The sequence below is a fragment of the Mesorhizobium quangtriensis genome (genome assembly GCF_040081925.1).
Classification (GTDB): domain Bacteria; phylum Pseudomonadota; class Alphaproteobacteria; order Rhizobiales; family Rhizobiaceae; genus Mesorhizobium_K; species Mesorhizobium_K quangtriensis.
Genome location: NZ_JBEBMF010000002.1, coordinates 163,656 through 219,782, shown reverse-complemented (window position 1 = coordinate 219,782; position 56,127 = coordinate 163,656). Strand labels below are relative to the sequence as shown.

Below are 56,127 nucleotides of genomic sequence, written 5' to 3'. Positions count from 1 at the left end.
TGGGCGAGGAAAAAGCATCGGGACGCATAGCGCAGATTGAATCGAGCGGACGAATCACACCGCTGGACGTGCTGGAACTGAGGAGCCTGATCTTCCGCGACGGGCTGGTCGTCTGCGACGAAGCCAAGGCGATTTTCTCGCTCAACGATGCCTGCCCAGAGCAATGCCCCGAGTGGCGTGTGTTCTTCGTTGAGGCGCTGACCGACTATCTGGTTCATCAGGAAAAGCCGTCCGGCTACGTCTCGGCAAAGAAGGCCGACTGGCTGATCGGCGCGATTTCGCATGACGGCAGGGTCGACAGCGCAATGGAACTCGAATTGCTGGTCCGTGTGCTCGAACAGTCGAAATTCTCGACCGACAGGCTCGTGGCATTCGCGCTCGATCAGGTCAGGCTGGCGGTCGCCGAGGGCGTCGGTCCTTTGATGGAGCAGGGCGATCACGCGCGCGGCGTGGTCGACAGGGACGAGGTCGATCTGCTGCGCCGTATCCTTTACGCCTTCGGCGGCGACGGAAATATCGCCATCACGCGTGCCGAGGCGGAAGTGCTTTTCCAGATCAACGATGCGGTTGCCGGCGCGCGCAACGACGCGTCCTGGGATGACCTGTTCGTAAAGGCCGTTGCCAATTTCGTTATGTGCGCGTCTGGCTATCAGGCGCCAACCCGCGAGGTTGCGTTGCGGCAGGAAAACTTCCTGGACCGCGCGGATGCCGACATCGGTGGGTTCCTTGCCCGCATGGCGAAGTCCGGCGGCTGCGAACTGCTCGCCGCCTACCGGAAGGCTGTCGATATCGACGCGGAATGGGAAGCGCGCAACCAGTGGAATGACAGCTGCCGCCGTCGGGCCGAACGCTGCGAAAGCGACGAAGCGAAATGGCTGGCGGACCGGATCGGCAAGGACGGGCGCATCCAGGACAACGAGCTGGCGCTGGTGCGGTTCATCAGGGAAACCTCTCCCTCTGTGCATCCTGCGCTCCGCTCTTTGCTGGAAAAGGTGGCCTGAGATCGCCTAGCGAGCCTGGGCTATCCTTTCGACCTCACCCTTCAGCCTCTCGATCAACTGGCCGGTTTCGACATGGAGCAGGCGGAGCTGGTCGAGTTGCTGCGTCATCTCCTTGTTTGTCTCGTCGGCAAGGAGGTCCGACGGGCCGATACCAACGCCATGGATGATCCACGACAGGCTGACCTGCAGCAGTCCGGAAAGATTTGACAGACGATGCGAACCGGGCTGGGAGCGATCGCTTTCCCACGCCTTCACCGTTGCCATTTTGACGCCGAGCCGCCAGGCGACGTCTTTGACGCTCAGTCCGGCCGCCTCGCGGGCGCGGGATATACGCCCGCCAATCGTGTCGTCGTCAGGTATTTCCTCAAAGATGTTCGTGGTGTCGGACACCAGAAATGCCTCCTGAATTTATGATGGATTTGGCCGAGCGCTCCAGCGCCGACTAATCCATTCTACAGCCATATCGCTCACATACAAGGAAGGAGGAATATCGTCGTAAAATCAGTAATTTAAACTGAGAAGGCGTTCAGCCTGCCGCGAGTGAAACGACGACGTTTACGGCGGCCGCGACAAGGACGGTGTTGAAGAAGAACGAGACGACGGCGTGGACGAGCGTCAGCTTGCGCATGCGGGTCTTCGTGATGTTCACGTCGGCTGTCTGCGCCGTCATGCCGATGACCAGAGAATAATAGAGAAAGTCGTAGATTCCCGGCTCGTCGTCGCCGGGAAACTCAAGGCCCTGATGCGGTCTGCGTGCGCCGGCCGCGTCCACCGCGCTGCCGTCCGGTCGCCAGTAGAGATGGGCATAGTGCACCGCAGTCATGGTGTGGATGCTGATCCAGCCAAGCGCCACGGAGGTGAGCGACAGAGCAAGGTCGAGCGCATTTGGCTGGCCACCGCGGTTCAAAAGCAGGAACAGCGAGCCGACCGCCGCAACCACGGCCCCGAAAGTGACCAGCACGATCACCCAGGCTGGTTCGTCGGTGCTGGCCGCGTGCTTCCTCAGGAAGTCCGGCGTCAATCGACGGAACTTCAGGAATTCCAGGACCAGGTAGACGATGAAGAAGGCGTTCGCGGCGACCTGCACGGCCAGTTCGGGTATCAGCCAAAGCGCCAGCCCCAGCGCGCCGAGACCGCACAACAGTGCGGCGTAGAAGGGGGCATAGCGGCGCAGGGATTTCATAATGCCGATCCGGTGTACGCGCTTTGATCAGATACCGCAGGGCCATTCCGCGCAACTGTCAGGCAGATGCAGCGCGCATCGCCCGCCGCACCGCGACATCCAGCGCGCCGAGGAAAGCGGAGCGGTCGCGCGGGGTAAAACTGGCGTTGTAACCCTTGCTTTCACCGGTTTCGCGAAGATGCTGCTTCAGATCGCGCATGGCCACCGCCATCCCGATCGTCTCCTGCGTGAATGGCCGGCCGGTCGGCCCGATGACAAGCGCACCAAGCGCGACCGTGCGCGCGGCGAGGGGAATGTCCGCGGTGACGACGATGTCGTTGGCCTTGGCGTTCTCGACAATCCAGTCGTCAGCGGCATCCGCGCCCTTCGAGACGACGACGTTGCGGATCATCGGATCGCGCGACGGTCTGAGCCCGCCGTTGGATACGAAGGTAATGACGAGACCATGGCGTTCGGCGACACGGATCGCTTCCTCCTTCACTGGGCAGGCATCGGCATCGACGTAGATGCTGGGCTGGGCTTCATTCATGGGTCGCCTTTAAGCGAGATAGACATACCGCGCCAGTGCCGTCACTCGAGGCCGGGCGGTTGCAGCGACCGGAGGAATGCCGCCAGCACCTGGTCATATCGCCGGGGGTTTTCCTTCCACGACTCGATATGGTCTGCGTCGGTGCGCAGATACTCGGTGGGGCCGTCCCGTATCTCCACAAGCCTATCGCTGCTGGCAACCGAGACGATGCGGTCTCCAACGCCATGCGAAATGAAGAGAGGTCCCGCAAATCCTGCAAGCTCGCCGATGACCACTGCCTCCTTCAGGTCTATCGGATAGTTCAGGGACCTCAGCCGCAGTCCCACCCAGGTCGACATTTCGGGCAGAGGCACGCCGAGCCGGGCGAGAAGCGCCGACAATGTCGAGCCGACATCGATCATGGGAGCGTCGAGGACCAGCGCCTCCACCTCGGAAGCAAGGTCCGAGCGGTGGAGGAACTGGCCGATGATCGCGCCGCCCATGGATTCGCCAACCAGCACGACGCCGGAGGCACCGCGCCCCAGCGCAAGCCGGACGGCGGCCTCCAGGTCGCGCCATTCCGTCAGCCCCAGCGAATACAGCCCGTTGGGCGAGGGCGGTGCTTCCACATCGTTGCGGTAGGAAATGACGAGCGCAGGCAGTCCGGCCGATCGCAGGACCGGCAGGAAGCGATAGCCGTTTTCGCGCCGGCCCCCTATGCCGTGGACGATGATCGCCCAACGCGAGTCCGACAGCGTCTCAGGTTGGACGACCCATGCCGGAGCTGGTCCCAGCTCGGTGTTGATCGCAACGGTCTCGAAAGGGTACCCGAACGCCTCTCCGGGGTCGCCGACATAGCCGATGTCTTCGGGGCGCCGGGCGACAGGTTGGCCTTCTCCCTGCGCGAGGGGTGTGCCCGCGCGCAGGATCGTGTCGAGGGCCGACGAAACGCGCCAGCCGGCGTAGGCCACGTACAGCCCCGCAATGGCGAGCACTGCCAGTGCCGCCATTGCGATCATCCTCGGCCAGGGGCCCAACTTCCCGCGGACGTCAGGCGGGCAGTGCGCCCGATTTCTTGGCCGCGAAAGTCGCGAGGACATCCATCAGCGTCGGGTTGAGGCAGTCATAGGGCTCCAGCCCTGCCGACTTGAGTTGCGCCCGGATGCCCGACATGCGGTCCGGATTGACGCCGGACTCGATGATCGACGACACGAAGGCAGCAAAACCAGGGGGCGACCAGCCGTCCTCCTGGAAGCGTTCGGGATGCACGAAGGAAAGGCCCTTGAAGGCATGGTCGCGCTCGACGGGGCCATACATGTGGACGCCGCATCCGGTGCAGGCATGACGCTGGATGAGCGCGGAGGGGTCGACGACTTTCAGCTTGTCGCCATTCTCCGTAACCGTGACGTTGTCGGTTGGCGCCACGGCCACGACAGAGAAGATCGCGCCGTCCGGCTTCCAGCATTTGGTGCAGCCGCAGGCGTGGTTATGGGCGATCTGGCCCTTGATCTTCACCTTGACGGGCTTGCTCGTGCAAAGACAGACCAGCGTGCCGCCGGCAAAGCTCGGGCTTTCCTTCGGCAGGCCATTGTCGATTTTCGGATGCAATTTCTCCGGCATGCTTTCCTCCCTTGGTTGGACCGTCGTGCATCCTTCGTCGGCCAAGAGGTCGGCGAGGTGGGCCGGTCGGCTAGTAAACTACCACGCTTCTGATCGATTTGCCCTCATGCATGAGGTCGAAGCCCTTGTTGATTTCCTCCAGCTTCAGCCGGTGCGTGATCATCGGGTCGATCTGGATCTTGCCGTCCATGTACCAGTCGACGATCCGGGGCACGTCGGTGCGGCCGCGTGCGCCACCGAAGGCGGTTCCCTTCCAGACGCGACCCGTGACAAGCTGGAATGGTCGCGTCGAGATTTCCTGGCCGGCTCCGGCCACGCCAATGACGATGGATTGCCCCCAGCCGCGATGCGAGGCCTCCAGCGCCTGGCGCATCACCTTGGTGTTGCCGGTGCAGTCGAAGGTGTAATCCGCGCCGCCGATCTGGTCAGCGCCGCGCTTCGTCATGTTGACGAGATGGGGAACAACGTCGCCGTCGATTTCCTTCGGATTGACGAAATGAGTCATTCCAAAGCGTTCGCCCCATTCCTTCTTGTCGTTGTTGAGGTCGACGCCGATGATCATGTCGGCGCCGGCGAGCTTCAGGCCCTGGATGACGTTGAGGCCGATGCCACCCAGCCCGAACACCACGGCGGTCGCGCCTTGCTCGACCTTGGCCGTGTTGAACACCGCGCCGACGCCGGTCGTCACGCCGCAGCCGATGTAGCAGATCGTGTCGAAGGGGGCGTCGGGGTTGACCTTGGCGACAGCGATTTCCGGCAGCACGGTGAAGTTCGAGAAGGTAGAGCAGCCCATGTAGTGGAAGATCTTGTCCTTGCCGATGGAGAAGCGACTGGTGCCGTCGGGCATAAGGCCCTGGCCCTGCGTGGCGCGGATGGCGGTGCACAGATTGGTCTTGCGCGACAGGCAAGACGGGCACTGGCGGCATTCGGGAGTGTAGAGCGGGATGACATGATCCCCCTTCTTCACGCTGGTGACGCCGGGGCCAACGTCGACCACCACGCCCGCGCCTTCGTGGCCGAGAATGGCAGGGAAGATGCCTTCCGGGTCCGCGCCCGAGAGCGTGAACTCGTCCGTATGGCATATACCGGTCGCCTTGACCTCTATAAGGACTTCGCCGGCCTTCGGACCTTCGAGGTCGACCTCCATGATTTCCAAGGGTTTTCCGGCGGCGACGGCAACGGCGGCGCGGGTTTTCATGGGGTTTCCTCCTCTTGATGGTGGCCGGAAAGTTTCAGGAATCTACGGGTTGTTCAAGTCCTGATAAGACGGTCCCGCCTTGATATCTAGCCGCCGTCGCGGCATGCATGAGCTTCGGGCGGGCGTACGATGATCGCGAACCTTATGCTAGGCACACTGTTGATCGGGATAACGGTGGTGATCCACACCTTCGGTCTGATGGCCGTTACGCGAGCCATAGGAATGATCACAAATTGGCTGCGTCTCCAGGGCAGGCGAAGCCACATCGTGGCAATGCTGGTGGCAGTTATTGGTGTGTTTGGCGTGCTGACCGTCGAAATTTGGCTCTGGGCTGTCGTTTACTTCTCTCTGGAAGTGGTCGGGGATTTTCAGACGTCCCTCTACTTTTCGACGGCGACCTTTGCGACGGTGGGCTACGGCGACATCGTGGCAGACGGGCACTGGAGATTGCTGACCTCGCTTGAAGGCGTCAGCGGATTCCTCCTTATCGGATGGTCGACGGCCTATCTCGTGGCCGCCGGCGTCCGGGTTGGGCCTTTCCGTGCCGGCGAGCATTTTTGAAGGTTCCGCACGCTTGAGCGGCGGCTATGAGTCGCGCATAAGCCTTGAGCGTCACGGCCGAGGGATCGCATGTTCAAGAAGATACTGATCGCCAATCGCGGCGAGATCGCCTGCCGGGTCATCAAGACCGCCAGGAAAATGGGCATCGCCACCGTGGCGGTATACTCCGATGCGGACCGGGATGCCGTGCATGTCGAGATGGCGGACGAAGCCGTTCATATAGGCCCGTCGCCTGCCTCGCAGAGCTATCTGGTTGCCGAAAGGATCATCGAGGCCTGCAAGACGACGGGCGCTGAGGCCGTGCATCCGGGCTACGGATTCCTCTCCGAGCGTGCTTCCTTCTGCGAAGCGCTGGAGAAGGAAGGCATCGTCTTCATCGGCCCGAAGCCGAAGGCGATCAACGCTATGGGCGACAAGATCGAATCGAAGAAATTCGCCAACGCGGCCAAGGTCTCGACGGTGCCCGGCTTCCTCGGCGTCATCGAGGACGCGGTGCACGCGGAAAAGATCGCAGCCGAGATCGGCTATCCGGTGATGATCAAGGCATCCGCCGGCGGCGGCGGCAAGGGCATGCGCATCGCTTGGGACGCCAGCGAGGTGCGCGACGGCTTCGAGCGGGCGCGTTCGGAGGCGAAAAGTTCTTTCGGCGACGACCGTGTGTTCATCGAGAAGTTCGTGGTCGATCCGCGTCACATCGAGATTCAGGTGCTCGGCGACGGCCACGGCAACGTGATCTATCTCGGCGAGCGGGAATGCTCGATCCAGCGGCGCAACCAGAAGGTCGTGGAGGAAGCGCCGTCGCCGTTCCTTGACGAAAAGACGCGGCGCGCCATGGGCGAGCAGGCCGTCGCGCTGGCCAAGGCCGTCGACTACCAGAGCGCCGGGACGGTGGAGTTCATCGTCGACAAGGACCGCAATTTCTACTTCCTCGAAATGAACACCCGGCTTCAGGTCGAGCATCCGGTCACCGAACTGATTACGGGAATCGATCTGGTCGAGCAGATGATCCGCGTGGCGGCTGGCGAGAAGCTGTCGATCGGCCAAGCGGACGTGAAACTTGACGGCTGGGCAGTGGAAAGCCGTCTCTATGCCGAGGACCCCTATCGCAACTTCCTGCCTTCGATCGGAAGGCTGACACGTTATCGGCCGCCTGCCGAGGGCAAGGCCGGGGATGCTATCGTGCGTAACGACACGGGCGTCACCGAGGGGTCGGAGATCTCGATGTTCTACGACCCGATGATCGCGAAACTCTGCACATGGGCGCCGACCCGCGAACAGGCCATCGACGCCATGTCGGACGCGCTTGACGGTTTCGTGGTTGATGGCATCCAGCACAATATGCCGTTCCTGGCTGCGCTGATGCGCCATCCGCGCTGGCGCGAGGGGCGACTTTCGACCGGCTTCATCGCGGAGGAATATCCCGACGGATTCCATCCGATCGTTCCTTCGGAGAAAGAGGAACTGGTTCTGGCCGGAATAGCGCTTTCAGCGGAACTGCAGCGGCGCGCGCGTCTCGACCGGATGTCAGGCCGGCTCCGCCCGCATTCAGGCAAGCAGCGACCGGATTGGGAGGTCCGGGTGGGGGACAACTACCATGCGTTTAAACTGGTTGAGACGGATTCAGCCGGCACGACGATGAAGATGCAGCCATGTGATGGCAGCGCGGCGTTCACCATCAGCACGAATTGGCGTCCGGGTAACATCGTCTGGACGGGCACTATCGGTGCGGATGGCGTGCGCGCGCAGGTGCGGCCAACGTTGAATGGCTTCGTTATCGACTGGAAAGGCATGTCGGTAAAAGCTTTCCCGATGCTGGCTTCCACGGCGAAGCTCGAAAAGCTCATGCCGAAGAAGGTGCCGGCCGACACGTCGAAGCTGCTGCTGTGCCCGATGCCGGGACTGGTCGTGTCGATTGCCGTGGGCGACGGTCAGGAGGTCAAGGCCGGCGAGACGCTTGCCGTCGTCGAGGCGATGAAGATGGAGAACGTGTTGCGCGCCGAACGCGACCTGACTGTGAAGAAGATCAATGCAAAGCCCGGCGACAGCCTCGCCGTGGATGCAATTATCATGGAATTCGCCTGATGCCTCGACCCACACATGCCGTCCTGTTCGACCTCGACGGCACGCTGACCGATCCTTTTGTCGGCATCACCGGTACCTTGCAGCATGCAATCCGCGAAATGGGACACCTGCCGCCGCCGGCCGACGATCTGCGTCGCTATATCGGGCCGCCGATCCATAAGACCTTCCTCGCCATGTTCGGCGACGAGGTGCTGGCGACCCAGGCGCTGGGTCATTACAGGCAGCGCTATGGCGAGGTTGGAAAGTTCGAGAACGAGCTAATCCCGGGTATTGTCGAGGCGCTTGAGACGGCTGCGCGGCAGGGGCAGACCATGTTCGTCGCGACATCGAAACTCAAGTCGCACGCCATCGACATCATCGACCATTTCGGCCTGACCCGGTTTTTCGGTCACGTGCATGGGTCCGAGGCAGACGGCACGAGAGCCGACAAGGGCGAACTGATCCGCTACATCCTGAAGACGGAGGGACTCGATCCAGCGCGAACGGTGATGATCGGTGACCGGCTGCACGACGTCGTCGGTGCGGCGAAGAACGGTATGCCGGCAATCGGCGTGCTCTGGGGCTTTGGCGACCGGGCCGAACTGGAGGCGGCGGGCGCCGCCCGTGTTGCCGATCAGCCGGCCGAACTGAGCGGCATGATCGCGGAACTGGTCGGGTAGCTCAGTCCTTTAGCGGCTTGCCGAGGCGGCCTGCCAGATCCTGCGTGAACTGCCAGGCGACGCGGCCAGAACGTCCGCCCCGCGTCGTCGCCCATTCAAGCGCTTCGGCGCGCAACTGCTCGGGGCTGATGTCAAGCCCGTGATAGGTGGCGTAGGCATCGATCATATCGAGATAATCGTCCTGTGAGCACTTATGGAAACCGAGCCACAGGCCAAAACGGTCAGACAGCGACACCTTCTCCTCGACAGCTTCCCCCGGATTGATGGCGGTGGAGCGCTCGTTGTCGATCATGTCGCGCGGCAGCAGATGGCGGCGGTTTGACGTCGCATAGAAGATGACGTTCGCCGGGCGTCCCTCCACGCCGCCCTCCAGCGCCGCCTTGAGCGACTTGTAGGAGGTGTCGTCATGATCGAAGGACAGGTCGTCGCAGAACAGGATGAAGCGGAAGGGGGCTGCCTTGAGCTGCGTCATCAGCCTCGGCAGCGAGTCGATGTCCTCGCGATGGATTTCGACGAGCTTCAGCGGCGCGTCGCCGTCCTTTCGCGAAGCGTTGATGGAGGCGTGTACCGCCTTCACCAGCGAGGACTTGCCCATGCCCCGCGCGCCCCACAGCAGTACGTTGTTGGCGGGTAGGCCAGCCGCGAAGCGTTCGGTGTTGTCGGAAAGGATGTCGCGCACCCGGTCGACGCCACGGATCAGGCCGATATCGACGCGATTGACGCGGTGGATGGGCTCCAGAATTCCCTGTTCGGCGGACCAGACGAAACAGTCAGCGACGGTCAGGTCGGTCGGTTCCGGTCGGTGCGGCGCGAGGCGTCCGACGGCTTCGATCAACCTGTCGAGCTTGTCCGTCAGTGTTTCCAGCGTCTTGTCGTTCATTGCTTTAGGCAATCCATCCACTTGCGGGGCCGTGGGCCTGTAACACGCTGAAGTGAGGCGGGAAAGCACCGGATATGCGGTTGCAAACGCGGCTTCAGGCTCTATATTCCGGCAACTTTTCGGCCCGGAAGGCCCAATCAGGAGTTTTTACATGTTCGTCACGCCCGCTTACGCGCAGGGTACAGGGGCAGCCGGCCCCGACATGCTGATCAGCATTTTGCCGTTTGTCCTGATTTTCGTGATCATGTATTTTCTGATCATCAGGCCGCAGCGGACGCAGATCAAGAAGCGCGGCGAGATGCTGGCTGCGATCCGCCGGGGCGACACGGTGGTGACTGGCGGTGGGCTGGTCGGCAAGGTGACGAAGGCGTCGGACACCGAGCTCGAAGTCGATCTCGGCGGGGGCACCAAGGTGACGGCGTTGCGTTCCACGATCATGGATGTTCGGGTCAAGGGCGAGCCTGTCGCCAACGAGAACGCCAAGAAATAACCGCTATCGCAGCGGAAACCGAACACTGCCGGGGCGAGACGGGGGAGTTGCCGGTCGCCTGTTCCGCCTGACACGGAAGACCGACCATGCTTTATTTTTCTCGTTGGAAGACGATCCTGATCTGGGCGGTTGTAGCGCTCGGCGTTCTCGTCGCACTGCCGAACCTCTATCCGCAGTCCTGGATCAACGCGATGCCGGACTGGCTGCCCAAGCGCACTATGACGCTCGGCCTCGATCTGCAGGGCGGCTCGCACATCCTGCTGCAGATCGACCGCGACGATCTCGCCAACGAACGGCTGGAAAGCACCCGCGACGAAATCCGCACCACCCTGCGTGACGCCCGTATCGGCTACACCGGCCTGACCGGCTCCGGCAACTCGGTGCAGGTGCGTATCCGCGACGCGGACCAGCTTGAGGCCGCCAAGACTGCTCTTGCACCGCTGATCCAGCCGGTGGCGTCCAGCCTGTTCGGTTCGGGGTCGGTTACCGAACTCGCGCTTGACGAGCCAGAACCCGGCGTCCTGCGCTATACGCTGACGGAAGACGGCCTGAACTATCGCCTCGGCACGGCGCTCAACCAGTCGATCGAGGTCGTCGGCCGCCGCGTCAACGAACTCGGCACGACCGAGCCAATCATCCAGCGCCAGGGCAACGACCGCATCCTCGTGCAGGTCCCGGGTCTGCAGGACCCGCAGCGTCTGAAGGACATTCTCGGCCAGACCGCCAAACTGACGTTCCAGATGGTCGACCAGACGATGCCGGTGCAGGAGGCCATCGAGGGCCGTCCGCCGGCGGGTTCGACGGTGATGTATTCGATCGATGATCCGCCCATCCCGTATCTCATCGAGAATCGCGTCATCGTCTCCGGCGAAAACCTCGTGGACGCGCAGGCATCCTTCGACCAGCGCACCAACGAGCCTGTCGTCAGCTTCCGCTTCGATTCCCGGGGCGCGCAGCGTTTCGGCCAGGCGACGCAGCAGAACGTCAATCGGCTGTTCGCCATCATCCTCGACAACCAGGTGATCTCCGCGCCGCAGATCCGCGAGCCGATCCTCGGCGGTACGGGTCAGATCTCGGGCAGCTTTACCGTACAGGGCGCGAACGATCTTGCTGTGCTGTTGCGCGCCGGCGCGCTTCCCGCCGACCTGACCATTGTGGAGGAACGCACCGTGGGCCCGAGCCTCGGCGCGGATTCGATCGCAGCCGGTCAGATGGCGTCGCTCGTCGGCGCGATCCTTGTGATCGTCTGTATGCTGTTGGTCTATGGAAAGCTCGGTGTCATCGCCAATATTGCGCTTGCCGCCAACGTTGCGCTGATCGTCGCGATCCTGACGATGCTGGGTGCAACGCTGACGCTGCCGGGCATCGCCGGTATCGTGCTGACGATGGGCATGGCGGTCGACTCGAACGTCATCATCTTTGAACGCGTCCGCGAGGAGCGGGCCCAAGGGCGTTCCATCGTCCAGTCCTTCGATCAGGGTTTCCAGCGTGCGCTCGCAACCGTGGTAGACGCCAATCTGACGACCTTCATCGTCGCGGTGATCCTGTTCTATATGGGCACCGGACCGATCCGCGGCTTCGCTGTTACGCTCGGCATCGGCATCATCACCACCGTCTTCACCGCTTTCACGCTGACCCGCTGGCTGGTGGCCGCGTGGGTGCGCCGCGAAAAGCCGACGGAATTCCCGAAGGGGTTGGTCAACTACCTTCCGCTTCAGCCAAATATCCCTTTCATGAAATGGCGCAACTGGGGTTTTGCCTTGTCCGGCCTGCTGTCGGTTGTGGTTGTCGTCATCTTCTTCGTGAAGGACTTCAACTACGGCATCGACTTCCTCGGGGGCTCTTTGATCGAAGTCCAGGCCAAGGATGGCAGCGCTGATCCCGGCGATGTCCGCACAAGGCTGGGCGACCTCAACATCGGAGAGGTTCAGGTCCAGGAATTCGGGTCGGAAGGGTCGCTGCTGATAAGGGTGCAGTCACAAGGCACCGGCGACAATGCCGAGCAGTCGGTCGTACAGATGGTGCAGGCCGAACTCGGCGACGAGTACGACTTCAGGCGTGTCGAAGTGGTTGGTCCCACTGTGTCGAGCGAACTGGCGATGACCGGCACGATCGGCGTTCTGCTGTCGTTGCTCGGTCTCCTCGTTTACATCTGGTTCCGCTTCGAATGGCAGTTCGGCCTCGGCGCGATTGTCTCTACCGTTCATGACGTCATCATGATCGTCGGCGTCTATGTGTTGCTGGGACTGGAGTTCAATCTTTCCAGTATCGCGGCAATTCTCACGGTCATCGGCTATTCGATCAATGACACCGTCGTCATCTACGACCGCATTCGCGAGACGCTGCGCAAATACAAGAAGATGCCGATCGAAGAGATCATCAACATCTCCCTCAACCAGACGCTGTCACGCACGATCCTGACCGGTCTGACTGTTTTGCTGGCCCTGTTCGCGCTCTATTTCTACGGCGGCGAGGTCATTTCCTCCTTCGTATTCGCGATCATCCTCGGCGTTTTCATCGGCACCTACTCGTCGCTGTTCATCGCCGGACCGATGCTGATCCTGTTCAACCTCAGGCCGGCGTCGGAAAAGGACGACGATGCCGTCCCCGGCGCGGTCGCGGCGCAGCCGTCGAAAACGTGATGCGATGGTCGAGGGAATTGTCATCCGGAAGGCGCATTTCCCCGGCCGCGCGCCGATAGATGCATACGGCAACGGCGGCTTCCGCTTTGCCGACATGTCGCACAGGGGATCGATCCTCTGCCTGCCCTCCGGGATCCATGGATGGGAGCCGGGGGATCCGGCTGTCCTTCGGGCGGAGGACTTCGAGCGGATATTCCAGCAGACCGAGCGTGTAGAAATCCTGCTCGTCGGGACCGGGCGCGACCTGAAGCCTCTCCCTGCCGCCATCAGGCAGGCATTCCGGGACGCCGGCATCTCTGCCGACCCGATGTCGACCGGGGCCGCTGTTCGCACCTACAACGTCCTTCTTGCCGAGGACCGCGCCGTGGCGGCTGCCCTTGTCGCCGTCGATTGACAGCCAGCCAGCTCCGCTGCTGGATATTGTCCGGGCGGGCGACCGCGATCGCTATCTCGCCGCGCTCTACGCGCCGGAGGAGAAGCGGCGGGACCTTCTTGCGCTCTATGCCTTCAACGCCGAGATTGCCGGCATCCGCGAACGCGTCAGCCAGGCGCTTCCGGGCGAAATCCGCCTGCAATGGTGGCGCGACGTCATCGAAGCGAGCCAGCCGGCGGCGGTGATGGGTCATCCGGTGGCCGATGCGCTTCTGCAAGCTATCGACCGGCACAAGCTGCCTGTGCAGGCGTTCCAGAACTATCTGGATGCGCGCATCTTCGATCTCTACGACGATCCCATGCCGACGCGCGGCGACCTGGAGGGCTATTGCGGCGAGACAGCCTCGGCAATCATCCAGCTTTCCGCGCTCGTGCTCGAGCGGGAGGCCGCGCTGCAAAGTGCCGATACGGCCGGCCATGCCGGCTGCGCGCTGGCGATCTGCGGCTTGCTCCGGCTTCTGCCTGTGCATCGCAGCCGTGCGCAGTGCTACGTGCCCAAGGATATTCTGGCAGCGGCAGGCACTTCACGAGAAGAGTTCATCGCCGGTGATGGCGGCCCCAACGCGCCGCGCGCAGTTGCCGCGATGATCGCGCTGGCTCGCGAGCACCTGTCCGCATTTGAGAACGGCGCCAGGACGCTGCCGCAGTCTCTTCGTCCCGCCTTCCTGCCGCTTGCGCCGGTCGGCGCACAACTCGCAAGGATGCAAGGACGCGAGAAGGACGTGCTGTCGGCCGGCGTGGACATCAGCGCATGGCGCAAGCACTGGCTGCTGTTCAGGCGGGCGTCGAACGGGTGGAAGTAGCTACTCCGCCGCCTGCTTCATCGCGGGCAGGCCGAGCCATGAGCGACAGTCCGCCAGTGCGCGCGCGGTGATGGCGCGGCGTTTTGCGTGCGTCTTTTCCTTGCCGCGTAGGCGCTTGCCTTCGACCTTGGGGGCTTCGGCCGGCGGGAACAGCCCGAAATTGATATTCATCGGCTGGAACGAGCGCTTTCCGGGTTCGTCGTCAGAGACGATATGGCCACCGGTAATATGGCCGAGCAACGCGCCGAAGGCGGTTGTCGAGGGCGGCAGATCGGCTGCCTTGCCAAGACACTCCGCGGCTGCGAAGCGTCCCGCCAACAGCCCGATCGCCGCCGACTCCACATAGCCTTCGCAGCCGGTGATCTGTCCAGCGAAGCGGAGTCCGGGACGCGATTTTAACTGCAGCGAGCCGTCGAGCAAGGTCGGCGAGTTGATGTAGGTGTTGCGGTGCAGGCCGCCCAGCCTTGCGAACTCGGCATTTTCCAGCCCCGGTATGGTGCGGAAGATGCGTACCTGTTCGGCGTGCTTCAACTTCGTCTGGAAGCCGACCATGTTGTAGAGCGTGCCGAGCGCGTTGTCCTGCCGCAACTGCACGACGGCATAGGCCTTCACCGTCGGATTATGCGCGTTGGTCAGGCCCATCGGCTTCATCGGGCCGTGGCGCAGCGTTTCCGGGCCACGCTCGGACATCACCTCGATTGGCAGGCAGCCGTCGAAATAGGGCGTGCCTTCCCATTCCTTGAATTCGGTCTTCTGGCCCTCGATGAGCGCGCCGACGAAGGCTTCGTACTGCGCCTTGTCCATCGGGCAATTGATGTAGTCCTTGCCGGTTCCTCCCGGCCCGACCTTGTCGTAGCGCGACTGGAACCAGCAGATATCCATGTCGATGCTGTCAAAGTGGATAATGGGAGCGATCGCATCGAAGAAGGCGAGCGCATCCGCTCCCGTTTCGGCCGCGATTGCCTCGGCAAGGGAGGGGGCGGTCAGCGGGCCGGTGGCGATGATCGCTTTGTCCCAGTCGGCAGGCGGAAGGCCGGAAACTTCCTCACGCACGATGGTGATCAGCGGGTGGGCTTCGAGCCTGGCGGTAACCGCTGCGGAAAAGCCGTCGCGATCCACGGCTAGCGCACCGCCCGCCGGCACCTGGTTGGCATCGCCCGATGCCATGATGAGTGATCCGGCAAGCCGCATTTCGGCGTGCAGCAGGCCGACGGCGTTGTTCTGTGCGTCGTCGGAGCGGAACGAGTTCGAGCAGACCAGTTCGGCGAGGCCCTCCGTCTTGTGGGCCTCCGTGCCGCGCACGGGGCGCATCTCGTGGAGGATGACGGGCACGCCAGCTTCTGCCGCCTGCCACGCGGCTTCCGAGCCGGCAAGGCCGCCGCCAATGATATGGATGGGCTTCATGTTCATGGCGCTGGCAATAATACCTTGACCGGTCCGACGCAATTGCACACCGTCTCCGGCATGCATCACGACTTTCGCCGGCTGAATATTTTCCCGATCGTCGCCTTCGCTGTAACCGCTCTTTCGGGGCTGTTTCACCCGATTCCAGCGGCGGCGCAGGTCTCGGCAACGATGCCCAAGACCATACAGGTCTGCCACGGTTATGGATGTGCGTTCCGCTCGCGGATGGTGCTTTCGTCGGCAGACGGCGCACGGTTCCGCTCCATCATGAGCGCCGGCGCGGCATCCGCCGCTGCGGAGCGGGCGGCGCTGTCGCGCGCCGTCAGCTACTATGAAAAGCGGACCGGCCAGGCGACCGGCTATCAGGACAAGCCGAAAACAGACATCGGCAATCCAGAGCGCGGCCAGATGGACTGTGTCGACGAGGCGACGAACACGCGCAACCTGCTCATCTACCTGAAGGAGCGCGGGATGCTCAGGCACCACAAGGTCGAGCGCAATGTCTCGCGCGGGTTCTTCCTCGACAAACGCTATCCGCATTTCACCGCGCTGATCAGCGATGCGTCGGGCAAGAGGTGGGTCGTCGATTCCTGGTACAAGCCGATGGGCGGAGCACCAGACATTATGCCGCTCGAGCAGTGGAAGCTGCGAGGACAGTTCGGCCAGGACTGATAAGAAAACGACCTCCAAAAACACAACACCCGCCGGGGGAGGAGGTCCGGCGGGTGTCGTTTTTGTGGACGGTTTCCCGGGAGGAGGTGGGAAACCGACCGATTCGTCATCGCCGGGGAGGAGGTCGGCTTTGACGAAATTCCTTTCGCCGTTTGTTAGGAAGGGGCGAAACCTTCTTCGGGGAACAACGCCCGCCGCGGGAGGAGGTGCGGCGGGCGCCGTTTCGTTGGCCAGCAATCGGGAGGAGGTGAAAGCTGGCCGTATCCGTCAGGGTCGGGGAGGAGGTCGACCCTGGCGAAATCTCTTCGAATTCCTAGATCGCCTTGCGGGCGACTTCGCGGATGCTGTTGCGGGCAATGCCCAGGTCGTTCAGCTCGCGGTTGGTCAGGCGGTTCAACTCCGTCACGGTTTCCCGGTAGAGGCGCCAGTTGCGATAGTTGCGGATCAGGTTCATCGTCGTCTCGATTCGTCTTTGGTTCGTTCGTTCTCTTCGGTACGCCCAAAAGATACGGTCGACCCGGGGGGTTTAAAAGCGCTTTTGGTGCATGGCAGCAATGCAATTTGTGCAACGCAACAAAAATCGATTAGTGCAGTGAACCGAAAAGTGCCGGGTTCTTGTAAAAGACATTGTTGTCAAAGGCTTGGAACGTCGACCACGTTCCGTGCCGTAAGTGGTCGGGAGGTTGGTCTTGGCGAGCTATTCCTCGCGGGTGCGCACTGACGCCGCAAGGTGGGTGGAACTCGGGTATATCGACGCACCAGCTGCTCAGGCGATCTCCGCGGATGCTGAACTGCGGGACCGTCGCTTGCTCAGCTTCGGCTCCATTCTGGCGATCATGGCGGCACTGTTGTTCGGTGCGGCGATCCTGATCTTCGTTGCCGCCAACTGGGAAGCCATTCCCCGGCTCGGGCGTGTGGGGGCTCTCTTTGCCGTTATCTTCGGCGGCTACGTCGGCGGCGCGGTGCTCAAGCTCGTGGACCACGATGCGATCGCCGAAGGGCTCTGGCTTATCGCGGCTGCGGCATTTGGCGGGGCCATCGCCCTCATCGGCCAGATGTACCACCTTTCGGGCGACGAAACGCAGGCGATCCTGACATGGTGCCTCGGCACGACCGTCGCCGCCGCGGCGCTACGCTCCGGCCCGCTCACCATGGGCGCAGTCGCGCTGGCATCGGCCTGGCTCTTCCTTGTCGGCGTGAGCTTCTGGCGACACGCCGATTTTCCACATATCTTCATCGGCATTGCTGCGGTTCTCTGGCTCGTTTCTCTTTGGACAAGAAGCGCCGGATCGCGGCATCTGCTGCTCCTGTCGCTGATCTTCTATGGTGCGCTTCTGGCAGGCGAGACCGACATCCTGCGGGTCGCGCCGATTCTCGCGGCCCTTTCTGCCGCAGTCTTCGTATTTGCCGTGGCGATGCCGCAGGTCGCAGAACGGTTCGCCCGGATCGACGGACTGCTGCCGGTGCATGGGTTGATCGGTTTCCTGACCGGCATGGTGATGATCCAGATCCAGATCGGCGACGATTCAGGTTCAGCGTTCGCTGTAACCGCTGCGATCACCCTTGCCGGCATCGTTACGGCAATCGTGCTTGCGGGCCGGGAAAGTCGTGGCCTACGCTGGATCGCGTATATCGGCTTCGCGCTTGAGCTTTGCATGATCTATGCGGTGATGATCCAGGGCATGCTCGGAACCGCAGGGTTCTTCCTCGCGGCCGGGACAATCCTGGGCCTTCTGGCAATTGCCATCATCCGGATAGAAAAACGCATGAGCAGGCCCGCCGCTGCCGCAGGAGTGCCATGATGAGCGGAAAAAGGCTGGTTCTCGCCGCAGTCGTCCTGGCCCTTGTGCAGATAGGCTTCCTGTCGTGGATCATCGCGGGCAGGGCGGCGGTCCTGCGCAGCGGGCAGGAGGTCGTGCTCAAGGTCGAGCCCATCGATCCGCGCGACCTGCTGCGCGGCGACTATGTCGTCCTGAGCTATGAGATCAGGAACGTACCCGTGTCTATCGTGTCGAACGCTCCGGCCGACGGCGCCGTGGAAAGGGATACGCCGATCTTCGTCAGTCTCGGGAAGGATGCCGACGGCTACTGGCGCGCCCGATCCGCGTCGTTGCATGCGCCGGCAGGGCAAACGGCAGTCGGTGAGGTCGATATCCGGGGCTTTATTACCAGCGGGCCTTTTGGATCGGATCTGGCCTACAATGTCGGTTATGGCATCGACCGCTACTACGTACCGGAGGGTGAGGGTCGGGCGATCGAGACCGACATGCGAGAGCGGCCATTCGGGGTGCTTGCCGCTGTCGCCTCCGATGGGACGGCCCAGATCAAGGCCCTGCTGGACGGCCAGACACCGCTCTACGAAGAACCGCTTTACTGACGCGGTGGTGGGCCGGGTGGCTGTGAAAAGGACTGAATGAGTGGCCGACAGGACTCCATTGCCTTGTCACCATATGGTAATGCACGAAAAACCGGAGGGAGATGCACCCATGCGACGAGTACCTGCCTGGAGCTTGTTGCCTCTTATACTGATCCTGGCTGCGTGCCAGAGCGCACCGCCGAATACCAGCCAGAAGGGCCGCCCATGCACGCAGCGGCTTGCCGACGCGGGCCAGTGCAATCTCGGCTCGATTTATTCCTTCCCGGAACTGAGCAATATCCGCTGATCTGAACGGCTGCGGTCGGAACTAGGATCCGAGCGCCCCCAGCAACTCCAATTTGAGGTGCTGGAGCAACATGATCGTCTTGGCGTCGCAGATCCGGCCGTCGCGGATCATTGCCAGCGCTTCGTCGAGCGCGATCTCCAAGACCTCTATGTCCTCGCCTTCTTCGATCGCGCCGCCGCCCTGCGAAATCCGGTCGGCCGGGGTGTAGTCGGCGATGAAAAAGGTGAGGCGTTCGGTGACGCTCCCAGGGCTCATGTATGGCGCATAGAGTGACCGTACGCCGTGCAGGTGGTAGCCGAGTTCCTCTTCTGCCTCTTTGCGGATCGCGGTTTCGGGATCATTCTCATCGAGTAGCCCCGCGCATGTCTCGATCAACGGCTCGGGATGGCCGGTGACGTAGGCCGGATAGCGGAACTGGCGCACGAGAAGCACGGTCGAACGCCCGCGATCAAAGGGCAGGATCGCTGCGCCGTCGCCGCGATCATAGGTCTGGCGGACCTGTGTTTCCCACGTTCCGTCGTTGCGGCGATAGTCGAATGTCGTCTTGGTGAGCTTCGCCCAGTCATCGGAAAGCAGCTCAACCGATCGGACACGGATTCTATCACGCAATTTTCTTCTCCTTGGCTCTGGCTGGGGCTCGTGCTGGCGTAGCGGCGATCGTTTTTCCTCGCAACGGAAATGCCTTCCATCTGCCGGAAATCCTGCGTCTGGCCTTTGCGGGAGGGTCGCCGGGGTTGAACATCTGACGATACGGTGCCAAATCAGGCGTCTACACGTTTGCTCGATGGCCGCGCCCGGACACGTTCTTCATGGTTACATATCTTGACGCCGATACGGCGCCGCTTCGCAACACCGGCCAGATACGGCTCTACGGGCCTGAAGGCTTCGAGGGCATGCGCAAGGCGAGCGCCATTACCGCCGCGTGCCTCGACGAACTGGCGTCAATGGTCGCGCCGGGCATGACCACCAACGTCATCGACCGCTTCGTCTTCGAATTCGGCATGGACCACGGTGCGATGCCGGCGACGCTCAATTACCGCGGCTACACCAAGTCCACCTGCACCTCGATCAACCACGTCGTCTGCCACGGCATTCCTGACGACAAGCCGCTGCGGGAGGGGGACATCGTCAACATCGATGTGACCTATATACTTGACGGGTGGCACGGCGATTCCAGCCGCATGTACCCGGTCGGCCAGATTAAGCGTGCGGCCGAGCGCCTGCTGGAAGTTACCCATGAATGCCTCATGCGCGGCATCGCAGCCGTGAAGCCCGGCGCGCGGACCGGTGCGATTGGCGCGGCTATCCAGTCCTACGCCGAAGCCGAGCGCTGCTCGGTCGTGCGCGATTTCTGCGGCCATGGCGTCGGGCAGCTTTTCCACGATGCGCCGAACATCCTGCACTATGGCAGCGTCGGCGAGGGCGTGGAGATGCGCGAGGGCATGATTTTCACCATCGAGCCGATGATTAATCTCGGCCGTCCGCATGTGAAGGTGCTGTCGGATGGCTGGACTGCAGTCACGCGTGACCGTTCCCTTTCAGCGCAGTACGAGCACGCCGTCGGCGTGACCGCGACGGGCTGCGAGATTTTCACGCTGTCGCCAAAAGGGCTCGACCGGCCCGGCCTGCCTTCGTAGTATTCGTCCCGCACGGGCGTTCTGCCCGTCTGGGGCGGGGCGAATGGGAGACGAGGAAAGCGACGAGCGCGGGTTCTTTGCGGAGCGTCCTGTTCCGCAATCCCAGCTCAAGCCCGACATCGGCGGGGCTTCCGCGGTGGTCGTCGCCGCGCCCAAGCCTGCCGAGGAGAAGCCCCACTTTCTCGGCCATCGCGACCGCCTCAGGCAGCGATTTTCGGTCTCGGGGGACACGATGGCAGATTATGAGTTGCTCGAATTGCTTCTCTACAAGGCGATTCCGCGCGGCGACACGAAACCCATCGCCAAGGCCTTGCTGAAGCGTTTCGGATCGTTCGCCGAGGTTCTCGGAGCACCTACGCAACTGCTTCAGGAGGTTAAAGGGGTCGGACCCGCAGTGGCGATCGAACTCAAGGTGGTTGCCGCTGCCGCCGGCCGCATGATCCGCGGCGAAATCATCAAGCGTGAGGTGCTCTCGTCATGGGACAAGGTGCTGGAATATTGCCGCGCCGCGATGGCTTTTGAGGAGCGCGAACAGTTCCGGATTCTTTTCCTGGACAAGAAAAACGCGCTCATCGCCGACGAGGTGCAGCAGGTAGGCACCGTCGACCACACGCCGGCCTATCCGCGCGAGGTCATCCGGCGTGCGCTGGAGTTGTCGTCGACAGCGATCATCCTTGCACACAATCATCCCTCCGGCGATCCGACGCCGTCGCGGGCCGACATAGAGATGACCAAGGAAATCATCGAGGCCGGCAAGCGGCTCGGCGTTGCCGTTCATGACCACATCATCATCGGCAAGAAAGGCTTCGCCAGTATGAAGGGCCTGCTGCTGATCTGAATCAAAAGGGCCGCACGAGGCGGCCCTTTGTCTGTGGCGCGACGCTACGATTACTCGGCGTCTGCGGCTTTCTTCTTGGTCGCCTTCTTCTTCGGTGCCTCAGCGGCAGCCTCGTCGGAAGCGGCCTCGTCGGCCTTCTTTGCCTTCTTGGCGGTTGCCTTCTTCGCGGGCTTGGCGGTCTCTTCCGCCTCGTCCTCGGCAGTCAGCTCTTCCTTGGAGACCTTCTTGTCGGTCACCGAAACCTGGCCGAGCAGGTGGTCAATCACCTTCTCCTCGAACAGAGGCGCGCGGATCGAGGTGATCGCGTCAGGCGTGTTGCGGTAGAACTCGAACGCCTGCTGCTGCTGGTCTGCCGGGAAGCGGCGAATCGTGTCGAAAAGGGCGCGCTGCACTTCTTCGTCGGCCACCGTCACGCCGGCCTTCTCGCCGATCTCTGCCAGCACGAGGCCAAGACGGACACGCCGCTCTGCAAGCTTCGTGTATTCCTCGCGGGCTTCTTCCTCGCTGGTCTCCTCGTCCGCAAAGGTGCGGCCGGCTGCCTGCAGGTCGCGATTCACCTGGTTCCAGATGTTGCTGAATTCGGCCTCAACGAGCTTGGAGGGCGCCTCGAACTGGTAGGCAGTGTCGAGCTGATCTAGCAACTGGCGCTTGACCTTCTGGCGGGTGATCGAACCGAACTGGTTTTCAAGCTGGCCTTTTACGATCTCGCGCAGCTTGTCGAGGGATTCCAGGCCAAGCGCCTTGGCGGTCTCGTCGTTTATCTCGAGCGGGCCGGGGCCAGAGACTTCCTTAACGGTCACGTCGAAGGTGGCTTCCTTGCCGGCCAGATGCGGCGCCTGGTAGGCATCCGGGAAGGTGACGGTGATCTGCTTCTCGTCGCCGGCCTTGGTGCCGACGAGCTGGTCCTCGAAACCGGGGATGAACTCCTTGGAGCCAAGCACAAGCGGCTGGTCGGTGCCGGCGCCGCCGTCGAAGGCCACGCCCTCGATCTTGCCGACATAGTCGATCGTAACGCGGTCGCCATCGGCGGCCTTGCCGGACTTCGTCTCGTAGCTGCGGGTCGATTCGGCGACGCGCTTGACCTGATCCTCGATCTCGCTGTCCGGCACGTCGTAGACGGGGCGGGTGACGGCGATGTCCGACATCGCCTTGATCTCGATGGCCGGGATGATCTCGTAGACAAGCTGGAACTCGAAGTCGGCGTTGCCGGCCAGGATCTTCTCGGCTTCCTTCTCGTCCTCGGTCATGGTGACCTCGGGCTGCATGGCGGCCTTTTCGCCACGGTCGGCGATGATGCGGCGGGTCTGATTGGACAGGATGTCGTTGACGACCTCGGCCATGAACGACTTGCCGTACAGCTTGCGCAGGTGCTGCATCGGCACCTTGCCGGGACGGAAGCCGTTGATGCGGGCCTTGTCCTTGATCTCGTTCAGCCGGGTCACGAGCCTGGCTTCCATGTCGCCGGCCGGAACGGTGACCTTTATTTCGCGCTTGAGGCCGGAATTCAGCGTCTCGGTAACCTGCATCGTCAAAACCTTCGTTTCTCGAATCCGCGCATTCTGTACGGCCCTGCCGTTCAGCCTGCCGGTGTATTCGTGCCGGGGTGGCTAGTTCGTCGTGTGGGCAGAACGCACAGTCAGCCGGCCGCTCACGGCCCGGATTCCTTGGCGCTGGACACGCGCTCCTGTCGGTAAGTCCTTGTTCTTGAACTATATTACCGAACCAGCAAGCGGCGGATCTTTCACTCCCGTCACAATTGCCACGCCTTTTGTCATACGCGCCGCTGATTTTCAACACTTCTTCGCGTCACAGACGGGAAGAAGCTGTCATCCTTGAGATTGACAGAATGATGGCCGCCGTGGGATTGGCGGGCCGTCGCGGATGTGGCGGAATTGGTAGACGCCCCGGATTTAGGTTCCGGTGCCGCAAGGCGTGGGGGTTCGAGTCCCTTCATCCGCACCACTATCGGACGGGTCAGGCCGTCCCGCGCCGTCCTAGTTCCAAAAGTGTCTCGTTTCGGATCACTTTCCCCGGCATGCAACTTGCTGCGAAAATTATGCCGGCTGTTCGCCGGTAATCGTCCGCGTCATGGGCGTCGCTCGCCGGGAGTAGTCGGGGCTTCTTTCCCGGCGGGCTCGACTTAAGGACATCAACTTCGTCTCTCGGGTTGCAGACGTGTTCATTCCAACCGCGCATTGCTCTAGGTTGGCTGCGACGGCAGTGTGAGAGCGGAGCGACGACTATGATCATCAGGGAACTTTCGCAACAGGCCTGTCTGGAGATCCTCGCGGCGGCGAGGGTAGGGCGTCTTGCCTGCGCCAGCGACGGACAGCCCTATGTTGTGCCGATCACAATCGCCCTAGCGCAGCATTCCCTCTACAGCTTTTCGCTCCCGGGCCAGAAGATCGACTGGATGCGCCAGAATCCGAAAGTGTGCCTGCAGGTCGACCAAGCCGGGCGAGGCGACGGGTGGAAGAGCGTCGTGGTGACCGGAACCTATGAGGAACTGCCGGACCGGATCGGCTCCAAGCTCGAGCGCGAGCATGCATGGTCCTTGCTCAGCAAGCATGCGAACTGGTGGGAACCGGGTGGCTTGAAGCCGGTTACGGCGGATATTCCTGCCGAACATCTATTCTACAGGATAAACATGGATACGGTCACCGGCCGCGAGTCTGTGCCGGAATAGGGCTGCATCTGGATGCGCAAGACCACGACGGAAGGCGTCAGCTTCATTACGGCCGTGGTCCTTGTGACAGTGGCGTTCCTATGGCTGTTGCTTCCTTACTACGGCGCGATCCTGTGGGCGGTGATCCTGGCGATCCTGTTCCGGCCGCTGTATCGGCGCCTCTTCCATCGATTTGGAGGCCGGGCAAACCTCGCCGCCGGGCTCAGCCTGCTCGCATGCATCTGCATCGTTGTGATTCCCGGCTCGATCGTGCTAGGCTCGCTGGCGCAGGAGGCGACCAGCCTCTACCAGCGGATCGACACGCGCGAGTTCGACGTCTCGTCTATTCTCCAGCAGGTCTACGATGCCCTTCCGACATTCGTGGTCCACGGACTTCAGTCGCTCGGTATTGGTGACCTTTCGGAAATCCAGAGCAGCCTGACATCCTTCATGGGACAACTCGCGCAGGCCTTTGCAGCCCGCGCCGTCATCATCGGGCAGGGCACGCTGCAATTCGTGGTCAGCCTCGGCGTGATGCTTTACCTGCTTTTCTTTCTGTTCCGCGACGGCCACTCGCTTGCGCTGGCGATACGCAGGGCAAGCCCCCTGAAGGACCGCTATACCGACCAGATATTTGCCAAGTTCGCGTCCGTGGTCAGGGCGACGGTGAAGGGTAACGTCATCATCGCGATCATCCAGGGTACTATCGGCGGCGTGATGTTCTGGCTGATCGGCATTGAGGCGGCCCTGCTCTGGGGCGTTCTGATGGCGCTGCTGTCGCTATTGCCCGCCGTGGGCGCCGCGCTCGTCTGGGGGCCTGTCGCTGCGTTCCTGCTGCTGTCAGGCGAATACGGCAAGGGACTGGCGCTGCTGGCGGTCGGCACGCTCGTCATCAGCATGGTGGACAATTTGCTGCGGCCGCAACTCGTGGGCAAGGACCTCCGCCTGCCGGACTACGTGATCCTGATCTCGACGGTTGGCGGCATCTCGCTGTTCGGCATCAACGGCTTCGTCATCGGCCCGTTGATCGCGGCGCTGTTTGTAGCCGTATGGTCGCTGTTCAGCGACGACCAGACGATTTACTGAATCAGGCGATCAGCCCTGAGGCGATCTCCAGCGTGTTGCGCAGCGAGGTCGCCAGGTGCTCCCGCATCTGCGCTGCCGCCTCGGCCCCATCTCCGGCCTGCATCGCTTCGAGGATAAGCCTGTGCTGGCGGATGGTGACCTCGCCGAGTCCGGGTTCGGGTATGGCCAGATGGCGGCCGCGATCCATCTGCGCCTTCGATACATCTACAGCGCGCCAAAGCATGTGCAACCCGTTTACCTCGGCGATCATGCGATGAAAGGTGTCGTCGAGCCGGATCGCGTCGGCGAAATGCCGGCGGCCGATCGCCAGTTCATGGGCGGCAATATTGTCGATGAAGGCCTCAATGGCACTTTCGTTGAGCCGGCCTGCGGCGCGCGAGGCACTTTCGGCTTCAAGCGCGGTGCGGATGATGTAGGCCTCTTCAAGCGCCTTGCGACTGATGGGCGCGATGAAGGTGCCGCTCTGCGCAAAAACCTCGATCAGACCCTCGTCGCTGATGCGTTTCAGCGCCTCGCGCACAGGGGTGCGCGACACGCCTAGCCGCGCTGCGAGCGCAGCCTCGACGACGGCCTCGCCGGGTCGCATGCGGCCGGAGACGATCATGCCGCGAACGACCTGGTAGACCTGTTCGCTCAAGGCGACGCCGCGCTTGAGCTGCGTTGCCTCCACGTTCATCATTGTACGATCGACGCCATGAGGTGATCCATTCAGGACCTTCGGATCGGGGCGGAAGAGTTTCCGTCCCGATCCATGTCGTATCAGCCGTTACTTGGCGATGCAGGTGTCCGCGTTCGCCGGCGTGCAGACGTCGAGGCCGGTATAGGTCGGGTCGGCCGGGGCCGGCTTGCCTGCCTTGATGTCGTTCAGCGCCATCATGGACTTGTAGCCCATTTCATACGGACGCTGGCCGACCTGGCCCTGGGACAGACCTTCCTTCATCTGGTCGATCTGCGTGGGCAGCGTGTCGGCATAGACGACGGCCAACTCGTTCTTGGCGATCTTGTCCTTGAACGGTTCGGTCGCGGCGCGGTTGGCGTCCGGCACGAACTGCGCGAAGCCGCCGGTCGCCGCGAAGGCGTCGAGGTTCGGCATCTTGGTCAGCAGGTCCTGGAACTGCTGGGCTGCGAGCGGGAAGTCGTCGTTGGTGTAGAGCGGGCAGCCTTCCGCCTCTGTCCAGCCGTTCTGGCCGGTCAGAGCGTCGCCGGGGGCGGTGGCCGATTCCTTGCCGGCGAGGCCGTCGCGGATGCCCTGCATGCGCTCGTTGAGATTGGCAGCGGCCGCACCGCCCGACTGGATGCAGATGACGCCACCGTTCGGCTTGATGGTCTGCAGGATCTTGGCGATGTTGGTACCGATTTCGTAGTTGTGCGTGCCGATATAGGCTACGCGCAGGTCCTTGTTCTCGGGCAGGACGTCGGAATCGAAGGTGATAACCGGGATGCCGGCTTCCTTCGCGGCCTGCAGGGCGGGCAGGATCGCGACCGCATTCGACGGCGAGACGGCGATGCCCGCGACGCGCTTGGCGACGAGGTCCTGTACGATCTGCACCTGTTCGTCACCGCCGCCATGCGCGCCGGGGCCGATGTACTGGCACTCGAAAGCGCCGCCGGAATCCTCGACAGCCTTTTTGCAGCCGGCGAGCGCCTGGTCGTAGAACGGGTTGTCCATCGCCTTGGGTACGAGCGCGAAAACCGGCTTGTCCTGTGCCAGGGCCTGTCCGCCGGCAAAGGCGGCAAACGCCACGGTGGCGCTCAAAAGAAGTTTCTTCATGTCAGATAGTCCTCCACAATGTTGTTGCCCCAACGGGCGGTTCCTTCCTTAAGTCTCTCCCTCATCGCGACAGAGGCGACATTTCCCGCGGCATGGCGGTTCATGACGCTCATCGGATTCTTCTCATCCATGCTCCTCCACTTTGATCCCCTTTCCGCAGCTCCTCTGCCGGGGGCGTTGTCCTATCGTCGCCGCATCGGCAGCCAATGCTGCGTCAGGGCGCGAAGCGATGTGCCGCTGGTCTGCATGCCGAGCAGGACGGCCACGATGATGAAGACGCCGACGAATGCGCCCTGCCAGTTGGAGTCGACGCCAGCCATAAGAAGTGCGTTTCGGATCACTTCGAGAAACGCCGCGCCGACCACGGCGCCGAAAGCCGTTCCGTAGCCTCCCATCAGGCTGGCGCCCCCGATGACGGTTGCCGCGATGACGCGCAGTTCGTAGCCGGTGCCCAGCGCGTTGAGGGCCGAGCCGTTGTAGCCAAGCAGCAGGATCGAGGCGAAAGAGGCTGTGAACGCCGAAAACACGTAGGCCTGGAACTTGATCTTGTCGACGGGTACGCCGGTAAGGCGGGCAGCCTGCTCGTTGCCGCCGATGGCGAAGAGATGGCGCGCCCAGGCGGTGTAATTAAAGACCCAGCCGACGATCAGCGCCAGGATGATCAGCGCCCAGAAATGCGAGGAGAATTCGGGCATCCAAGGCGGCGCCCAGCCCAACGGTTCCCGCAACGGCCACTTCGCCTGGCCGATAGCCTTTACGATCGGTGCGTCCGGCCCGAACTGGTAGAGCATCTGGTTGCCCGACAGCACGATCGCCAGCGAGCGGGCGATCGACATCATGCCGAGCGTCACGACGAAGGAGGGCATATTGAGATAGGCGACGAAGAAACCGTTGACGACGCCGCAGGCAAGGCCAGCCAGCATGCCCATCGCAAACGCCACGTACCATGTGTGGTGCCACGTCAGGAAAAGGCCGGCGACGATGGCAACCAGCGCCATGATCGAGCCAACGGACAGATCGATGCCGCCGGTGATGAGCACAACCGTCATGCCGAGCGCCATGATGCCGATCGGCGCAAAGTTCCGCGAGATGTTGCCGATGTTCTCGACCGAGCCAAAGGTCGGCTCGATGATCGTCATCACCAGCATGAGTGCGCCAAGCGCCACCGCGACCCAAAAAGACTGCGCTCGGAAGAGCTTCTGGAGTGGGGTCTGCTCGCGCACACCGACGACCTGATCGAGCGCGGCGTGGTCAGGCGCGGCGGGAGAGACGGCGATGGTGGTGGCTTCAGGCTGCACGTATCGCTCCCGTAATCAGTCCGGTGATCTCTTCAGGCGAGGTCGACGATGTCGGCTTGTCGGCCACTTTCGTGCCGCGACGCATAACGACTATGCGGTCGCAAACGGCGAAGACGTCGGGCATGCGGTGGCTGATCAACATGACCGAGACGCCCTGCGCCTTGAGGCGGCGGATAAGTTCGAGGACTTCGGCAACCTGCCGCACCGAGATGGCGGCTGTGGGTTCGTCCATCATCACGAGCTTGGCGTTGGAAAGGCGCGTGCGCGCGATCGCCACCGCCTGCCTCTGTCCGCCGGACATTTTCTTCACGAGATCGCGCGGGCGCGTCTCGGACTTCAGTTCGGCGAAGAGCTCGGCTGAGCGGTCGATCATCGCTTGCTTGTCGAGGACGCGGAAGGGCCAGAAGCCCTTCTTGATCTCGCGTCCGAGGAACACATTCTGTGCAGCCGTCAGATTGTCGGCCAGCGCGAGGTCCTGGTAGACGACCTCGATGCCCTTGCCGCGCGCCTCGATGGGCTTGTTGAACTCGCAGACTTCGCCGTCGACCTGAACCTCGCCTTCGTCGGGGCGGAAGTTGCCGGCGATCAGCTTCACCATCGTTGATTTGCCGGCACCGTTGTCGCCCATCAGGCCGACGACTTCGCCCGGCTCCACCGAAAAACTGATGTCGGTCAGCGCCCGGATGGCCCCGAAGCTTTTCGAAACCTTCCGGATGTCCAGAAGTGGCATGCGGCTCCTCCCAGGAACGGGCAGTCGGCTGGCTGATGCGCTGCGACCCGTATTCTTATTGCTTGCGTAGACACGCGGCCGGTCGCCACCGGCCGTCGACAGCTAGCCGGCTGCTTCACCGCTCTTCACGGTTTTCCAGCTTCTCGATTTCGCCGAATCCAGCACCGCATCCACAACGGCATCGACGGCCAGACCGTCCCGGAAGTCAGGCACAGTCTTCTGCCCTGTGCGCAGACCCTTCATGAAATCGGCTGCCTGATGCACAAATGTGTGCTCGTAACCGATCTGCAGGCCCGGCACCCACCATGCATTCATGTAGGGATGATCGCCGTCGGTGATGTGGATGGACCGCCAACCGCGTGTCGTCCCGTCACCGTCGTAGCTGAAATATTGAAGCCGGTGCAGGTCGTGCAGGTCCCAGGCGATCGAACCCTTTTCGCCATTGATCTCCAAGGTGAACAGCGCCTTGTGACCGCGTGCGAAACGGGTCGCCTCGAAGGTTGCGAGCGAACCGTTGGAGAAGCGCGCGAGGAACAGGCTGGCGTCGTCAAGTGTGATGGGTTCACGCTTTCCGGTCAGCGCGTGCATGCGCTCGGGAATGAAGACCTCGGTTGTTCCCGACACCTCGGCCACAGGGCCGACCAGCCAGAGCGCGGCGTCGATGCAATGTGCGAGCAGGTCGCCAGTAACGCCGCTTCCCGCGACGGCGGCATCGAGACGCCATGTTCCCGTTCCGCCCTGTGGCAGATCGGCTGAGATCGTCCAGTCCTGCAGGAATTTGAAGCGGCTGTGGAAGATGCGGCCGAGGCGGCCCTCGTCGATCATTTGTTTCGCGAGGGTGAGAGCCGGGACGCGCCGGTAGTTGTACCAAACCATGTTGGCGACGCCTGCGCTCTCGACGGCTGCGGCCATGCGGCGCGATTCGGCAAGACTGCGTCCCAGCGGCTTCTCGCATGCCACCATCTTTCCGGCCTTGGCCGCGGCTTCGGCGATCTCGGCGTGGGTGTCGTTGGGGGTCGCGATGTCGATCAGGTCGATGTCGTCGCGCTCGACCAGCTTGCGCCAGTCGGTCTCATGCCCGCCATAGCCCCATTGGGCAGCGAAATCGCGCGCCTTGCTTTCGTCCCGAGAGCAGACAGCGATCAGGTCAGCACCGCTCTCCTGCGGAAAGAAGCGTCGAACCTGATGATAGGCGTTTGAATGGGTACGGCCCATGAAGCCGGTGCCTACGAGACCTACCCTCAAGCTTTTTTTGTTTGGCAACTCATCCTCCCAGTGACCGCCTCGCCGGCAATCTTCACACTCGATGGGAGGGTGTCAACGAAAATTGGTATATTAGTGTACCGAATTCATCGGAGAGTTTTGAAGCACCGTTCAAAACCTCCTGATCTGCTCGCCCGTCGATGTTGATCCCGTTCACAGTTCCGCGAGGCCGCTCGGTCTTCCCTTCGAGGTAACATTTGTTAGATGCAACGGACGGACGAGGGCCTATGGTGTGTCGTCATCCGGTCTTTCATGGCATGCGGACGATTGGAAGAGTCGATCAAGCTTTCGCCCCGATATGAGGAGGAGAGAGCATCATGGCTTTCACCGGCACCCCCCAGCAAGTGGACCTCCTGAACCAGGCGGTCGACGAGTATTGCCAGGACTGCGGCATCCAGGACGGCGATGAACGCCTCTACGTCACCGAACTGGTGAGCGCGCTGTTCGATCTCGGCGCCATCAGCATCTCAGATCTCCGCAACGGGTTGGAGGCTGCAATCGGCGCCCCGTCCGACGGAGTTGCTTAGGCCGAAGGCTTCGCCGAAAAACCGCCGCCGTTGGAATTGCCGAAACCGCAGGCTTTGGCGATAGTCGCGCCGTCGAAGCGATGAGCAGTTCCAAGGCCAGCCTCTATGCATGCATTCTCCCGGCTGGTTGCCGCGATACTGATTTTGGGCCTCGCAGGCTGCACCAGCATACCCTACTACGCGCAATCCCTTGGGGGTCATGTCAAGATCATGACCACGCGCCAGAACGTCGAGAAGCTCATCGAAGACCCCTCTACGCCGGACGTGTTGCGCACACGGATGGAAGAGGCCCGTTCGATACGCCAGTTTGCCGTCGATGAACTCTGGTTACCCGACAACAAGAGCTATCGCAGCTATGTCGATGTCGGCCGCGACGTTGTGACATGGGCGGTCTTCGCCGCGCCGGAGCTTTCGTTGAGGCCGCAGACATGGTGCGTCCCGGTTTATGGTTGTGTGCCGTACCGCGGATATTTTTCGAAGGAAAAGGCCGCCGAATTTGCCCGTGATCTGCAGGGGCGGGGGCTTGACGTATATGTTGGAGGCGTCACGGCCTATTCGACGCTCGGGTGGTCGAGCGACCCGCTGTTGAGCACGATGTTCGCGCAGGGCAAAACCGACCTCGCCGCGGTCGTCTTCCACGAACTCGCCCACCAGCGCGTCTACATCGCCGGCGATACCGAGTTCAACGAGGCGTTCGCGGTAGCCGTCGAAACGACAGGCGTGAGAAAATGGCTGCGCGCTGCGGGCGACACGGCGGGGCTGCGCCGGTACGAGGCCGACAGGAAGAGGCGCGCTGATTTCATCGCACTGGTGTTGCGGACGCGCGAGGAACTGGCGCAGATTTATGCCGGGACCGGCGGCGCGGAAAAGAAGCGCGCCGAGAAAGCGCAGGCGATCCAAACGCTTAGGGCGCGCTACAGGCACTTACGTGACGGCCGCTGGCGCGGATACCGCGGCTACGATGGCTGGTTCAATGCTCCGATCAACAACGCGAAGCTGGCCGCGGTTTCCGTCTATGGCGACCAGGTGGCAGCGTTCCTGCGGCTTTTCGAGCTTTGTTCGGAGGACTATCCGCGCTTCTATGCCTCGGTCCGGCAACTCGGAAAACTTGACCCGACGGCCCGCGCCGATGCGTTGAAGGCCGCGGACAGTTGCTTCGCCCCCGGTTCAACTGCCCTGAGATGACGATTGTTGCCAGCGCATCGGCGACGCGTGGTCAGGTTACGGCTCGACTGTTCCCTGACGCGCCGCCCAGTCGACCGGATAGAGCATGTAGAAATAGCCGGTGCGCTCCTTGGCGATGTATTTCAGGTGCGTACCGTTCGGCAGCCAGACGATGTCGCCGGGCGTGCACTCGTGCCTGACGCCGTCGAGTTCGACGGTCAGGGTGCCCTCGTGGATGAAGAGCACCTCGTCATAGGTGACGGTCCAGTCGATGGTGGAATTTTCGAGATATTCGATGCCGCCGCCCATGTGCTGGCTGATCTCGCCGTTGATGACCCGAGCGATTGAGGACGTACCGGTCGGCGTCACCGACGGTTTCAGCGTCAGTTCGCTGTGCTTGAAGATCTTTGCCTTGGACATGGTCATCCTTTCGCAGCGCGGCGGTTTGCCTTTGAGGGGGTGACGCCTGACGGCGCGAGGCCGGCAAGCCATCTGGTGAGGCCGTCCGGCTTGCGGCCGGCATGTTCGAGGTCGTCGCGCCGCCGCACCGCACCGCGCACGAAATGGGCGCCGACGAAGCGGAACGGCTCCGGCGGGAAGCCGCGGGTCACCGGGCGCACGAGGGCGGAGTCAGTCAGGTCGGACTCGCCGCCGGTCAAGATCTGGCTGAGGATCTGGCCGCCGAGATAAGCCATCGTCGTGCCGTTGCCGGAGAAGCCATAGCCATAGGCGATGTCGCGATTGCCGGGCAGGGTGCCGAACAGGGGCAGGCCGCTTACCGTGCGATCGATGGGCCCGTTCCAGGAGGTTTCCAGGTCGAAGTTCGCCAGCGCCGGAAAACCGTCGCGCAGGACACGGCGCATTTCGCCAACCCGGGGCGAGGGACCGTGGAAGCGCTTGTCGACGATGCCGCCGAGCCCGATGATGCCGCCGCTGACGCCGACCGAAAGCCGACCGTCTCGTGTGGCCGACCATCCGCCGACGAAAACGCGGGAATCGATCATCAGCGGGGCGCGACGGTAGCCGACCTTCTCCAGCGTCTCCGGCATCGGCTTCGACATGGCGTCGTCGCTCGATATGTTGAAGATCGCTGGCGCGAGTTCGGGGATCGCACCCGACCATGCGTTCATCGCCAGCACGATCTTGCCGCAGCAAACGCTTCCCTTTGCAGTATCCACCCTGAGCCTGCCGCTGCGGGAAAACCGCGTCATCGGCGATTTCTCGTAGATGCGGACGCCGCGCTTTAGTGCCGCTCGCCGCAGTCCGCGCACCAGAAAGCCCGGATGCACTGTCGCCGACGAGGCATCGAAGGCGCCGGCGAGATGGCTCGCGGTGCCGGCCATCGCTGCGATTTCGTCGCGCGAGACGCGGCGCGCCGGCACGTAGTCATGGGCGGCGAGTTTGTTGAGAGCGTCGTCCCATGCGCCGGCCTGAGCCTGGCAGGTTGCGCCCCATATCCACCCGACGCGGTCGAACCAGCCGTCGATGCCTTCCGCCCGGCAGAAGGTTTCGATGCCCGATATCGCGTCTTGAGAAGCCTTGATGATCTTGAGCGCGTCCTCCGCGTTGCGCAGGGCGGCCAGCGCACTGAATTTTGTCCAGGCCGACAGCACCATTCCCGAATTGCGTCCGCTGGGGCCGCCGCCGCAAATGTCGCGCTCCACGATCACGACATCCAGCGAAGCATTGCGTTCCTTCAGCCGGATTGCGGTCCAGAGGCCCATATAGCCGCCGCCGACAATGCAGATGTCGGCCTGCGTGGCCTCCTCAAGCGGCGGCGCCAGGTCCGGGTCATCGGGCAACGCCTGCCGGAGCCAATGACTGCGCCAGACAATGTCACTTTCGGCAAGCCGCATCGCCTATTCCGTTTCCCGTGGTGCAAGTTCGCGGGGTGCAAGTTCCTGGGGCGCAAGCCGCCGTTCGACCAGCCGCACCCACAGGCTCGCGCCCATCGGCAGGATGGCGTCGTTGAAGTCGTAGAGCGTGTCGTGGCAGGCGGCCTGGTGTTCGTCGTCGCTCTGGCCGAGCATGAAGTAGCAGCCGGGTCGCTGCTGCAGCATGTAGCAAAAGTCCTCCGAGCCCATTTCGGGCGGTGGATCGATCGTGACGCGCTCCAACCCCATCACCTCCGTCGCAACATCGACCATGATATCGGCCTGCTTCGGCGTATTGATCGTCGGCGCGAAAGGCCGCTCGTAAGTGATGTCCACGCTTGCGCCGCGACCTTCCGCGGCCGCAGTCGCGATGCGCTTGATCGCGGTTTCGATGGTGGACTGAACTTCGGGGTTGAAGGTCCGCACCGTGCCGGTCAGCACCGCGACGTCGGGGATCGTGTTGAAGGCTTCCCCGCCCTTGAAGCTGCCGACGGTCACGATTGCCGGCGAATGAACATTGGTCAGGCGGCCGGGCAGGGCCTCGATGTCGAGCAGGATTCGAGCCGCGATCGGCAGCGGGTCATTGGCCAGATGAGGCATCGCTGCGTGGCCGCCACGTCCGCGCACTACGATCTCGAAGCGGTCCGCAGCGGCCGCCACCACCGTGTGATGAACGACGACCTCGCCGAGCTGCCGCTCCGAATTGTGCAGGGCATAAACCTCGTCGCAGGGGAAACGCTCCAGCAGTCCGTCATCCAGCATAGCCATTGCACCGCCCTGACCTTCTTCGGCAGGCTGGAAGATGAAGTGCACGGTTCCCGCGAAATCCGGCGAATGCGCAAGGGTGCGCGCGGCACCGAGCAGCATCGCAGTGTGACCGTCGTGACCGCAGCCGTGCATCTTGCCGAGGATTTTCGAGGCGTGCGGAAGATCGCGCGCCTCGGTCATCGGCAGCGCGTCCATGTCGGCGCGGATGCCGATGCTTTCGCCGGGGCCGAGCCTGCCCGTGAGCGTGCCGACCACACCGGTACGGCCGACGCCCTCAACGGTCTCGATCCCCCATGAGCGCAGCTTTTCGGCCACGAAACGCGCGGTTTCGAACTCCTCGAAGCCGAGTTCGGGATTGGCATGCAGATGTCGACGCCACGCCGTCATCTCGCCTTCGAGTTGGAGGACCGAAGGGACGAGTTTCATGCCATCGCTCGCATGCGCATGCGCTGAGAACGAACCTGCAACCAGCCGATCAGCGCGAGCAATATGGCCGAGAAGAGGATGAGCAGCACCGCGACCGCGGCGATGGCCGGGCTGACGGATTCGCGCACGCCTGAGAAGATCATGCGCGGCAGCGTCCGCTCGTTGCCGACGGACAGGAAGCTCGCCACGACCACTTCGTCGAAGGAGATGATGAAGGCGACGATCGCTCCGGTCACGACGCCGGGCGCGATCAGCGGCAGGATCACCTTGAAGAAGATGCGCATGGTGCCGGCACCGAGCGACGCGGCGGCTCGAACGAGCGTGCGATCGAAGGTGGTGAGGCTCGCTACGACCGTCGTCAGCATGACCGGCACGGCCATGGCGGTGTGGGTCAGGATGATGGATAGCTTGTTTCCGACAAGGCCGAGCGTTGCAAAGAAGGAGAAGGCGGCGACGCCGACGATAACTACTGGCACCACCAGAGGCGCGGCGATGATGCCATAGATCAGTTTCTTCCCGGGAAAGCTGCCCCACGCAAGGCCGATCGCAGCCGGAATGCCGAGGAGGCAGGAGAGGAGCGTCGTCGAGAGAGCGATGACGAGCGAGTTCCACAGCGCGTTCGGCCAGCGCTGGTCGATCCAGAGCTCCTCGTACCAGCGCAGCGAATAACCCGGTGTCGGGAAGGCGAGCGAGTTGCTGCTCGTCAGCGACATCGGTACGACGATCAGCAGCGGCAGAATTATGAAGGATAGCAGCAGCGCGGCGTAGCCATACATCAGCCATTTGCGAATAAGGTCGGCGTTCATGCGGCCGTCCTGCGCTTCAGGAGGGCGTTTGCGGTCAGGAAGAGGAAGGCGAACATGAGCAGGATCAGCAGCAGTTGCAGCGACAGCGCCGCGCCCAGCCCCCAGTTCAACGTGTTGTTGGTGTAGAAGGCGATGTAGCTGGACACCATCTGGTCCGTCGGACCGCCCACCAGCGTCGGCGTAATGTAGTAGCCGAGCGCGAAGACGAAGACGATGGCGCCGCCGGAGAGGATGCCGGGCAGGATCAGCGGTAGCTGCACCCTGCGCCACGCCGTCAGCCACGATGCGCCGAGCGAGAGGGCAGCGCGCATATAGGTCGCCGGCACGCGCCGCATCACCGCGACGATGGACAGCACCATCATCGGCAGCAGGACCTGTACCATGGCGACATAGAGCGAGAAGCGCGTGTAGACGAGATTGAGCGGTTCGTTGACGATGCCCAACCCCATCAGTGTGGCATTCACCGGGCCATTTCTCTGCAGCACGATGATCCAGATCACAGTTCGCACCAGCAGCGAAGTCCACAGCGGAAACAGCACGAGCGCGAACATCAGCCGCGACCATGCGGGCGGGGCGCTGACGATCGCCTGCGCCAGCGGCAGGGCTAGCAGCGCGCAAAGCACGGTCACCACCGCGCTGATCCAGACGGTGCGCAGCAAGACGTCAAGGAACACGGCGCGATCCGGCGGCACGGTCGTGATCGAGCCATCAGCCCCACGCACGAGGTCAACGCTGTTCAAAAGGTAGTAGTCCGTGAGTGAACTCTTCTGGCGCGAAATTTCCTGCCAGAGCGCCGGGTTGCTCCAGCCGGCATGTTTCTCGAGCAGGCTTTCGCGCACCGGACCCATGTCGAACTTGCCGTCTGCAGCGTCCTTGGCGGTCTTGATGATCAGGAATCGGGTGCCGACTATGCGCTGGTTGACGAGTTGTGCCAGCACGCCTTCCTGGCCGGCGCGTTTGGCGTTTGCGAGATCTTCGACAAGCGCGACGAAAACGGCTTCAGAAGGGAGACCGTTCTCGGATACGTCGTCCGACAAGGCCGCGATGGTGCGCGGCAGGTTGCCGGAGAATTCAGAGTTGTCGACCGAAAGCGCGAGGAAGCGCGCCACGGGCCACAGAAAGATGAGGACGACGAACAGGACGATCGGAAGCACCAGCAAGGCGAGAACCCCGCCTTGCCGATGTCGTCCAGCCGGCAATGCCTTTACCGGCATCGGTCTGACTTACTTCGCCTGCCAGGCCTTGAAGCGCTCTTCCAGCGCTTCCTTGTTCTCGGTCCAGAAGTCGTTGTCGTATGCCGTGGCAAACTTGATGTGATCATCCGAAGTCGGCAAGTTGGCCGCCCACTCGGCGGGGATGAGCGCCGCGGCTTCCTTGCGGCCGGTGCCGTAGGCGTAGAGCTTGGAGAAGCCCGCCTGGTTCTCGGGGATCGAGAACCACTTGAGGAGGTCAACACCTTCCTTCTCGTGCGGCGCGCCCTTGACCACCGCCCAGAAGTCGGTGCCGTAGAAGAAGCCGGCATCCCACACGATCGTATACGGCTTCTTTTCCTGGACGACTTCGTTGGTGATGCGCGCATTGAAAGCATCGCTCATCACCACTTCGCCGCTGTCTAGGTTCTGGATGCCCTGCGTGGTCGTCGACCACCACACGACATGAGGCTTGATCTTGTCGAGCATGGCAAAGGCCCGGTCGACGCCCTCCGGCGTACTCAACACCTTGTACATATCCTCGCCCTTGACGCCGTCGGCCATCAGCGCGTTCTCGAGGGTGAACTGCGCCTGTGAATAGAGACCGCGCTTGCCCGGGAATTTCTCCACGTCCCAGAAATCTGCCCAGGTCTTCGGCCCGGAACCGTCTTTGAACACATCGGTGTTGTAGGTCATGATCGTGGACCATGTGTCGGACGCCACGCCGCATTCGTGGAGCGTGCCCGGCAGATAGTTTTCCGGATCGCCGGTGACCTCTCGCGTGAGCGGAACGAACAGTCCTTCGGCGCAGCCGATCTCCATCGCCGGCGCCTCTACCGAGACGACATCATACGTGACGTTGCCGGCCTGAACCTGCGCACGCACCTTGGCGACCTCGCCACCCCATTCTTCCTGGATGATCGGGATGCCCGTCTGTTCGGTGTATTTATCCCAGACTCCGTCCTTGTAAGCCTTGTCCCAGGTGCCGCCCCACCCGACCACCGTGATGGGATCGGCTGCGGATGCAACGAGCGTCGAGGTCGCGATGACCAGCGCCGCGGCGGAAACGGTTCGCAGATATGTCTTCATTCCAGTTCCCCTTTTCTGTTGTGATAGATTTGATCAAATTTGTTGCGCGAAACGAATTGATAAGCAATAGTAATTCGCGATAGGCTAAAAAAAATTCGCTTGATGCGGAGGATTTGATCGAATGTCGCAGGGCAGTGCCGAAACGCGCCGGAACGTCAACCTGGACTCCGTGCTCGCGGAGGCGCGCCAGCGCTTCACGGACGCAAACCCGAAGAGCCTCGCGCGGCACAAGGATGCGTCGGCCTCGCTGCCTGGCGGCAACACGAGGGCCGTGCTCTGGTACCGGCCCTTTCCGGTTTCGCTCGTGTCCGGCGACGGTTGCCGGGTGACCGATCTTGACGGCCACACCTATGTCGATCTCGTCTCTGAATACACCGCCGGTCTCTACGGTCATTCCGACAAGACAATCGCCGCGGCGCTGGTGGAAGTGATCCAGGGTGGCATCATGCTGGGTGCGCCGAACCTCTACGAGGCGCGTCTTGCCGGCGCCGTGGTCGATCGCTTCCCCGCTATCGAGCGTGTGCGCTTCTGCAATTCCGGCACCGAAGCCAACATCATGGCGATCTCCGCGGCGCGCGCGATTACCGGACGCTCCAAGGTGCTGGCCTTCAGGGAAGGCTACCACGGTGGCGTTTTGACCTTCGCGCATGGCGGCTCGCCGCTAAACTTGCCGTTCCCCTTCGTCTTCGGCGACTACAACGACATCGACGGGACAGTCGCGCTTATCCGCGAGCATGCCGGGGACTTAGCGGCGGTCATCGTCGAGCCGATGATGGGCGGCGGCGGCTGTATCCCCGCAACGCGCGAATTCCTGCTGGCCTTGCGCGATGCGACGCGTGAGACCGGCGCGCTCCTGATCTTCGATGAGGTCATGACGTCGCGGCTCGACTATCACGGATTGCATGGCGCGCACGGCATCAATCCCGATCTCGTGACGCTGGGCAAATATATTGGCGGTGGTGCAAGCTTCGGCGGTTTTGGTGGCCGTGCCGATCTCATCGACCGCTTCGATCCTGCGCTTCCGGGCGCCTTCTCGCACGGCGGCACATTCAACAACAACATTCTCAGCATGGCAGCGGGCTTCACGGGACTTACCCACGTGCTGACGCAGGAGGCGAGCAAGGCAATCAACCAACGCGGTGACCGGCTGCGCGAAGGGATGAATGCTGCGCTGGAGAAGCATGGCGTCGAGGCCATCGTGCTTGGACGCGGCTCGCTGATGAACCTTCATTTCGTCAAGGGACCAGTTGATACGCCGGCCACGCTCGATGATGCCGACCCCTCGCTGATCGCGCTCTGGCATGTCGAGATGTTGCTGCGCGGCTACTATGTAACGCCGCGCGGAATGCTGGCCCTCTCGCTGCCTTTCGGTGATGCTGAACTCGACGGCTTCCTGGCCGCTTTCGACGATTTCCTGTCCAGCAATCGGCAGGTGCTGCCGTCCCGGGCTGCCTGATGCTGGATCGCAGGGCAGGAACCGGAAGCGGCTCGCGGGAAACCGCGCATGTGCGCGTCCATGCCGGGCTGAAGGAAGCGCTGATGAATGGCGACTTCCTGCCTGGCCAGCGGCTCGTCGTCCGGCAGATCGCCGAAAAATTCCAGACCAGCGCCATGCCGGTGCGCGAGGCGTTTCGCCAACTGGTCAGCGACGAGGCGCTGTTCGACCATCCCAATCGTGGCGTGATCGTGCCTGAGGCGACGGTGGCGCGCATATCCGATCTGGTGCGCGTGCGCTGCAATGTCGAAGGCACGGCGGCAGAGTGGGCGGCGACGACAATCTCGGAGGCCGAAATCGATCAACTGGTGCGTTTGAACGAGCGGATGCATGAATGCGTCACCGAAAACGTGATGGTCGACTATCTGACATTCAACCGCCGCTTCCATTTTTCCGTCTACCGTGCCGCGCGCTCGCCCGTGCTTGAGCAGATCATCGAGAAACTTTGGTTGCGCGCCGGCCCGTTCCTGAACGTCGTGCGTCCGGCCTACGTATCGGGTCTCGTCCATCACGACGAGATCATCGACGCGCTGCGTCGGGCTGACGGGCAGGCTGCGCGTCGCGCTTTGGTTGCTGATTTGACCGAGGCGGCAGACATTGTCCTGCGCGCCGCCGCGTCGCCGGAAGGGCTTCAGGTTCAAACACGCCCTGCGCCCAGGCGACGGCGTATGCTGACCTCCGTCAAGGCATCCGCCAAGTGAGGGCCGACGCTTCGCAAGATTCGACCCACGTCCAATTCCGGGGCGTTAGCAAGCGCTACGGCGAGGCGGTTCTCGCGGTCCAGAATCTCGATCTCGAAATCCTGCGCGGCGAATTCCTGACGCTGCTCGGTCCGTCCGGTTCCGGCAAGACCACGGCGCTGATGATGCTTGCCGGTTTCGAGGATCCGACAGAGGGAGAGATTCTGGTCGATGGTCGCCGCATCGATCGCGTGCCGGCCAACCGCCGGGGCATCGGCATGGTCTTCCAGAATTATGCGCTGTTCCCGCACATGACGGTCGCCGAAAACCTCGCCTTTCCGCTCGAAGTGCGCAAGCTCGGCAAGGCGGCGATCGCCGAGCGCGTCAAAAGCGTCCTCGACATGGTGCAGTTGCCCGGGCTCGGCAATCGACGCCCGGACCAGTTATCCGGAGGCCAGCAGCAGCGCATCGCTGTGGCGCGAGCGCTCATCTTCCAGCCGAAACTCGTCCTGATGGACGAGCCGCTGGGAGCGCTGGACAAGCAGTTGCGCGAGCAGATGCAGTTCGAGATCAAGGACATTCACGCGCGGCTCGGCGTAACCTTCGTCTATGTCACGCACGACCAGACCGAGGCGCTGACGATGTCGGACCGCATCGCGGTCTTCAACGCCGGGCGGGTTCAGCAACTGTCGACGCCGAACGAACTCTACGAGCGGCCGAAGACAAGTTTCGTCGCCAGCTTCATCGGCGAGAACAACAAATTGCCCGCGACCGTCGAGGCCGCCGCCGCGAATGGCGATCTGACGGTGACGCTTGCCGGGGAGGGCGTGAAGCTGCACGCCGTGTCCCCTCTGCACACACTTTCGCCCGGCGCACCCGTAACGCTTTCCGTTCGTCCGGAGCGCATGGTGCTGGTTTCTGATGGCTCGGCGATGTCAAACCAACTGCCGGCGACGATTGTGCAGTCGGTCTATGTCGGCGATCATATCCGCCTCGTCGCCCGCACATCGGGCAATTTCCAGTTCGTCGTCAAACTCGCCAACACGCCGTCGCTGCCGGCCCTCTTGCCGGGCTCCATGGTCCGTCTGGGCTGGCGCGGCGAGGATTGTCTGGCACTGGATCCATAAAGCAAAAAACGACCCAAATACCCCAGGGGGAAACCATGCAGTCGCCGTCGAAAGTCATCATCACCTGTGCCGTCACCGGGTCCGTCCACACGCCGACAATGAGCCCCTATCTGCCGATCACGCCAAGCGAGATCGTCGATGCCGCCGTGGGCGCGGCGGAAGCGGGCGCTTCGGTCATCCATCTGCATGCGCGCGACCCCGAGACCGGCAAGCCGTCTCCCGATCCACGGCTGTTCATGGATTTCCTGCCGCGCATCAAGCAGCAGACCGACGCCGTGATGAACATTTCGACGGGTGGCGGCCTTGGGATGACGCTGGAGAGCAGGCTCGAAGCGGCTCATGCCGCAAAGCCGGAACTCTGCTCCCTCAACATGGGCTCGATGAATTTCGTGCTCAGCCAGGCGGCGATGAAACAGTCGCAGTGGAAATATGACTGGGAAAAGCCCTATCTCGAAGGCACGCGGCAGGGCATCGTCTCCAACACGTTCGACCAGATCGAACGCGTCATCGTCGAGGTCGGCCATGCCTATGGCACCAAGTTCGAATGCGAATGCTACGACGTCGGCCATCTCTACGCGCTTGCACATTTCCTCGACCGCAAGCTGCTGACGCCACCGCTCTTCGTGCAGACCGTCTTCGGTATTCTCGGCGGCATCGGCACCGATCCCGAGGACATGATGCACATGCGCCGCACCGCCGACCGGCTTTTCGGAAATGACTATCTGTGGTCTATCCTTGCGGCCGGAAGGCATCAGATGAACCTCTGCACCATGGGCGCGATCATGGGCGGCAATGTGCGCGTCGGGTTGGAGGACAGCCTCTATGTCGGCAAAGGTCAGCTGGCGAAAAGCAATGCAGACCAGGTAGCCAAGATCAGGCGCATCCTCGGCGAGCTCTCGCTCGAGGTCGCGACACCGACGGAAGCGCGTGACATGCTAAAGCTGAAGGGCGGGAACGAGGTTGGGTTTTGAGCGAACGCGGCATCGTCACCTACGCCGGCATTGCGCATCCCTGGATGTGCGATGCCATGGGGCACCTGAACGTCCGCCACTATGTGGCGATGTTCGACGATGCCAGCTTTCAGATACTTGGCCGCATCGCCGGCAAGGAAGACGCGGACGGCGGCCTGGGTTGGGCCGACGTGCACATGGAGATTGACTACAAGCATGAGACGGCCGCCGGTACGCTGGTCACGGTCTACAGCCATGTCGAAAAGGTCGGAACATCGTCGCTGACATACCTGCATGAGATGCGAGGCACGCTCGATGATGTTCTTCACGCGCAGATGCGCACGGTGACGGTGCGGTTCGACTTGCGCCAGCGCAGCAAGATCCATCTCGATGAGACGACCAGACAGCGGGCGATGGCTCTCCAGATCGACGGTCTGAAGTGATAGCAGAAAGAGAGCCGCGCCTCGGCAATTGAACTTCCGACCGAGGCGGGCATTGTCTCCCTAATAGTCCTCTTGACGGATTTCCTGCTGCCGTCTAGCGTTTGGGAACAAGAGCAAAGAGGCTCTCTCCGGGAAACCGGCGAGGGCCTTATTTTTTTGGTGCTGATATGCCTTTGGGAACAGATCCACGGCGGCCTCTGACAGTGGGAGCACTTTTTTCCCAGACCGGGCCGACAGCTTTCGTGGAGCGCTCCCAGCTCAATGCCTTCCATCTCGCGGTGGAAGAGATCAACGCAACGGGCGGCGTGGCGGGGAGGGAGGTCGTTCCCGTTACTTACGACGCGCAGTCCGATCCCACGCGGTTCAGCCAGCTCGCCGAGCACATGCTGGATGAGGACCGAGCATCGCTGCTCATCGGGTGCTACATGACGAACACGCGGCAGGCCGTCGTCCCGGTCGTGGAACGGAGACGTGCGCTGCTGGCCTATGCTGCTCCGTATGAGGGGTTCGAATACTCGCCCAATGTCATCTATGGCGGCGCCGTCCCAAACCAGCACATCCTGCCGCTTGCCCGCTATCTGATGAGGCATGTGGGCAAGCGCTTCTATCTGGTGGGAACCCGCTACACCTTTCCCGTTGAGTCGAACCGGGTGATGATGACGCTCGTTGCCGAGCAGAGCGGCGACGTGCTTTCCGAGCGCTACGTAAAGCTCGATGCGCGCAGGTCGGAACTGGCTCAGATCGTCGACGATATCAAGAAGAAGAAGCCGGACGTCGTCTTCTCAACCGTCGTCGGCGAGGCGGCGGCACTGTTCTACGAGCTTTGCCGGGACGCGCGCGTTACTGAAACCACCACGATCGCCAGCCTTACGATCACGGAGGCCGAACTGGCGCTGATGCCGCGTGGCCTGGCCGAAGGCCACCTGACAGCGGCGACATACTTCCAATCCATCGATTCCCCGGAGAATCGTCGGTTCGTGGCGAGCTACACGGCTCGCTTCGGCGCCGAGCAGCCCCTGAATGCCATGGCCGAGACCGCCTATGGCCTGACGCATATGGTGCTAGCCGCCGTTGGCCGATGCAATTCGGTCGAACCGGACGCCGTACGGGTGGAACTCGCCAGGTCTTCTTTCGCCGCGCCTCAGGGAGAGGTTCGGCTGGACCCCGACAACAGCCACTTCTATCTGTGGCCGCGTATCGGCCGGGCAGAAGCCGACGGCCAGTTCCGCATCCTTGAGGAAACGCCCTTCGCGGTGAAGCCCGACCCCTACCTGATCAACCATTCGCTGGACGATTGGGACACGCTGCCGCCGGTCGCACCGGCCGTTCTGGCGGGCTGACTGCCGTGCTCCAGGCTCTCCGCGATATCAGGAGCGTCAAGGTCCTGGTGGTTCACCCCAAGGACCGGGAGCGGAACGAGCTTGTCGATCACATCCGGCGTATCGGTTGTCGCGTGGAAGCCATCTGGCCGCCGCAGGACGGTATTCCGCCCGAAACCGACATCGTCTTTGTCCTTTTCCGTCAGGATGCATTGACCACCGCGCTTCTGAAGGCGCTGTCTGAGCGCTCGTCACAGGTCACCCTGATCGGTATCGTCGAGTTCGAAAGCCCAGGCGTCATCGAGGCCGTCGTGCGTGCCGGCACGAGCGCCGTCATAACAAAGCCAATTCGCGCATTTGGGCTATTGACAAGTATGATTGTTGCTCATAGCCTTTCCCATAAGGATAAAATTTACACTGACAGGATACAGAAACTGGAAGCAAAGCTTTCTGGCCTGAAAAGGTTAGAAAAAGCAAAAGCAATACTCATGTCTGCAAAAAGCATGACTGAGGAAGAAGCTTACGAGACTATCCGATCTCGCGCTATGACTAAACGAGTGACGATGGATACTGTCTGTATGGCGATTATAGAGGCAAAGGAACTCGGCCTCTGATCGCCTTCAAGGTTGCCGAAGCGCCCTAAGGCGTCAGGCAAGACGGACAGTCGGAAGGATTTGGCGCGCCAAGGGCGTCGCGACCGGATCATGGCAACGAAGCCACCCCAGCTTGTCTGCTGGCGGTGGCTTTTTTCGTTTCGGCGCGGCTCTGCCGCAAACAAGGAATGGTCGGCGCGAGCCGGTCCGAAGGAGATGAAATGACTGACAAACAGGTTTCGGAAAAGGCAGTGCGCGTCGCCTGCGACGTGGGCGGCACGTTCACGGACATCTGCGTGCTGAGCGAGGCGACCGGGCACATGCACGTCGCCAAGGTGCCGACGACGCCCGATCCCATTGACGGTGTTCTGGCCGGCATCGAGGCCGGTGGCGTGGACCTAAACGACCTACTGCTCTTCAAGCATGGCACGACCCTCGCGACCAACGCGCTGATCACGCGCCGCTTCCCGCCGGCCGTCATGGTCACCACCAAGGGCTTTCGCGACACGATCGAAATCCGCCGCGGCAACCGCGACGACCTCTGGGACACCTACAAGGAGATGGCGAAGCCCTACATCCGCCGCCGCGACCGGCTGGTGATCACCGAGCGTGTCGATTATTCGGGCGCGATGGTGACGCCGCTCGACGAAGCGGAAGCTGTCGAGCTCGCCCGCGTCATCAAGAAGCGCGGCGTCAAGACCATCGCGATCTGCTTCGCAAACGCCTTCATCAACCCGGCGAACGAGCAGCGCATGCGCGATATCCTCGCGGCCGAGGTTCCGGAAGCCGTGATCTCCATTTCGAGCGACATCATGCCGGAGATTTTCGAGCATGAGCGCTTCTCGACCACCGTCGCCAACGCTGTCCTTGCGCCTGTCGTCGGCAACTACGCCAAGCGCCTCGAAAGCCGCATGAAGGAAGGCGGCTACAAGGAAGACGTCATGCTGCTTCATTCGGGAGGCGGCGTGATGACTGCCAAGATGGCCGAGCAGTATGCCGCCCGGCTTTCCGCCTCGGGCATTGCCGCCGGCGCCATCGCCAGCCGCTTCGTCGCCGAGCAGGCCGGTTTCAAGAATTCCATCGGCCTCGACATGGGCGGCACGTCCACGGACGTCTCGCTCTGCGACAACGGCCACATCAACGTTACGAAGGAGTGGTACGTTGAATACGGCTATCCGATCTGCTTCCCTTCGATCGAAGTGCTGACGATCGGAGCGGGCGGCGGTTCGCTGGCCTGGCTCGACGCCGCGAACTCCCTGCGCAACGGCCCACAGTCAGCAGGTTCGACCCCCGGACCGGCCTGCTATGGCCGCGGCGGCGAGAACCCGACCAACTGCGACGCCAACGTCGTCCTCGGACGCCTCTCGGACAAGCTCGCGGGCGGCAAGGTTTCGCTCGACAAGAGCCTCGCCACCGAAGCGATCCGCAAGGGCGTGGCGGAGCCGCTCGGCATGTCGATCGAGGAAGCGGCGCTGTCGATCATCAAGGTCGCCAACGCCAACATGGCCGACGCTGTCCGCCTGCTGTCGATCCGTCGTGGCTACGACCCGCGAGACTTTGCCCTGGTCGCCTTCGGCGGCGCAGGTCCGTTGCACGGCGCGGCCCTTGCAAAGGACTTGTCGATCCCGGTTGTGCTGGTTCCGCCGAACCCCGGCGTCACCTCGGCGCTCGGCTGCCTGCTCGTCGACATCCAGCACGACATCTCGCAGATGTATCTCGCCAAGGCCGAAGAGATCGAATTTGCGGATCTGGAAGAGACATTCCGCAAGCTTGAGCTGGAAGGCCGCGAACGCCTGAAATCGGAAGGCGTCGAGGACCCCAACATGGTGTTCCAGCGCAAGATCGACATGCGTTACCATGGCCAGTGGCGTGCGCTCTCCATTTCGGTGAGCAGCCCGATCACAAGCCTCGACGACGCCATCGCGCATTTCCACGAGGAACACGGTCGCGAACACAACTATTCGCGCCCGGGCGCCCCTGTCGAAGTGTACCGCGTCTCCGTCGTCGCGACCGGCGTTACGCCGAAGGCGAAGTTCGCCGAGTTCGAGCTGACGGATGCGGCTGCTGTGCCGACAGGGAGCCGCAAGGTTCGCTTCGACGAGCTGCCGGAAGCCGTAGACACGCCGGTCTATGACCGCGCCGAACTGAAGGCGGGCATGAAGGTCGCCGGCCCGGCGGTCATCGACCAGCTCGACTCCACCGTGATCGTCCCGCCCGGCGTGACCGCGGAGGTCGACCACTCGCTCACCATCATCATGCGCATTCCCGCCGCCCACTGATCCCGGCCGCGAACAGAAATCCTAAGGAGAAATTTCCATGGCCAGCACGGATTACGATCTGGACCCAGTGACCTTCGAGGTCCTCAAGAACGCCTACGTCAACATCGTCGACCAGATGGCAGAGCAGATATTCAGGACCTGCTACTCGTTCGTCATATGGTCGCGCGACTTCTCGTCGGCGCTCTGCGACGTCAACGGCGACACCATCATGCAGGGTTCGGGCGACATCGCCGCCCATGTCGGCACGCTGCACTACACAGCCAAAGCCGTGATCAACGCGTTCAAGGGCGATATCCACCCCGGCGACGTCTTTGTCGTGAACGACGTTTACCAAGGCGGTACCCACTTCAACGACACCCGCATCGTGCGCCCGATGTTCTACAAGGGCGAGCTGCTCGGCTTCTCGCAGGCCAACGGCCACTGGGCCGATGTCGGCGGCGCGACCCCGGGTTCTTTCAACGTCAATGCGATCGACCACATGGCCGAAGGCCTGCGCATAACTCCGGTGCGCGTCTGGAGCAAGGGCCAGCAGCTCAAGGACGTCTGCAACCTCATCGCCTCCAACACCCGTTCGCCCGGCGACATCATCGGCGACATGGAGGCACAGGCCGAGGCGACGAAGGTTGCCGAGTCCGAAGTCTGCCGACTCATCGAGAAGTATGGACTCGACGTCATCAAGAAGTCGTTCTCCGCCGTGCAGGACTATGTGGAGACGCTGACGCGCCAGCGCGTCGCGGCGCTGCCGGATGGCGTCTGGGAGACGGAAGACTACATCGACCTCGATCCAGGTGTCGGCGAAGGGCTTATCCCGATCCGCGTGCGCATGACGATCAAGGGCGACACGGTCCACTACGACCTGTCGAAGTCGCACCCGACCAGCATCCGCTGCTTCCTGAACGCCTGCTTCGGTGGTTCGTTCGCGGCGATCGTCGCCGGCACCAAGATGCAGTTCCCGGAGATACCGCTCAACTCCGGCTTCTATCGCGTGGTGACCGTCGACTTGGGGCCGGAAGGTTCCGTCGTCAACGCCGCATGGCCGACACCAGTGGCCGGCTTCTGCTCCGGCCCGTTCGAGAAGATCATGAACTCGATCTTCGAACTGTGGGCTGAAGTCCTGCCTGACCGCGCCATGGCTTGCACGTTCAACCTCGACTACCTCTTGATCGGCGGTCGCGACAAGCGCGAGGACACGTCCGGCCATAAATACTTCATGTGGTACGACTGGATGGTTGGCGGCTGGGGCGCACGCAACGGCCGCGACGGCTGGGCTGCGACCGGACCAGTGTTCGGTGTCCAACTCGGTACTCAGCCCTTCGAGGGGCAGGAGCGTCTGGCGCCCGTGCTGACCACCTGCCACGAGCTTCGCGTGGACTCCGGTGGGCCTGGCGAGTCGCGCGGTGGCATGGGCGTCGACAAGGGCGTCATCCTCACCAAGGTCGACCGCACCGTCGTGTCCTATTGCTGCGACCGCGAGCGTTCCATCACCTGGGGACTGTGGGGTGGACTGCCGTCCATTCCGCACGGCGTCTGGGTCAACGAGGATCTGGAGAACGAACGCTATCTCGGCTCCATGTTCTCCAACGAGCCGCTTGAGGCCGGCGACGTCGTTAGCCGTCCTTCCGCTGGTGGCGGTGGACTCGGCGATCCGCTGGAGCGCGACGAAATCCTGGTGCGTGAAGACGTGGCCGACGGCTATGTCTCCATCGAGCGCGCCGCCAAGGATTACGGCGTGGTCGTCAAGGAGATCGACGCCGACCTTGCGGAATATGCGGTCGATCACGAAGCGACGCTCGCCAAGCGCGCGTATATCCGCGCCAACCGCGCCAAGTGGCTGGACGAGGATGCGGCCTCGGTCGCGGCGAAATACCGCGCCGGCGAACTCGACATGCTGGACCTCATTCGCCAGTATGGCGTGATCGTCAACTGGGGTTCCGGCGAGCTCCTGGAAAAGACCACCGGACAGTTTCGGGCCATGTTGAAACGCCGCACTTCGCCATACTGGGGCAAGAGCATGGCGTCGGGCAGGGACGAAACGATCACGCTGAAGGTGGCTTGATGATTTTAAGGGAGCGGCGTTCGCGCCGCTCCGTCTGAGCCAGGGCGCCAAAAAGAAGCGCCAGGATCTGAACGAATCTACCGGAAACGCATGGGGAAACAGGGCGCCCGATCGGAAGGAGCGATCGGCGTGCCTTGTCGCGTCAACAAGAACCAATGGGAACACGACAATGATCAAGAACGTAAATCGCCGGACCCTTCTCAAACTTGCCGGAGCGGGCGCTGCCGCCAGCGTCGGTCCATTCTACCTTCGCTCGGCCGGCGCGGCCGATACCATCCCTGTTGCTGCCATCCATGACGCATCCGGCGGCATCGACATTTACGGCCGCCCGATGATCAACTGCGTCAACCTCGCAGTCGAGGAACTGAACGCTGCCGGCGGCGTGCTGGGCAAGAAGATCGACCTCGTCAACTACGACGCCCAGTCCAACATGCAGCTCTACACGCAATATGCCGTGGAGGCCGCGACCAAGCAGAAGGCCGATGTCGTGTTCGGCGGCATCCTGTCTGCCTCGCGCGAGGCGATGCGGCCTTCGCTGAAGCGCTTCAAGACGCTCTATTTCTACAGCCTGCTCTATGAGGGCGGCGTCTGCGACCGCAACACGTTCTGCATGGGGTCGACGCCTGCGCAGACGCTGGAGAAGTTCACGCCCTTCGTGATGAAGCACTTCAACGGCAAGAAGATCTACACGCTGGCTGCCGACTACAATTACGGTCAGATCACCGCCAAATGGATCAAGAAGTTCGCCACGGAGAATGGCGGCGATGTGATCCAGACCGACTTCTTCCCGCTCGATGTCTCCGAGTTCGGCACCACGATCCGCAAGATTCAGGCAGCCCAGCCCGATATCATCATGTCGGTGCTAGTCGGCGCGGCCCACAATTCCTTCTATCGCCAGTGGGTGGCGTCGGGCATGAAGGACAAGATCCCGATGGCTTCGACGACCTTCGGAATCGGCAACGAGCAGGTTCTGACCTCGCCTGAGGAGCACAACGGCATCATCGTCTCGTACGCTTATTTCGACGGCATCCAGACGCCGGAGAACCTGGACTTCCTCAAGCGCTACTACGCCCGCTTCGGCGAGAAGGCGGATGCGGTGACCGAGGGCGCTGCGATGAGCTACCACGCGGTTAACCTCTGGGCGAAGGCTGCCGAACTCGCAGGCACCACCGAGCGCGAAAAGGTCATCGAAGCGCTGGAGACGGGCCTGTCGTTCACCGGCCCGGCCGGCAAGACCACCATCGATCCGGCCACCCACCACGACACGCTCGACGTCTACATCGCCGAGGTGCGCGACGGAAAGTACAACGTTCTGGAAAGCTATCTCCAGCAGCCGCCGGCGGACACCGCTGCCGTCTGCAACCTCACGGAGAACCCGAACGAGAACAAGCAGTTCGTGATCGACGTCCAAATCTGATCTTCCGCTGGATAAGGAAACGCATGGAGCCGCGCCTATATGGATAGTCTGGTCATCGGCCTGCTCCAGTTCCTGGTCACGATCGCCAATCTGGCGCTCGTGGCCGCGGGGCTGGCTATCGTGTTCGGCATGATGCGGGTCATCAACTTCGCACATGGCGAATTCCTCATGCTGGGCGGCTATGCCGCCATCGTTTCCAACCAGGCCGGCCTCAATCTCTGGGTCTCCATGTTCATCGTGGCGCCTCTGGTCGTGGGGCTGGTCGGCGCAATCCTGGAAAGACTGGTCATCCGCCGCCTCTACGGGCGGATGATCGACACGATGCTCGCGACATGGGGCATAAGCCTTGCGCTGATCGGGATCGCGACGATCGTCTTCGGCAACACGGTCGCGGGAATATCGCCACCGCTCGGCAGCCTCTCGATCGGCCAGTATGCGATCGGCTGGTACGAACTTTTCCTGGTTGCAGTCGTCGCCGTTCTCTTCTTTGCCGGCTGGTTGTTCCTGCGCTTCACCTCAGCCGGTCTGGTGGCACGTGGCACCATGCAGAACCGTCAGATGGCAGGCGCACTCGGCATCGATCCGAATCGCGTCTACGCCGTCACCTTCACCGTGGGCGCGGCCGTAACCGGCCTCGCCGGAGCCCTGATCGCGCCGATCGCGGGTGTCGTCCCATCCATCGGCGCAGTCTATATCGCGAAGGCGTTCATAACCGTGATCTCCGGAGGCACCGCGATCCTTGCCGGCACGCTGGCGTCCGCCACGGTCCTCGGTTCCGTCAACACGTTCTTCTCCTTCGTCCTCAGCCCCGTACTGGGCGAGGTGGCGCTTCTCATGGCTGCTGTCGTGCTGCTGAGGATACTGCCTCGCGGCATCAGCGGACGCTTTTTCCGGAGGTCGTTGTGACCCTGCGCTCGATCCTTGGATATCTCGCGGTGGCGCTCGCCGCGCTCTACGCGCTCGTGGTCGTCCCGGCGGCGGGCGACATGACGACGATGATCAATGGCACTGTCTACGCGAGCTATGGCGTGCTCGTGCTGTCGCTTGCCCTCATCTGGGGCTATGCGGGCATCCTGAGCTTCGGTCAGGCCGCGTTCTTTGGCATCGGCGGCTATGTCTACGCCGTCGCTGCGCTGAATCTGGGCGACACCACGCTGTCGGCTTTCATCGCAGTCCTCGCCGCCACCGGCTTCGCCGCTTTGCTCGGCTATTTCATGTTCTGGGGCCGGCTAAGCGATGTCTATCTTGGCGTCGTGACACTAACGGTGTCGCTGATCCTTTATCGCTTCATGAATCAGACGGCAGGCGACGAATGGACGATCGGCGTGGCTCCGCTGGGTGGCTTCAACGGCATCCCGTCGACGCCGATCCTGACAGTTCCCGGCGATCCGGACACTATGCTGGAGCCCGAGCAGATTTACATGCTTGCAATCTTGGCGCTGCTCGCCTCCTACCTGTTGTGCAAGTTCCTTCTCGCGACCCGTTTTGGCCGGATCATCGTGGGAATCCGTGAGAACGAGTCACGGGTCGAACTGCTGGGCTACGATTCCCGCTACTACAAGCTCGCGATCTTTTCGCTCGCTGGCGGCATCGCCGGCGTGGGTGGCGTCCTGTTCGCCAACTGCGTTTTCGTCAGCCCCAACATGTTCAACCTGCAGACCAACGGGCAGATCATCATCTGGGTCATCGTCGGCGGTCTGGGTACACTCGCCGGGCCGGTAATCGGCTGCTTCCTGATGCTGATGCTGGCAACCGAACTCGGGACTTTGGGGCAGGGGGCTGCGGCGAGCTGGGCCGACCCGAACCTGATCATGGGTGTCATCCTCACGGCCTTCGTGCTCGTGCTGCGGAAGGGACTGCTGCCGATGTCGCTGGCTGCGTTCGACCGGATGGTTTCCGGGCGCTCCAGATCGGGCGAACTTGCCGTGCCCGTCGAGAAAAGCGTGGCGGCGGAGTGAGGGCATGAGCGACGAACTCCTTCTCGAGGCCAGCGGACTCACCATGCGTTTTGGCGGCGTGGTTGCCGTCAACGGTGTCGATTTCGCGCTGCGCCACGGCGAACTGCGCTGTCTCATCGGACCGAACGGAGCTGGCAAGAGTACATTCTTCAAGATGCTGTCGGGCCAGCTCAAGCCGAGCGCCGGCGACGTGCGGCTCAAAGGCAAGAGCCTGGTAGGCTTGCCCGCAGCCCGCATCGCCCGCCTTGGCATGGGCATCAAGACGCAGGTGCCGAGCGTGTTCGACGGGTTGAGCGTCGTCGAAGGCATCCGCATCGCGACCGACCGCGTCCTGCCGCCCCATCTTTCAAGGCAACGGACAGACGAGGTGATGGAACTGATCGGCATTGCCGCCCTCCGGGATCGGGAGGTGGCGCGGCTTGCGCATGGCCAGCGCCAGTTGGTGGAACTCGCAATGGTCGTCGCGCCGCAGCCCGACCTCATCCTGCTCGACGAGCCGGCGGCGGGAATGACCGGCAAAGAGGTGGAGCGCCTGGGCGAACTGGTCATTGATCTCGCGAAAATCGGCTCCGTGGTGGTCGTCGAGCATGACATGACGTTCATCCGCCGCATCGCGCGCACGGTTACCGTTTTCAATCAGGGCAGGGTGCTGGCCGAGGGGGCGGCCGACGACGTGCTCGCCGACCAGCGCGTCCGCGACGTCTATCTCGGGAGGGATGTCGAATGACATTGCTTGCGGTCAAGGGGCTTGAAGCCGGATACGGCCCGATTCAGGTTTTGCGCAACGTCGGCTTTTCGATCGGCGAGGGCGAATTTCTCGGTATTCTCGGCCATAACGGGATGGGCAAGAGCACCCTGTTCAAGGCTCTGGCTGGCGAAATCCCCACCACGAAGGGAAGCATTCATTTCGAGGGCAAGGAAATCTCCCCGCTGCCGTCGCATCGCCGCGCCCGCGCCGGTATCGGCTATGTCCCGCAGGGGCGTCAGATTTTCCCGGCGCTGACAGTTCGCGAAAACATGAAGATGGCAGCGCTCGGGGCCCATCAGCCGGCGGAGACCGTCGATCGCCTGCTTGCCAGCTTTCCGCGCCTGCACCCGATCGTCGATCGCATGGGAGGCGTTCTTTCCGGCGGCGAGCAGCAGATACTCGCGCTCGCCCGCTGCCTGTGCGCCGCGCCGAAAATCATGCTGCTGGACGAGCCGACGGAGGGTGTGCAGCCGTCCATACGCGATGAGATCGTCGATACGCTCCACAGGCTGCGCTCCGAGGTCGGACTGACGCTGCTGCTTGTCGAGCAGAATGTGAAATTCATGGAAAGCCTTGCCGACCGCGTCCTGCACATGGACAAGGGCCATCTGCTCGTCGGTGCACCGGAAGAGGCCTGGTAGCAGGCGGGTTTGCCTCAAGAATCAGAGCAAGGTTTTGGGACGCCCGCGGTCTTACCTCGATCGATCGCCGACACGCGACGCCGCTCTTCCGATAGGGCAGGCAGTATCGGCAAGCCGTTGAAGCACTTCTTTTTCGGGAAAAAGTGGTACGCCCTAGGAGAATCGAACTCCTCTCTGCACCGTGAAAGGGTGCCGTCCTAACCGATAGACGAAGGGCGCTTAACCGAGGCGGCTTATAGATGCGTTGAAGCCGTGCGGCAACCTTGAAACTGCAGCTTTCGCAAACTTTTTGGGCCTTGCCGGTGACGTAAGGTTCAGCCGGGCGCGCCGCTAAAAGCTCAGGTCTTGGCGCCCTTGCACTTCCAGTTCCAGTCGCGCTCCGGGCCGATGTCGATATGGATCGACGAGTGGCAATAGGTGCCGACGCCGCCGCGGCCGGGCATTCCGCGCACATAGCGGGCCAATTCGAACTTGTGCACGCCCGGCATCTGCACGTCGACTGCCGCGCAATACATATGCTGCGATTTCTCCGCGCCGCGCACCTTCTTGTTATAGGCGGGGCTGCGATAGCCGGAGGTGACAATCAGGCGTTTGCCGAAATGGCGCTCCACTTCCTTAAGCATGCGCACGAGCTTTGGCTTCAGGCAGGCGGTGTCCACGGTTTCACGCTGTTTCAGCAGACCGTTGGGCGCCAGGCGCGCCATACCTGCGGCTGAGGCGACCTCATACCTGCCAATGTCCTCGTAGACGTCGATATCGCTGTCGTCGTCGATACCGGACTTTCGCTTGATCTCGAACAGGTTTGTCGTGCGGACGCCTGGAAGCGTGAAGTCGTTGCCGCCGTCGACACCATCGTCTGTTGCGCCCAGCGAAGCAAGGCGGACCGCCGCCTCTTCCTTACGCTTCGTCTCGTTCGGGTCGGGAAGGGTGATGACCGGCTTGGGTTTCGGTTCTCGCGCGGCCGTCGCCGCTTCCGGTGCGGCTTCGGCAGGGGTGGACCCGAAGAACGATGACAAAAAGCTTTTTTTCTTGGGTTCGATCACGTCGGGCATGGTGCCTGCGGTAAGGATCGGGCCTCCGTTTTCGAGGATCTGGCCCGTCGGCGAGGTAGTTGGTGTCACGTGTGCAGGTGCATCCGAACCCGACTGCGCCGCAGCTTCAGGTGCGGTCGCTTCCTTGGCGCTTGCGGTCTGTTGCACTTCCGCTGCGGGTTCTTCCGCCGTTGATGCTTCGCCCGACTTGGCCTCGGATGCCGCCGTCTTTATGGATTTTCCGGCCGAATCGGCTTTGCCGGCCGCCGCTCCGACGGCCTCGGCGTCGAGCGCAGCGACGGGCGCGCCAGCCTCGGTCGATTGCGCCAGTTGCATCGAAGGTTCGCTTCCGGAGGAACAGGACGCGGCAAGGGCCGCAAGAACACAGGCCGCAAATGCACGGCATGCCCCTCTCGCGGTGCGCCTTCCTGAAGTCAAAATTCCCCCTGTCTTCACACGGCGACCGGTTTCATCACGGACGCACCTTGCGGGACGGTGGCGAGCGTTCATCCGATCGCCGGGCATGGGGTGGTTCGTGCCCGACCCCACAGTTCGGCAGACCTTTTCGCCTGCTTCGGGGCGTAACGTCAATCCTTGTGGGTTCAAAGAGTGTTACACGCGGACCTTTACATAGGTCCCCGGCGCGTCGCCGAGTATCTTGACGCCCTTGCCGGGTTTGCGGGCCTTCACGAGCCGGTCGTCCTGTGCGAGGATCCATTTCTGCCAGTGCGGCCACCACGAGCCCGCCGTTTCGCTTGCCTTTGCCAGCCAGCCGTCGAAGTCGCCGACAGGTGCCGGACCCGTCCAGTACTGGTACTTGTTCGCCTTTGGCGGATTGACCACGCCTGCGATATGGCCCGACCCGGTGAGCACGTATTCCACCTTGCCGCCGAAGAATCGGCTCCCGAGGAACACCGATCGCGCCGGCGCGATGTGGTCGTCCTTGGTCGCGAGATTATAGACGGGAATCTTGACGTCGGACAAAGACAGCGTGTGCCCGGCGAGTTCCATCGTGCCTTGCGAGAGCGTGTTCTCGAGATAGCAATTGCGCAGGTAATAGGAATGGTTGGCGGCCGCCATGCGGGTTGAATCGGCGTTCCAGTAGAGCAGGTCGAAGGGCAGGGGATCCTTGCCGCGCATGTAGTTGTTGACCACGTATGGCCAGATCAGGTCGCCGGAACGCAGCATATTGAAGGCAGTGGCCATGCGGGTGCCGTCGAGATAGCCCTTCTCGTTCATGGAGCGCTCGACAGCCGCGAGTTGCTCCTCGTCGACGAAAACCTTGAGATCGCCGGCATAGGTGAAGTCCACCTGCGTGGCGAACAAGGTGGCCGAGCGGATACGGTCGTCGCCTTCCTGCGCCATCAGTGCAAGGCCCGCCGCCAGCAGCGTGCCGCCGACGCAGTAGCCCACCGCGTTGACCTCGCGCTCGCCAGTGGTGCGCTGCACCGTGTCCAGCC

General features: G+C 62.5%; 56 protein-coding genes and 2 tRNA genes (2 of these 58 running past the window's edge). 32 read left to right on the top strand and 26 right to left on the bottom strand.

What is annotated here, in order from left to right; all coding sequences use genetic code 11:
- Window positions 1–1,001, top strand: the 3' portion of a protein-coding gene (locus tag ABMA32_RS09740) for a hypothetical protein (protein WP_349013578.1). It extends 1 nt beyond the left edge of the window; the window shows 1,001 of its 1,002 coding nt (coding positions 2–1,002); the start codon is cut by the window's left edge — 2 of its three bases fall inside, at window positions 1–2; the stop codon is at window positions 999–1,001.
- 6 nt (window positions 1,002–1,007) lie between these two features.
- Here ABMA32_RS09740 and ABMA32_RS09735 read toward each other — a convergent pair whose 3' ends face one another.
- From ABMA32_RS09735 to ABMA32_RS09710, 6 genes are all read right to left on the bottom strand, one after another.
- The gene (locus ABMA32_RS09735; RefSeq protein ID WP_349013577.1) at window positions 1,008–1,391 is read right to left on the bottom strand and encodes a helix-turn-helix domain-containing protein; all 384 of its coding nucleotides are present in this window, start codon (window positions 1,389–1,391) and stop codon (window positions 1,008–1,010) included.
- Between the two features lie 136 nt (window positions 1,392–1,527).
- Complete coding sequence (locus ABMA32_RS09730; RefSeq protein ID WP_349013576.1) at window positions 1,528–2,184, bottom strand: DUF1345 domain-containing protein; 657 nt, start codon at window positions 2,182–2,184, stop codon at window positions 1,528–1,530.
- Window positions 2,185–2,242: 58 nt separating this feature from the next.
- Complete coding sequence (locus ABMA32_RS09725) at window positions 2,243–2,713, bottom strand: YaiI/YqxD family protein (RefSeq protein ID WP_349013575.1); 471 nt, start codon at window positions 2,711–2,713, stop codon at window positions 2,243–2,245.
- A gap of 41 nt (window positions 2,714–2,754) precedes the next feature.
- Complete coding sequence (locus ABMA32_RS09720) at window positions 2,755–3,702, bottom strand: alpha/beta hydrolase family protein (RefSeq protein WP_349013574.1); 948 nt, start codon at window positions 3,700–3,702, stop codon at window positions 2,755–2,757.
- Between the two features lie 40 nt (window positions 3,703–3,742).
- A complete protein-coding gene (gfa, locus tag ABMA32_RS09715) occupies window positions 3,743–4,312 on the bottom strand; it encodes an S-(hydroxymethyl)glutathione synthase (RefSeq protein WP_349013573.1) in 570 nt (189 codons plus the stop codon).
- A 70-nt stretch (window positions 4,313–4,382) separates the two neighbouring features.
- Window positions 4,383–5,510, bottom strand: coding sequence for an S-(hydroxymethyl)glutathione dehydrogenase/class III alcohol dehydrogenase (locus ABMA32_RS09710; RefSeq protein ID WP_349013572.1), 1,128 nt, complete (start codon window positions 5,508–5,510; stop codon window positions 4,383–4,385).
- Window positions 5,511–5,639: 129 nt separating this feature from the next.
- Between ABMA32_RS09710 and ABMA32_RS09705 the strand changes: the two genes are divergently transcribed.
- From ABMA32_RS09705 to ABMA32_RS09695, 3 genes are all read left to right on the top strand, one after another.
- Complete coding sequence (locus ABMA32_RS09705) at window positions 5,640–6,071, top strand: potassium channel family protein (RefSeq protein ID WP_349013571.1); 432 nt, start codon at window positions 5,640–5,642, stop codon at window positions 6,069–6,071.
- Window positions 6,072–6,140: 69 nt separating this feature from the next.
- Window positions 6,141–8,153: an acetyl-CoA carboxylase biotin carboxylase subunit gene (locus ABMA32_RS09700; RefSeq protein WP_349013570.1), complete on the top strand. Its 2,013-nt coding sequence runs from the start codon at window positions 6,141–6,143 to the stop codon at window positions 8,151–8,153.
- The gene (locus ABMA32_RS09695) at window positions 8,153–8,812 is read left to right on the top strand and encodes an HAD hydrolase-like protein (RefSeq protein WP_349013569.1); all 660 of its coding nucleotides are present in this window, start codon (window positions 8,153–8,155) and stop codon (window positions 8,810–8,812) included. Before ABMA32_RS09700 ends, ABMA32_RS09695 begins: the two co-directional genes overlap by 1 nt.
- 1 nt (window position 8,813) lies before the next feature.
- Here the strand turns inward: ABMA32_RS09695 and ABMA32_RS09690 are convergent, their stop codons facing one another.
- Window positions 8,814–9,692 (bottom strand): ATP-binding protein, encoded by an 879-nt coding sequence (locus ABMA32_RS09690; RefSeq protein ID WP_349013568.1) that lies wholly within the window; start codon window positions 9,690–9,692, stop codon window positions 8,814–8,816.
- Window positions 9,693–9,843: 151 nt separating this feature from the next.
- Here ABMA32_RS09690 and yajC point away from each other — a divergent pair, with 151 nt between their 5' ends.
- From yajC to ABMA32_RS09670, 4 genes are all read left to right on the top strand, one after another.
- Complete coding sequence (gene yajC / locus ABMA32_RS09685; RefSeq protein ID WP_349013567.1) at window positions 9,844–10,182, top strand: preprotein translocase subunit YajC; 339 nt, start codon at window positions 9,844–9,846, stop codon at window positions 10,180–10,182.
- Between the two features lie 86 nt (window positions 10,183–10,268).
- Complete coding sequence (secDF, locus tag ABMA32_RS09680; protein ID WP_349013566.1) at window positions 10,269–12,824, top strand: protein translocase subunit SecDF; 2,556 nt, start codon at window positions 10,269–10,271, stop codon at window positions 12,822–12,824.
- 4 nt (window positions 12,825–12,828) lie between these two features.
- Window positions 12,829–13,218 carry an Mth938-like domain-containing protein gene (locus ABMA32_RS09675; protein WP_349013565.1) on the top strand — a complete coding sequence of 130 codons (390 nt, stop codon included), beginning with the start codon at window positions 12,829–12,831 and terminating at the stop codon, window positions 13,216–13,218.
- A complete protein-coding gene (locus ABMA32_RS09670; protein WP_349013564.1) occupies window positions 13,202–14,059 on the top strand; it encodes a phytoene/squalene synthase family protein in 858 nt (285 codons plus the stop codon). The genes ABMA32_RS09675 and ABMA32_RS09670 overlap by 17 nt, the downstream gene beginning before the upstream one ends.
- Here the strand turns inward: ABMA32_RS09670 and trmFO are convergent, their stop codons facing one another.
- Window positions 14,060–15,469: a methylenetetrahydrofolate--tRNA-(uracil(54)-C(5))-methyltransferase (FADH(2)-oxidizing) TrmFO gene (gene trmFO / locus ABMA32_RS09665; RefSeq protein WP_349013563.1), complete on the bottom strand. Its 1,410-nt coding sequence runs from the start codon at window positions 15,467–15,469 to the stop codon at window positions 14,060–14,062.
- Between the two features lie 18 nt (window positions 15,470–15,487).
- Between trmFO and ABMA32_RS09660 the strand changes: the two genes are divergently transcribed.
- Window positions 15,488–16,135: a hypothetical protein gene (locus ABMA32_RS09660; RefSeq protein WP_349013562.1), complete on the top strand. Its 648-nt coding sequence runs from the start codon at window positions 15,488–15,490 to the stop codon at window positions 16,133–16,135.
- Between the two features lie 313 nt (window positions 16,136–16,448).
- Here the strand turns inward: ABMA32_RS09660 and ABMA32_RS09655 are convergent, their stop codons facing one another.
- On the bottom strand, window positions 16,449–16,589 hold the full coding sequence (locus ABMA32_RS09655; RefSeq protein ID WP_349013561.1) for a DUF1127 domain-containing protein: 141 nt from the start codon (window positions 16,587–16,589) through the stop codon (window positions 16,449–16,451).
- Window positions 16,590–16,824: 235 nt separating this feature from the next.
- Between ABMA32_RS09655 and ABMA32_RS09650 the strand changes: the two genes are divergently transcribed.
- Window positions 16,825–17,937: a DUF2157 domain-containing protein gene (locus tag ABMA32_RS09650; protein ID WP_349013560.1), complete on the top strand. Its 1,113-nt coding sequence runs from the start codon at window positions 16,825–16,827 to the stop codon at window positions 17,935–17,937.
- A complete protein-coding gene (locus ABMA32_RS09645) occupies window positions 17,934–18,512 on the top strand; it encodes a GDYXXLXY domain-containing protein (RefSeq protein WP_349013559.1) in 579 nt (192 codons plus the stop codon). The genes ABMA32_RS09650 and ABMA32_RS09645 overlap by 4 nt, the downstream gene beginning before the upstream one ends.
- A gap of 307 nt (window positions 18,513–18,819) precedes the next feature.
- Here the strand turns inward: ABMA32_RS09645 and ABMA32_RS09640 are convergent, their stop codons facing one another.
- A complete protein-coding gene (locus ABMA32_RS09640) occupies window positions 18,820–19,407 on the bottom strand; it encodes an NUDIX domain-containing protein (RefSeq protein WP_349013558.1) in 588 nt (195 codons plus the stop codon).
- A gap of 200 nt (window positions 19,408–19,607) precedes the next feature.
- Here ABMA32_RS09640 and map point away from each other — a divergent pair, with 200 nt between their 5' ends.
- On the top strand, window positions 19,608–20,435 hold the full coding sequence (gene map, locus ABMA32_RS09635) for a type I methionyl aminopeptidase (RefSeq protein ID WP_349013557.1): 828 nt from the start codon (window positions 19,608–19,610) through the stop codon (window positions 20,433–20,435).
- 43 nt (window positions 20,436–20,478) lie between these two features.
- Window positions 20,479–21,273: a RadC family protein gene (gene radC, locus ABMA32_RS09630; protein WP_349013556.1), complete on the top strand. Its 795-nt coding sequence runs from the start codon at window positions 20,479–20,481 to the stop codon at window positions 21,271–21,273.
- Between the two features lie 50 nt (window positions 21,274–21,323).
- Here radC and tig read toward each other — a convergent pair whose 3' ends face one another.
- The gene (gene tig / locus ABMA32_RS09625; RefSeq protein WP_349013555.1) at window positions 21,324–22,799 is read right to left on the bottom strand and encodes a trigger factor; all 1,476 of its coding nucleotides are present in this window, start codon (window positions 22,797–22,799) and stop codon (window positions 21,324–21,326) included.
- A 351-nt stretch (window positions 22,800–23,150) separates the two neighbouring features.
- On the opposite strand from tig, the gene ABMA32_RS09620 reads away from it, so the two are divergent.
- From ABMA32_RS09620 to ABMA32_RS09610, 3 genes are all read left to right on the top strand, one after another.
- Window positions 23,151–23,235: transfer RNA gene (locus tag ABMA32_RS09620), tRNA-Leu, on the top strand.
- A gap of 280 nt (window positions 23,236–23,515) precedes the next feature.
- Window positions 23,516–23,959: a pyridoxamine 5'-phosphate oxidase family protein gene (locus ABMA32_RS09615; RefSeq protein WP_349013554.1), complete on the top strand. Its 444-nt coding sequence runs from the start codon at window positions 23,516–23,518 to the stop codon at window positions 23,957–23,959.
- A 12-nt stretch (window positions 23,960–23,971) separates the two neighbouring features.
- Complete coding sequence (locus ABMA32_RS09610; protein WP_349013553.1) at window positions 23,972–25,024, top strand: AI-2E family transporter; 1,053 nt, start codon at window positions 23,972–23,974, stop codon at window positions 25,022–25,024.
- A 1-nt stretch (window position 25,025) separates the two neighbouring features.
- Here ABMA32_RS09610 and ABMA32_RS09605 read toward each other — a convergent pair whose 3' ends face one another.
- From ABMA32_RS09605 to ABMA32_RS09580, 6 genes are all read right to left on the bottom strand, one after another.
- On the bottom strand, window positions 25,026–25,703 hold the full coding sequence (locus ABMA32_RS09605; RefSeq protein ID WP_349013552.1) for a GntR family transcriptional regulator: 678 nt from the start codon (window positions 25,701–25,703) through the stop codon (window positions 25,026–25,028).
- Window positions 25,704–25,790: 87 nt separating this feature from the next.
- Window positions 25,791–26,795, bottom strand: coding sequence for a sugar-binding protein (locus ABMA32_RS09600; protein ID WP_349013551.1), 1,005 nt, complete (start codon window positions 26,793–26,795; stop codon window positions 25,791–25,793).
- Window positions 26,792–26,926, bottom strand: coding sequence for a hypothetical protein (locus tag ABMA32_RS09595; protein WP_349013550.1), 135 nt, complete (start codon window positions 26,924–26,926; stop codon window positions 26,792–26,794). The genes ABMA32_RS09600 and ABMA32_RS09595 overlap by 4 nt, the downstream gene beginning before the upstream one ends.
- Window positions 26,927–26,977: 51 nt before the next feature.
- On the bottom strand, window positions 26,978–28,093 hold the full coding sequence (locus ABMA32_RS09590) for an ABC transporter permease (RefSeq protein WP_349013549.1): 1,116 nt from the start codon (window positions 28,091–28,093) through the stop codon (window positions 26,978–26,980).
- Complete coding sequence (locus tag ABMA32_RS09585) at window positions 28,083–28,823, bottom strand: ATP-binding cassette domain-containing protein (protein WP_349013548.1); 741 nt, start codon at window positions 28,821–28,823, stop codon at window positions 28,083–28,085. The genes ABMA32_RS09590 and ABMA32_RS09585 overlap by 11 nt, the downstream gene beginning before the upstream one ends.
- Before the next feature lie 102 nt (window positions 28,824–28,925).
- A complete protein-coding gene (locus ABMA32_RS09580) occupies window positions 28,926–30,086 on the bottom strand; it encodes a Gfo/Idh/MocA family protein (protein WP_349013547.1) in 1,161 nt (386 codons plus the stop codon).
- A 317-nt stretch (window positions 30,087–30,403) separates the two neighbouring features.
- On the opposite strand from ABMA32_RS09580, the gene ABMA32_RS09575 reads away from it, so the two are divergent.
- Together ABMA32_RS09575 and ABMA32_RS09570 are read left to right on the top strand one after the other, a co-directional pair.
- The gene (locus tag ABMA32_RS09575) at window positions 30,404–30,613 is read left to right on the top strand and encodes a hypothetical protein (RefSeq protein ID WP_349013546.1); all 210 of its coding nucleotides are present in this window, start codon (window positions 30,404–30,406) and stop codon (window positions 30,611–30,613) included.
- Between the two features lie 105 nt (window positions 30,614–30,718).
- Window positions 30,719–31,798, top strand: a complete 1,080-nt coding sequence (locus ABMA32_RS09570; RefSeq protein WP_349013545.1) for an aminopeptidase — start codon at window positions 30,719–30,721, stop codon at window positions 31,796–31,798.
- Window positions 31,799–31,834: 36 nt separating this feature from the next.
- On the opposite strand, the gene ABMA32_RS09565 is transcribed toward ABMA32_RS09570, so the two are convergent.
- The 6 genes from ABMA32_RS09565 to ABMA32_RS09540 all read right to left on the bottom strand — a co-directional run bounded on the left by ABMA32_RS09565 (window position 31,835) and on the right by ABMA32_RS09540 (window position 37,930).
- Entirely contained in the window at window positions 31,835–32,197 is a 363-nt protein-coding gene (locus ABMA32_RS09565; protein WP_349013544.1) for an AraC family ligand binding domain-containing protein, read from the bottom strand.
- Between the two features lie 2 nt (window positions 32,198–32,199).
- On the bottom strand, window positions 32,200–33,633 hold the full coding sequence (locus ABMA32_RS09560) for an NAD(P)/FAD-dependent oxidoreductase (RefSeq protein WP_349013543.1): 1,434 nt from the start codon (window positions 33,631–33,633) through the stop codon (window positions 32,200–32,202).
- Between the two features lie 3 nt (window positions 33,634–33,636).
- The gene (locus tag ABMA32_RS09555; RefSeq protein WP_349013542.1) at window positions 33,637–34,845 is read right to left on the bottom strand and encodes a M20 aminoacylase family protein; all 1,209 of its coding nucleotides are present in this window, start codon (window positions 34,843–34,845) and stop codon (window positions 33,637–33,639) included.
- Window positions 34,842–35,651, bottom strand: coding sequence for an ABC transporter permease (locus ABMA32_RS09550; RefSeq protein WP_349013541.1), 810 nt, complete (start codon window positions 35,649–35,651; stop codon window positions 34,842–34,844). Before ABMA32_RS09550 ends, ABMA32_RS09555 begins: the two co-directional genes overlap by 4 nt.
- Complete coding sequence (locus ABMA32_RS09545; RefSeq protein WP_349014700.1) at window positions 35,648–36,805, bottom strand: ABC transporter permease; 1,158 nt, start codon at window positions 36,803–36,805, stop codon at window positions 35,648–35,650. The genes ABMA32_RS09550 and ABMA32_RS09545 overlap by 4 nt, the downstream gene beginning before the upstream one ends.
- A gap of 69 nt (window positions 36,806–36,874) precedes the next feature.
- Window positions 36,875–37,930: an ABC transporter substrate-binding protein gene (locus ABMA32_RS09540; protein ID WP_349013540.1), complete on the bottom strand. Its 1,056-nt coding sequence runs from the start codon at window positions 37,928–37,930 to the stop codon at window positions 36,875–36,877.
- 121 nt (window positions 37,931–38,051) lie between these two features.
- Between ABMA32_RS09540 and ABMA32_RS09535 the strand changes: the two genes are divergently transcribed.
- From ABMA32_RS09535 to ABMA32_RS09470, 14 genes are all read left to right on the top strand, one after another.
- Window positions 38,052–39,386 (top strand): aspartate aminotransferase family protein, encoded by a 1,335-nt coding sequence (locus ABMA32_RS09535; RefSeq protein ID WP_349013539.1) that lies wholly within the window; start codon window positions 38,052–38,054, stop codon window positions 39,384–39,386.
- Complete coding sequence (locus ABMA32_RS09530; protein WP_349013538.1) at window positions 39,386–40,126, top strand: GntR family transcriptional regulator; 741 nt, start codon at window positions 39,386–39,388, stop codon at window positions 40,124–40,126. The genes ABMA32_RS09535 and ABMA32_RS09530 overlap by 1 nt, the downstream gene beginning before the upstream one ends.
- On the top strand, window positions 40,123–41,232 hold the full coding sequence (locus ABMA32_RS09525; protein WP_349013537.1) for an ABC transporter ATP-binding protein: 1,110 nt from the start codon (window positions 40,123–40,125) through the stop codon (window positions 41,230–41,232). Before ABMA32_RS09530 ends, ABMA32_RS09525 begins: the two co-directional genes overlap by 4 nt.
- 35 nt (window positions 41,233–41,267) lie before the next feature.
- Window positions 41,268–42,203 carry a 3,5-dioxohexanoate:acetyl-CoA acetone transferase gene (kce, locus tag ABMA32_RS09520; protein WP_349013536.1) on the top strand — a complete coding sequence of 312 codons (936 nt, stop codon included), beginning with the start codon at window positions 41,268–41,270 and terminating at the stop codon, window positions 42,201–42,203.
- On the top strand, window positions 42,200–42,625 hold the full coding sequence (locus tag ABMA32_RS09515) for an acyl-CoA thioesterase (RefSeq protein WP_349013535.1): 426 nt from the start codon (window positions 42,200–42,202) through the stop codon (window positions 42,623–42,625). The genes kce and ABMA32_RS09515 overlap by 4 nt, the downstream gene beginning before the upstream one ends.
- Window positions 42,626–42,792: 167 nt before the next feature.
- A complete protein-coding gene (locus ABMA32_RS09510) occupies window positions 42,793–43,965 on the top strand; it encodes a transporter substrate-binding domain-containing protein (RefSeq protein ID WP_349013534.1) in 1,173 nt (390 codons plus the stop codon).
- Between the two features lie 5 nt (window positions 43,966–43,970).
- Window positions 43,971–44,558, top strand: a complete 588-nt coding sequence (locus ABMA32_RS09505; protein ID WP_349013533.1) for an ANTAR domain-containing response regulator — start codon at window positions 43,971–43,973, stop codon at window positions 44,556–44,558.
- Between the two features lie 200 nt (window positions 44,559–44,758).
- Window positions 44,759–46,816 carry a hydantoinase/oxoprolinase family protein gene (locus tag ABMA32_RS09500; RefSeq protein WP_349013532.1) on the top strand — a complete coding sequence of 686 codons (2,058 nt, stop codon included), beginning with the start codon at window positions 44,759–44,761 and terminating at the stop codon, window positions 46,814–46,816.
- Window positions 46,817–46,853: 37 nt separating this feature from the next.
- The gene (locus ABMA32_RS09495; RefSeq protein ID WP_349013531.1) at window positions 46,854–48,872 is read left to right on the top strand and encodes a hydantoinase B/oxoprolinase family protein; all 2,019 of its coding nucleotides are present in this window, start codon (window positions 46,854–46,856) and stop codon (window positions 48,870–48,872) included.
- 169 nt (window positions 48,873–49,041) lie between these two features.
- A complete protein-coding gene (locus ABMA32_RS09490; protein WP_349013530.1) occupies window positions 49,042–50,289 on the top strand; it encodes an urea ABC transporter substrate-binding protein in 1,248 nt (415 codons plus the stop codon).
- Between the two features lie 39 nt (window positions 50,290–50,328).
- Window positions 50,329–51,195 (top strand): branched-chain amino acid ABC transporter permease, encoded by an 867-nt coding sequence (locus tag ABMA32_RS09485; protein WP_349013529.1) that lies wholly within the window; start codon window positions 50,329–50,331, stop codon window positions 51,193–51,195.
- Entirely contained in the window at window positions 51,192–52,247 is a 1,056-nt protein-coding gene (locus ABMA32_RS09480) for a branched-chain amino acid ABC transporter permease (protein ID WP_349013528.1), read from the top strand. The genes ABMA32_RS09485 and ABMA32_RS09480 overlap by 4 nt, the downstream gene beginning before the upstream one ends.
- 4 nt (window positions 52,248–52,251) lie before the next feature.
- Entirely contained in the window at window positions 52,252–52,974 is a 723-nt protein-coding gene (locus ABMA32_RS09475; RefSeq protein WP_349013527.1) for an ATP-binding cassette domain-containing protein, read from the top strand.
- Window positions 52,971–53,636: an ABC transporter ATP-binding protein gene (locus ABMA32_RS09470; RefSeq protein WP_349013526.1), complete on the top strand. Its 666-nt coding sequence runs from the start codon at window positions 52,971–52,973 to the stop codon at window positions 53,634–53,636. Before ABMA32_RS09475 ends, ABMA32_RS09470 begins: the two co-directional genes overlap by 4 nt.
- 144 nt (window positions 53,637–53,780) lie before the next feature.
- Here ABMA32_RS09470 and ABMA32_RS09465 read toward each other — a convergent pair.
- The 3 genes from ABMA32_RS09465 to phaC form a co-directional block, all read right to left on the bottom strand.
- Window positions 53,781–53,855, bottom strand: a tRNA-Glu gene (locus ABMA32_RS09465).
- A gap of 119 nt (window positions 53,856–53,974) precedes the next feature.
- Window positions 53,975–55,003, bottom strand: coding sequence for a YcbK family protein (locus ABMA32_RS09460; protein WP_349013525.1), 1,029 nt, complete (start codon window positions 55,001–55,003; stop codon window positions 53,975–53,977).
- A gap of 276 nt (window positions 55,004–55,279) precedes the next feature.
- Window positions 55,280–56,127 carry the end of a class I poly(R)-hydroxyalkanoic acid synthase gene (phaC, locus tag ABMA32_RS09455; protein ID WP_425475511.1) on the bottom strand. It continues 1,039 nt past the right edge of the window, so the window shows 848 of its 1,887 coding nt (coding positions 1,040–1,887); its start codon lies beyond the right edge, outside the window; it ends in the stop codon at window positions 55,280–55,282.

Coding starts and splice junctions, on each gene's coding strand:
- ABMA32_RS09695 (WP_349013569.1), top strand. CDS start 8,153: ATGCCTCGACCCACACATGCCGTCCTGTTCGACCTCGACGGCACGCTG.
- secDF (WP_349013566.1), top strand. CDS start 10,269: ATGCTTTATTTTTCTCGTTGGAAGACGATCCTGATCTGGGCGGTTGTA.
- tig (WP_349013555.1), bottom strand. CDS start 22,799: ATGCAGGTTACCGAGACGCTGAATTCCGGCCTCAAGCGCGAAATAAAG.
- ABMA32_RS09475 (WP_349013527.1), top strand. CDS start 52,252: ATGAGCGACGAACTCCTTCTCGAGGCCAGCGGACTCACCATGCGTTTT.
- ABMA32_RS09530 (WP_349013538.1), top strand. CDS start 39,386: ATGCTGGATCGCAGGGCAGGAACCGGAAGCGGCTCGCGGGAAACCGCG.
- ABMA32_RS09585 (WP_349013548.1), bottom strand. CDS start 28,823: ATGCCACTTCTGGACATCCGGAAGGTTTCGAAAAGCTTCGGGGCCATC.
- ABMA32_RS09510 (WP_349013534.1), top strand. CDS start 42,793: ATGCCTTTGGGAACAGATCCACGGCGGCCTCTGACAGTGGGAGCACTT.
- ABMA32_RS09610 (WP_349013553.1), top strand. CDS start 23,972: ATGCGCAAGACCACGACGGAAGGCGTCAGCTTCATTACGGCCGTGGTC.
- ABMA32_RS09710 (WP_349013572.1), bottom strand. CDS start 5,510: ATGAAAACCCGCGCCGCCGTTGCCGTCGCCGCCGGAAAACCCTTGGAA.
- ABMA32_RS09730 (WP_349013576.1), bottom strand. CDS start 2,184: ATGAAATCCCTGCGCCGCTATGCCCCCTTCTACGCCGCACTGTTGTGC.
- ABMA32_RS09705 (WP_349013571.1), top strand. CDS start 5,640: ATGATCGCGAACCTTATGCTAGGCACACTGTTGATCGGGATAACGGTG.
- radC (WP_349013556.1), top strand. CDS start 20,479: ATGGGAGACGAGGAAAGCGACGAGCGCGGGTTCTTTGCGGAGCGTCCT.
- ABMA32_RS09550 (WP_349013541.1), bottom strand. CDS start 35,651: ATGAACGCCGACCTTATTCGCAAATGGCTGATGTATGGCTACGCCGCG.
- ABMA32_RS09655 (WP_349013561.1), bottom strand. CDS start 16,589: ATGAACCTGATCCGCAACTATCGCAACTGGCGCCTCTACCGGGAAACC.
- ABMA32_RS09500 (WP_349013532.1), top strand. CDS start 44,759: ATGACTGACAAACAGGTTTCGGAAAAGGCAGTGCGCGTCGCCTGCGAC.
- ABMA32_RS09555 (WP_349013542.1), bottom strand. CDS start 34,845: ATGAAACTCGTCCCTTCGGTCCTCCAACTCGAAGGCGAGATGACGGCG.
- ABMA32_RS09460 (WP_349013525.1), bottom strand. CDS start 55,003: ATGCAACTGGCGCAATCGACCGAGGCTGGCGCGCCCGTCGCTGCGCTC.
- ABMA32_RS09675 (WP_349013565.1), top strand. CDS start 12,829: ATGGTCGAGGGAATTGTCATCCGGAAGGCGCATTTCCCCGGCCGCGCG.
- ABMA32_RS09540 (WP_349013540.1), bottom strand. CDS start 37,930: ATGAAGACATATCTGCGAACCGTTTCCGCCGCGGCGCTGGTCATCGCG.
- ABMA32_RS09595 (WP_349013550.1), bottom strand. CDS start 26,926: ATGGATGAGAAGAATCCGATGAGCGTCATGAACCGCCATGCCGCGGGA.
- ABMA32_RS09600 (WP_349013551.1), bottom strand. CDS start 26,795: ATGAAGAAACTTCTTTTGAGCGCCACCGTGGCGTTTGCCGCCTTTGCC.
- ABMA32_RS09720 (WP_349013574.1), bottom strand. CDS start 3,702: ATGGCGGCACTGGCAGTGCTCGCCATTGCGGGGCTGTACGTGGCCTAC.
- trmFO (WP_349013563.1), bottom strand. CDS start 15,469: ATGAACATGAAGCCCATCCATATCATTGGCGGCGGCCTTGCCGGCTCG.
- ABMA32_RS09490 (WP_349013530.1), top strand. CDS start 49,042: ATGATCAAGAACGTAAATCGCCGGACCCTTCTCAAACTTGCCGGAGCG.
- ABMA32_RS09565 (WP_349013544.1), bottom strand. CDS start 32,197: ATGTCCAAGGCAAAGATCTTCAAGCACAGCGAACTGACGCTGAAACCG.
- ABMA32_RS09645 (WP_349013559.1), top strand. CDS start 17,934: ATGATGAGCGGAAAAAGGCTGGTTCTCGCCGCAGTCGTCCTGGCCCTT.
- ABMA32_RS09605 (WP_349013552.1), bottom strand. CDS start 25,703: ATGATGAACGTGGAGGCAACGCAGCTCAAGCGCGGCGTCGCCTTGAGC.
- ABMA32_RS09700 (WP_349013570.1), top strand. CDS start 6,141: ATGTTCAAGAAGATACTGATCGCCAATCGCGGCGAGATCGCCTGCCGG.
- ABMA32_RS09470 (WP_349013526.1), top strand. CDS start 52,971: ATGACATTGCTTGCGGTCAAGGGGCTTGAAGCCGGATACGGCCCGATT.
- ABMA32_RS09725 (WP_349013575.1), bottom strand. CDS start 2,713: ATGAATGAAGCCCAGCCCAGCATCTACGTCGATGCCGATGCCTGCCCA.
- gfa (WP_349013573.1), bottom strand. CDS start 4,312: ATGCCGGAGAAATTGCATCCGAAAATCGACAATGGCCTGCCGAAGGAA.
- yajC (WP_349013567.1), top strand. CDS start 9,844: ATGTTCGTCACGCCCGCTTACGCGCAGGGTACAGGGGCAGCCGGCCCC.
- ABMA32_RS09485 (WP_349013529.1), top strand. CDS start 50,329: ATGGATAGTCTGGTCATCGGCCTGCTCCAGTTCCTGGTCACGATCGCC.
- map (WP_349013557.1), top strand. CDS start 19,608: ATGGTTACATATCTTGACGCCGATACGGCGCCGCTTCGCAACACCGGC.
- ABMA32_RS09615 (WP_349013554.1), top strand. CDS start 23,516: ATGATCATCAGGGAACTTTCGCAACAGGCCTGTCTGGAGATCCTCGCG.
- ABMA32_RS09570 (WP_349013545.1), top strand. CDS start 30,719: ATGCATGCATTCTCCCGGCTGGTTGCCGCGATACTGATTTTGGGCCTC.
- ABMA32_RS09535 (WP_349013539.1), top strand. CDS start 38,052: ATGTCGCAGGGCAGTGCCGAAACGCGCCGGAACGTCAACCTGGACTCC.
- ABMA32_RS09575 (WP_349013546.1), top strand. CDS start 30,404: ATGGCTTTCACCGGCACCCCCCAGCAAGTGGACCTCCTGAACCAGGCG.
- kce (WP_349013536.1), top strand. CDS start 41,268: ATGCAGTCGCCGTCGAAAGTCATCATCACCTGTGCCGTCACCGGGTCC.
- ABMA32_RS09495 (WP_349013531.1), top strand. CDS start 46,854: ATGGCCAGCACGGATTACGATCTGGACCCAGTGACCTTCGAGGTCCTC.
- ABMA32_RS09560 (WP_349013543.1), bottom strand. CDS start 33,633: ATGCGGCTTGCCGAAAGTGACATTGTCTGGCGCAGTCATTGGCTCCGG.
- ABMA32_RS09690 (WP_349013568.1), bottom strand. CDS start 9,692: ATGAACGACAAGACGCTGGAAACACTGACGGACAAGCTCGACAGGTTG.